This window comes from Lacticaseibacillus salsurae, assembly GCF_045862175.1.
Classification (GTDB): Bacteria; Bacillota; Bacilli; order Lactobacillales; family Lactobacillaceae; genus Lacticaseibacillus; species Lacticaseibacillus salsurae.
On sequence record NZ_BAAFZI010000002.1, the window covers coordinates 57,672 to 114,395 of the forward strand.

Sequence of the window (56,724 nt, forward strand, 5' to 3'; positions counted from 1 at the left end):
TTTGGCAGTGGCTTTTAACACCACATTCTCCAACGCTTGAGGAATTCGCGGATCAAATTGGCGCACTGAAGGCATCGCTTCTTGAAAATGCTTCAAAGCGATGGAAACTGCCGAATCCCCTTCAAAAGGCACGGTGCCAGTCAGCATTTCAAATAAAATGATCCCTAGCGCGTAAATATCACTTTGGCGCGTTGGCATGCCACCGCGTGCTTGTTCTGGCGATAAGTAATGCACCGACCCTAATAGCGAGTTGGTTTGGGTCATTGAATTATCCGATAACGCCACCGCAATACCAAAATCCGAGATCTTGGCATTACCGTCGCGATCGATCAAAATATTTTGCGGCTTTAAATCACGGTGGATAATGTGATGATCATGGGCCACTTCCACTGCTGATAAGATCTGCCCCATGATCTCGATCACGCGTTGATACGGGATCGGAAAATGTTCAACGATGTATTTTTTCAGATCAGAACCTGGCACATATTCCATCACCAAATATTGTTGGCCATGGGCTTCGCCGACATCGTAGATCGACACGATATTAGGATGGACCAATTCGCTTGTGGCCATCGCTTCACGCTGGAAGCGCCGAGCCGCATCAGGATCATTTTGCATATCCAAGCGCAGCACTTTCACCGCGACATCGCGGTCTAAGATCAAGTCACGGGCTAAGTAGACATTGGCCATGCCGCCTTCGCCTAAGGTTTGCTTTAATTGATAGCGTTCATTTAACGTATAGCCTGGCTCGATCATTGCGCTCGCCTCCAATCTTGGTGGATGATCAACGCGGTGATATTATCTGGACCACCAGCCGCATTGGCTTGATCGATCATCATTTGGGCTTTGACGCCTAAAGGAACAGCTTGCGCCAAAATTTTGGCCAAGTCGGCATCTGGCACTTGATTGGTCAACCCATCAGAACACAACAACAAATAGTCATCATATTCCATATCATAGATCGTGACATCAGCATCGACATCGTCAGACACACCTAAAGAACGAGTGATCACATTACGTTGTGGGAACCGTAACGCTTCTTCTTCGGTCAACTCTCCGTTTTTCACCAGTTCATTGACCAGTGAATGGTCTTCAGTGATTTGTACCAAGTGGTTGTGACGGTATAAATACCCACGAGAATCACCGATGTTGGCCACCACAAAGCGCGAGCCGGAAATGATCACTGCCACTAACGTTGTGCCCATCCCAGAAAGATCGGTATATTTTTGCGCTTTTTCCAAGATCAAGCTGTTTTCTTGTTGCAACTCAAATACTAGCCACCGCACGATGGTTTCAATATTCGTGTCGGCAGTTTTTTCAAATGCGTAGCCGATATGGGACACAGCCATTTCGCTGGCGACATCCCCGCCGAGATGGCCACCCATGCCGTCAGCAACAATCGCCAAAGTGACGGCTTGCTGATTGGCAAACACGCCGACATAATCTTCATTATTCGGACGCCTGCGTCCGATATCTGTCCGATATGCGTATTCCATGCTTACTCCTCAAGACGGGCCAACGTGGCGATGAAAAAGCCATCAGTGTCATAATCATCTGGGAACAGTTGCAACGCTGGCGCACTGTGCGCTTTGGTTAAACGCTCAAGCCCTGGCGTTGGCACTTGTTCAAATTCTGGGTGTGCGGCTAAAAATGTGGCCACCACCTGTTGATTTTCGGCTTTGGCCATGGTGCAAGTGCTATAAGTCAAACGGCCGCCGACTTTGACTAACCCAGCCACGCTGGCTAAGATCGCACTTTGGATCTCAGGCAAATGTTCGAGATCTTCAGGCTTTTTTTCATATTTGATCTCAGGTTTGCGCCGGATCAAGCCCAAGCCAGAACATGGCGCATCCACTAAGACGCGATCAAAGCTGGCTGGGGCAAACGTCTCTTTCGCGTCGCGCGCATCCATGGCCCAAGCTTCCACACGGTCGGCCAACCCTAAGCGTGAGGCATTTTGGGCAATGAGCTTGACTTTATGGGGATGCAAGTCCAGTGCCACCACTTTGCCGCCTGCTTGCGCGTCTAAGTATTCGGCGATATGGGTGGTTTTACCACCAGGAGCGGCACAAGCATCCAGCACTTGAAAATCAGGCTTTATGCCCATAGACGGCGCCACCAGCATCGATGACTCATCTTGCATGGTGAACATGCCGTATTGAAATTCAGGCGCGCCAGCTAAATAGCCCCCTGGCGCCACCAATCCAGCAGGCGCAACTTTTGATGGGGCGATATCAGGGAAACGGTCCACTAACTGCGCTTGCAGTTCTGCGACGGTATGCTTTTGCGAATTGACGCGGATCGACGCATTAGCCGGTTGGTTGATCACACTTAAAATACTTTGGGTTTTTTCCAAACCTTGTTCATGGATCAACAAGTCCACCAACCACCGCGGCGTTGACGATTCAACACTTAAGCGTTCAGTAGGATCTTGGATGGTATCTAAGCTCGGCACCCCTTGGCGCTGGATATGACGCAAAATCGCCGTCACAAACTTGGCCACACCAAGCTTGCCACGACGTTTGGCAATTTCCGTGGCATCATAAAAAATCGCCCGTTCTGGCACTTTGTCTAAATACACCATTTGGTAGACTGCACCTTGCAATAAGACGCGCACCCATGCATCGAGCTTGCGGTCACCAACAAAAGGCGCCAAATAAAAATCAAGCGTCATGCGATGTTGGATCACCCCATACACGATATTGGTCAACAAATGCGCATCGCGTGGATCTAACGTGTATTTCTTTAAGGTGGCATCTAAGGTCAAGTTAGAATAACTGCCTTGTTTTTCGACTTTTTCTAATACAGTCACCGCAAGATCGCGGGGATTAGGCTTCACCAATGATTTGATCTCCTTGTGTAATCTGTTTGCCAGCGCCATTTAAAAATGCCGCGATCGGCTGGATCGCTTTGCCTGCCGGTTGCAAGCGGTCAATAGCAAACACTGTGCCAAAACCGGCAGCGACATGTAATTGTTTCTTTTCGCGCAATACCACCGTGCCAGCCGGTTGATCGGTCGTATCAGCTAAAGGAGTGATCGCCCATAATTTCGTGCGCACCCCATTTAACTGTACCCAACCGCCAACTGCCGGCCGCAACCCGCGTACCCATTGGTCCAATTGCGTCGCTGACAAGTTGATATCCAAGTGTTCTTGCGCTTTGGTCAACGTCGGGGAAAAAGTGACCTGATCTGGGTCTTGAGGCGTTTTGGTGGCAGTACCCGCAATAATTTGCGGCAGCGTTTGCATCAATAGATCGCGACCCATCACGCTGAGCTTGTCAAACACAGTCCCGGCGTCATCAGCGCGCGTCAACGGTAAGCGGCTTTGCGCATACATGTCCCCAGCATCCATGGCTTTGACCATTTCCATAATGGTGACACCAGTTTCGTCATCCCCATTGATCAAGGCATACTGGATCGGCGCGCCGCCGCGATATTTCGGCAACAGCGAGCCATGCACGTTCAACGCGGCGATTTTGGCGGCGTTTAAAAACTTCGTCGGCAAAAATTGCCCATAAGCCGCGGTGATCAACAAATCAGGTGCAAGGGCGATGGCTTGATCCAACTCTGGGCTGCCGGAAAGCTTTTCAGGTTGCAACACTGGCAGCCCAAGCTTAATGGCAGCTTGTTTCACTGGGCTTTGGTGCAACACTTGCTTGCGCCCAACTTTGCGATCAGGTTGGGTGATCACGAGCTGAACGTCATAGTTTGAATTTAAGGCAGTTAAAATCGGCACCGCAAATTCGGGTGTCCCTAAAAAAATTACAGATGTCATAGAATCCTCCAAGTTTAGTATACCGTTTTTCGCGTCGTGATGTGTGATCACGTCAGCGCCTTAGCCGGTTACATAAATGATTGCGGCTCTGGATCAATGGCCACTTGAAACCCATTTTTCACACTGGCTTGGGTTTCATCTAAGATCTTAGCCAGTGCTGCGTTTAATTGCGGCTCGCGTTTATATTTGATCACCATTTGATAATAATAACGTTTTTTCAATCGCGCAATGGCGCCAGGCGTCGGTCCCAACACTTGGGCGGTGGCGGACAATACCGGCTTGAGTTGTGCCGCCAAGCGGTAGATGGCTTTAGCCGCTTGAGCTTCATCAGGATGGCTGACCGTGAGCTTCATGGTGAAGTAATACGGCGGGTAATCACCGCGATGGCGGATGGCCATTTCCGCATAGAAAAAGCCTTCATAATCTTGTTTGGTGGCATATTGAATCGCATAATGTTCCGGGTTGAACGTTTGAATAAACACTTCGCCAGGTTTATCCGCGCGCCCAGCACGCCCTGACACTTGCGTCAACAGCTGAAAAGTGCGCTCGCCAGCACGAAAATCTGGCAAGCCCAATGCCGTGTCGGCGTTGATCACCCCGACTAAGGTGACATCAGGAAAATCCAACCCTTTGGCGATCATTTGCGTGCCTAGCAAAATATCTGCTTGATGTTGGCCAAATTGCTTCAACAACTTGGCATGACTGCCTTTTTTGCGAGTGGTGTCAACATCCATGCGCAACACCCGTGCTTGAGGAAGCAGCTGATTCAAGCTAGCGGCTACTTTTTCCGTGCCAGTGCCATAGTAGCGGATCTTTTTAGAGCCACAATTCGGACAAACTGTGGGGATCGGCTCTTCATGGCCGCAATAATGGCATTTCAAGGTGTGAGAATCCATATGCAGCGTTAAAGAAATATCACAGTTGGGACATTGCACCTTATAGCCACATTCACGACACATCACAAAACTGGAAAACCCACGCTTATTTAACAATAAAACGCTTTGTTCATGGCGATCAAGCCGCTTTTGCAAAGCGTCTAATAACGGTTTGGAGAAATCATCGCGCCCGCCTTCTTGATACGCTTGGCGCATATCGATCAAATGCACTGGCGGTAGCGGCTGTTGGTTGATGCGTTGCGGCAAAACTAAGCGCGTATAAACGCCTTTTTCAGCTCGAGCGCGCGATTCCAAACTTGGGGTCGCCGATCCTAGAACCACTGGGGCATGCATGGTTTGGGCGCGATGCAAGACCACGTCGCGGGCATGATACCGTGGCGCATCAGCTTGTTTATAACTGGATTCATGTTCTTCATCAATAATGAACACCCCGATATCCGTTAATGGCGCAAAAACTGCTGATCGTGCGCCTACCACCACTTGCGCTTCATGTCGCTGGATGCGACGCCATTCATCAAACTTCTCACCACTGGATAAACCTGAGTGCAATACTGCCACGCGCTGCCCGAACCGCCCGCGCACGCGTTTGACCATTTGCGGCGTCAAGGCGATCTCAGGCACTAACATCAAAGCCGTTTTGCCTTGTTGCAAGGCTTGGGCGATGATCTGCAAATAGACTTCGGTTTTACCTGACCCCGTCACCCCTTCTAGCAAAAAGGTATTCGACTCATGTGCAACCACTGCTTGATTGATCGTATCGACCACGGTCTGTTGCGCCTTGGTCAAGGTTTTAGCGGTGGTCAGGATTTGGCCTTGCATTTGAGGATAAGGATCGCGATAGATTTCTTGTTTTGCTAAGGTCAACCAGCCTTTTTTCGCCGCGGCAGTGATCTGGCTGCGCGGGATCTCTTGTTTCACCTCTGGGATCGCTGGCGTCTGATTGCTGGCTTGCCACTGGCTCAAGCGGTCCAGTAAGTGCGCCTGTTGTTTGGCGTTGCCCTTTAAAGTGCTTTTGATCTCAGCATATTCTGCGACAGTTTTTGCCGGAACGATATGTGGGATGGTTTTCACCTTGGCGCGGTCGTGTAAGCGATATTCCACTTCCAGATCACCGTGTTGCACTGCTTTTAGTACTGGCGCCAAGGCCGCTTGCGGCAGTTCATCAAGTGCTTGGGCTTCAGGGATCAAGGCACGCCCAGCTGGTGTGCGCGGATGCAGCCATTTGTCAGCGGCAGCTTTAAGCGCTGCAGGCAACATGGTTTGCACACAAGTGATCCAAAAAGCAAAGGTGGTTTCAGCTAGCCATTTGGATAAGCGCAATAACTCCGCATCAAGGACTGGCGCCGCATCTAAAATGGCTAAGATCGGTTTTAAGTCGCCACTAAACTCAGCATGATCGGATAATGCGACTACCATGCCCATTAATTTGCGTGATCCTTTGCCAAAGCCGACCCACACCCGCATACCAGGCTGGATCGTGTCGACTAACGCCTCTGGAATCGCATAATCAAATGGGCGATCCGTTTGCATCGTCGGCACATCAACGATCACTTTTGCAATTTGCACCCACTCACCCCCTAAGCTGTTGAATCGTGGTCAAAATTTTTTTTGCAATGACGGATTTCGCGGCGCTTGGCACAGAAATCGGCGCTTGGCCGGGTTGCAACAACCACACGGCATTGGTGTCTTGGTTGAACCCAACGCCGGCACCGACGCGATTGGCCACTAGTAGATCCACATGTTTGTTGGCCAGTTTAACTTGGGCATGTTGCAAGAGATCATCAGTTTCTGCCGCAAAACCGACCACGAATTGATGGGTCTTGGTTTCGCCAAGCGTTTTTAAAATATCTGGATTTTGCGCTAACTCAAGGGTCAAACCAGAGTCAGCAGAAGTTTTTTTAAGTTTGTGGTCACTTGGGGCCAGCACATGATAATCAGCGACGGCAGCGGCCATGATCACCACATCACTTTGCGCAAAACTAGCCAGCACTGCTTGTTGCATTTGCTTGGCTGTGCGTACCGTCGTCACTTGCACACTAGGCAAGGTCACCAGCTTGGCGGTGGTGATCAATTCGACTTTGGCGCCTAACGCACTGGCGACATTGGCTAAAGCTGTGCCCATTTTACCTGAGGATTCATTGCCAATGTAGCGCACCGGGTCGATTTGTTCTTTGGTCCCACCGGCTGTGATCACGACGCGTTGTCCAGTTAACAACGCTTCAGGCTGATAAGTTTCAACAAATAAGGCAATCACGGCTTCATCTGGCATGCGGCCGACACCTTGATAGCCTTCCGCCAAAAAGCCGCTAGCAGGCGGCAAAACTTGCATCCCCAAGGTTTTTAAATGGGCAATGTTAGCTTGGGTCTGCGCATTTTGCCACATGTGATCATTCATTGCCGGTACGACTAGCTTTGGCCCGTTAAAAGCCAATAACGTGGTGGTCACCACATTATCTGCCAAACCGTTAGCTAACTTGGCGATGGTATTGGCAGTGGCAGGCACGATCAACGCTAGATCCAGCCACTGCGCCATGGCCACATGGGCGACATGGGCGGCGTCAGCAAATTCATTTTGATCAGTCAATACCGGATGCTTGGATACAGTCGCCAAAGTCTCCGCGGTCACAAACGCTTTGGCTGCTGGCGTCATGGCCACTTGCACGTCATGGCCTTCTCGGATCAACATCCGAATCAGATTCGGGACTTTATAGGCGGCGATCCCACCAGTGACAAAAATCCCAATATGCTTATGCGTCATCGTTGCCACTTCCTTTCTCAAGTATTATACCAAACCCACTTGCGCTTTTAGCGGAAAAACAAAAAAGCCAAGACACAAGGTCTCGGCCACAAAATCGCTTTATTCGTGATCCAACTTTTCAGCGTCACGTTCTTTGAGCTTAGATGCAGGATCGATGATCACATCGCCAGCTGCCACTTCTTCAAGGGCTTGGCCAACAGTTTTCAAGGACTTGTATGACGGCAACGTTTTGATGCCGTTGCTTTCAAGTTCATGCGCCCGCTTAGCAGCTAACACGGCCAAACTATAGCGAGAAGGCACTTTGTCTAACAACTTATCAATAGAAGGATAAATAATCATAATTGAACTCCTTATTTGGACTGAGAAATGGGATCAGTTTCAAGCATCGCTTTATAGCGATCGATCACCCGAGGTACCCGCAAATGTTCGCTTTCGATAATGCGTTCGATGCGTTTAACGGCTAGGTCTACTTTATCATTAACCACGGCGTAATCATAGTTGGCCATCATGGCGATCTCATCAGCAGCTTGCGTGATGCGCTTTTCGATCACTTCGGCAGAATCAGTGCCGCGACCAGTCAAGCGATGTTTGAGTTCTGACAGATCTGGCGGCGTCAAGAAAATGAACACCCCATCTGGGCATTTTTCCCGAACTTGCATGGCGCCTTTGACTTCGATTTCCAACAGCACATCGCGGCCGGAATCCAAGGTTTGGTTCACATACTTCAACGGTGTCCCGTAATAGTTGCCGACATATTGCGCATACTCAAGCATCCCACCAGTCGCGATTTCATGTTCAAATTGTTCCTTGGTGCGGAAGTAGTAATCAACGCCGTCAACTTCGCCTGGTCGCATTTTGCGAGTGGTCATTGAGATCGAATATTGGAAGTCTCGATAATCCCCTGCGAGCATGGCTTGCCGAACTGTCCCTTTGCCGACCCCGCTTGGGCCAGACAACACGATCAGCATTCCCCGTTCTTGCATGCTTTAACCTCTTTCATCCTATAGTGTTACCGTCTATTTTGCACTTTTTCCCTTTATTTGTAAAGGCTAAAAACTTGACGCAAGCAACATCTGGGCCTGCGCGCTAGTCAGCCACGCCGCACCGGCACGCTCACCGGCTTCAAGTAGCCTTTGGCGATGACTTTTGGCAAAATCAAACATCGCCCCAGTGTGGTTTGGCGGCGTCAATACTGGCGTCTCTCCAAGCTGTGGCGTCGGCCCTAGACCCAAAGCGGAAATCGCCACGATCTGCGTGGCCCCAAGGTCTTTGGCGATGGCCACAGGCAGATCATTGGCGACGCCACCATCGACAAAGTATTCTTGTGCGATCACTTGTGGCGCAAACCAACCAGGCATCGCTGTACTTGCCAACAACCAATCGTGCGCATTATCTGGCGTCAATGTCACCACATGCGCGCGGCGCATCGGCAAGCGTGTGGCCACAGCCAAAGCCGGCCAAGGCTGACAAACAGGTCGCTTTGAGATCGCGGTGATCAATTCACTTAAAGGCTTGGTTTGTCTGGGCCATAACCGCGTCGGCGCCAACTCCAACCACCACTGCGCTAATTGTGCTGGCGTCAAACGCGTGGTGGCCCAAGCATTCAACGCCCCGATCGAACTGCCGATCACAAAATCCGGACGCAGTTTTGGCCCGATTTCAGCCCAAACACCAGCTTGAAATGCGCCACGAACGCCGCCACCACCAAATACGATCGCTAATGGCATGTGATCACCTCCAAAATATTTTTTGCCAAGGCTTGCTTTTTAGAACGGGTGTTCGTATAATGAAATCATTAAGAACAAGCGTTCGGAGGAGTCATCATGGAAAACAAAGCCCAAACTTTTCAAATGGTACGTCACAATCTCATGGCGTCATATCGGCAATTCTTTGCCTTAGAGGCACCCAAGTTGACCATGCCTGTTGCACAATTGCAGCAGTTCACCAGCCAAAGCTTGACGCGACATTACCGCGTGGCGGTGTTTTTCAAAGATGACTCTCCTGCGATCGTCGGGCATTTCACACGCCAATTGGATGCGCAGCGCTTCTTGCTGCAAGCTTACCAAAGTAACTTGGTGCGCGTGGTGTCCATGCCTCAAATGAGCTTCATCAAACGCGTTTAAACAATCAGCCGCTTTGAACTGAGATCAGTTCAAGGCGGTTTTTTATATGCAGTCAAACAAAAAAGATCAGCACCGGCTGACCTTTCAGTGTGATCGCCGCAACTGCTGTCGCGTCGTCGCTGCCATTTTTAACAATTCACTGGCATGCTCCAGCGCAAGTTCAGTGACTGTGTCCCCAGCCAACATCCGCGCGATTTCATCCACGCGCCGTTTTGGCGTCAATGGCGTCACGGTGGTTTTGGTACGGCCATGGGCTACCAGCTTTTGAATCAAGTATTCATGATCGCTCATTGCCGCCACTTGCGGCAAATGGGTGATACATAGCACTTGTGAATGCGTGGCGATCGTTGAGATCTTGTTGGCGATAGCTTGCGCGACCCGTCCGGAAACCCCAGTATCCACTTCATCGAAGATAATGCTGGTGACCCCATCAGATTTGGCAAAAATCGTTTTTAATGCCAACATGATCCGAGACAATTCCCCGCCACTGGCGATTTTGGCCAAGGGTTTGGCCGCTTCACCAGGGTTGGTTTGAATGTAAAATTCCACCACATCCAAACCGTCTGGCCGCGCGTCTTGATGGGGCACTGGCGTAAATTGCACGGAAAAAATCGTTTTGGCCATATATAACGCCGCTAGCTGTTGATGGATCGCGTCAACTAACGCCTTGGCTGTGGTTTTGCGCGCTTTGGTCAACTTGGCGCCAACGGCTAATAATTCGGCGTGTTGTTTAGCCACTTGTGCTTCCAGATCAGACGCGTCGGCATCCAAGGCTTCCATATTCGCCAATTCCGCAGCGGCTTTTTGGCCATAAGCGATCACTTTAGGCAAAGAGTCGCCATATTTGCGCTCTAACTGCAAGAATAACTCCAAGCGTTTTTCGATTTCATCTAAACGCCCTTCGTCAAAAGTTTGATCGTCAACTTGCCGCGCCAAGTCACTTTGGACATCTTGTAAGGTGTAATAAGCCGATTCCAGTTCACTGGCAATGCTGGCAAAAGCGGGATCTAGATCCGCGATCTCTTGCATGTTGCGCATCGCTTCGGCTACTTGGTCCATGGGATTGACGTCATCTTCATCTGACAATGCTGCAGCTGAGGCATTTAAAGCCGTTGAGATCCGCTGGAAATTGGCCAAACGATCCCGTTCTGCCATCAACGTGGTTTCTTCATCAGGCTGCAAGTTGGCGCTTTGGATCTCTTGGACTTGAAATTGCAACATATCCAAACGCTGCGCCCATTCTTGTTCATTCGCTTGCTTTTTGCGCAAGGCTGAAGCGGTGTGTTGATAAGTAGCATATAAGCTTTGGTATTGGTGACGCAAGCTTTGCAACTGTTCATTGCCGAATTGATCCAACAAGCCTAAATGCGATTCTGGATGGACTAATTGTTGATGCTCGTTTTGCCCATGAATATCCACTAACGTTTCGCCAACTGCCCGTAATGTCGAGGTGTTCACTAAATGGCCATTCACCCGGCAAATATTGCGACCAGAAGCATAAATGTCGCGCTGCAACAACACGCTGGCATCGTCTGAAGCTAGGTCAAATTGTTTTAACACTGCGACTGTTTTAGGATTGCTGGTCGCATCAAACAACCCTTGCAATTCTGCTTTAGCGGCGCCAGTCCGCACAAAATCAGTGCGCCCACGACTGCCTGCCAGCAAGCTCACCGCATCGATAATGATCGATTTGCCGGCGCCGGTTTCCCCAGTCAACGCCGTCATGCCATTTTCAAAGCTTAATTCCAATTGATCGATAATCGCAAAATCATGAATCACCAATTCTTGTAACATCGCATCACCCAACCATTGCGTCGATCATTTCCAACACTTCTTTGGCTTGCGCCGCCCCACGACACACGATCAAAATCGCCGCATCACCAGCAATCGTGGCAAAAATGCGCTGATCATGCAATTGATCGATCAAATTGCCCACTGCCGGCGCCGTCCCAGGGTTCATCACCAAATGGACGAATTGATCCATCCGATCCCCATGGCGATAAGCCGCCGCCAACGTACGATGCAATTTATCCAAAGGTGATAGTTGTTTTTCCAGTGGCAATGAGTAACGATACCTGCCGCCAGTGGTAGGGACTTTGACCAATTGCATGTCTTTGATGTCCCGTGAGATCGTCGCTTGTGTCACTGGCACGCCGTCAGCTTCAAGCGCCGTGACGAAATCACTTTGGCGCTCAATGACATGATCTTTGATCAATTGTTTCAGGTATGCTTGTCGTTCATTTTTTTGCATCAAAAGGCCACCTTTACTGAAATCGTTATCACAAGCTTAACGCAAAAGTCCTCGCTTGCCTACTCAATGAAACTTCGGCTTTAATTCAGCATAAGCTGACGCCAAGGTGTCATCGACACTCACTGAATCGGCTTGGACCCCAGTGACATCCCCATTTTGTAAATGGATCAAAAATTCAATGTTGCCTTCGCCACCTTTGATCGGTGAAAAATCTAACCCAAGCACATTAAAACCAGCACTTAACGCAAAGTCAACGATCATATTCAATACCATGCGATGAACTTCAGGGTCACGCACGATGCCTTTTTTGCCGACGTTAGCCGGACCGGCTTCAAATTGCGGTTTGATCAACGCCACCGCATGACCGCCTGGGATCAAAATCGACTTCAACGGCGGCAAGATCAGCTTTAACGAAATAAACGATACATCCGTCATGGCAAATTCGACTGGGCCATCGGTGAAATCTTCTGGCTTGGAATACCGAAAGTTCACCCGCTCCATCACTTTCACCCGCGGATCTTCGCGCAATTTCCAAGCCAATTGGTTGTAGCCGACATCTAAGGCATAAGACATTTTGGCGCCAGCTTGCAACGCCACATCCGTAAATCCACCCGTGGACGCACCGATATCCAACACCGTCAGATCTGTTAAGTCGATGTCAAACACATCCAAGGCTTTGGCTAATTTCAAGCCGCCTCGTGAAACATAAGGCATGGTTTTGCCTTTGACATGTAAGATGCTGTCAGCGGCGATCTTCACCCCTGGCTTATCCAAGCGTTCATTATTTTGGTCATACACTTCACCAGCCATCACGGCCCGCTTGGCTTGCTCACGGGATAAAAACAACCCTTGCTCTACTAATAAGACATCGATGCGTTCTTTACTCATGGATTCCTCTCTTATGCGTCAAAATAGGTCAAAAATGCGCTCAGTTCTGGTACCGGTCGCGACAACTGCAACAGCGCCGATCGCGCATATTGTACCTGCTGCGCTAAAGCTTCACGCGCCCCAGGCAAGCCTAGCAAAGCCGGATAAGTATTTTTGGCTTCGGCGATATCTTTATTGGCGGTTTTGCCTAACGCTTGCGTTGATTTGGTGCGATCGTTGATATCGTCTTGGATCTGAAACGCCAAACCAAAACTAGCGGCAAACTGGTGCAGTGCTTGCGCATCGGCATCAGACACACTCGCTAACACTGCACCGATATCGACTGCGGCTGTTAACAAGGCACCAGTTTTTAACGCGTGCAAGTGTTTGAGCTCAGCCAAGCTTAAATGCTGATGTTCACCTTCGATATCCAACACTTGCCCACCAACCATGCCATTGGCCCCAACTGCGCGGGCAAAAAGCTGCATGCATGTGGCCAATTGCGCCGGGGTGGTTTGCGTTTGGCTCAATAGATCAAACGCAGAAGCTTGTAGCCCATCTCCGGCTAAAATCGCCAACGCTTCGCCAAACTTTTTATGGCTGGTCAAATTGCCACGACGCAGATCATCATTGTCCATGGCAGGCAGATCGTCATGGATCAACGAATATGTGTGCAAACACTCTAAACCTGCCGCTGCTGGCAACGCCTGTGCCACTGAGCCGTCAAAACTGGACACTGTCGCCAACAATAATAACGGACGCAAGCGTTTGCCCCCAGCAAAAAGCGAATAGCGCATTGCAGCTTGCAAAGGCTTGGTGGTGATGGTGTTTAAATGGGCGTCTAGGGTCGCCATCACTTGGGTTTTATACGCCTCAGTTTCCGGCTTAAGCATGATCTGGGTCAAACGCTTTGACACTACCGTCATCAGCGACTTCTTTAGTCACCGCTTGTTCAGCGTCTTTCAGCGTGGTTTCCAGTTTTTGGGACAACTGGACCCCGGTTTTAAACTGGGCCAAGGCTTGCTCCAACGGCACGTCGCCTTGTTCAAGTTGGGCGACGATTTTTTCTAATTGCGCTAAGTTGTCTTCAAAAGTTGGTTCAGTCATTTGCGTGCTCCTTTGTATTCAAAACTTGTGCCCCTACTTCACCGTCTTGCGTGTGGATCGTGATCGCCGCGTCAACGTGATAATCGGCAGTGGCCTTTAACATGGTACCAGTGTCATCAGTGACATACGTATAGCCGCGACCTAAGATCTTTAGCGGACTTAAATGATCCAACCCTGCGACTGCCGAGCGCATCGCTTGGCGCTTATTGGCCAATGCCACCACTGTCGCATGATCCAAGCGCTGGCGCAATTGCTGAACCACTTGGGTTTGGGCATTTAACCGCAGTTGTAAGTTGCGCGGCGCTAAAGCTGTGCGGCACAAGGACACACGATGGGCCAAAGTGTCTAATTGCGTTTGCATGACTTGTTGTAAGCGGGTGGTAAGTTGATCAACTTGTTGCACATATTGATCATAAATGCGATTGGGTTGGGTCAATACCACACTGTTTTGGCTACGCGCCAAGCGCTCTTGTAACGCTGTCAGGCGATTTTGCATGGCGGCTGTGAGCCGACTGCGATATTGGGCAATGCCATTTAAAGCGTCGACCAACGTGACTGGCGTGACCAACTCGGCTGCCGCAGTGGGTGTGGCCGCGCGATGATCAGCCACAAAATCCACGATCGTCGTATCGGTTTCATGTCCCACTGACGACACCACCGGCATCGGCATCGCCAACACCGCTTGGGCCACGGTTTCATCATTAAATGGCCACAAGTCTTCGATCGACCCGCCACCACGGCCAATGATCACCGCGTCATACTCACCATGTTCCGCCACACGGTGCAATTGGCGGACCAAATCTTTGGCAGACCCGTCGCCTTGCACCACTGCTGGATATAGCGTGAGTTGCAACCCCGGATAGCGTCTGGCCACAGTGGTACGGATATCTTGGATCACGGCACCACTGGGGCTAGTGATCACCGCCACTTGGTTTGGGAACTGCCGCAATGGCCGCTGATTTTGGGCAAAGGCGCCGGCTTTTTCAAGTTTGGCTTTGAGCTGCTCGTAGGCTTGATAAAAAGCGCCAACACCGTCAGGTTCCATGTGCTCGATCACGATTTGGTATTGCCCGCTGGCAGCATACATCGTCACCCGGCCGACCACTAAGACTTTCATCCCAGATTCTGGGGTGAATTTCAGTTTGTTAAACGCGGTTTTAAACATCACTGCTGAGATCTTGGCATGATCGTCTTTTAATGAAAAATACTGGTGCCCTGGCCGGAGTCGAAAGTTGGACAATTCGCCAGTTAAATACACCCGGTTCAAATACGGGTCTTGATCATATTTGCGTTGTAGATACGCGGATAGCGCGGTAACACTGAGATACTCATGCGTCGGCATGCACTCGCCTCTTTGCTAATTCAACTGTTTGTAACATCAAACTGGCGATGGTCATGGGCCCTACCCCACCTGGAACTGGCGTGATCGCCTTGGCGACTGGGGCCACTTGGGCGTAATTGACATCTCCAACTAATTTTCCTGCAGCATTGCGATCCATGCCCACATCGATCACGATCGCTCCAGGTTTGACCATGTCGGCAGTGATCATTTCAGCGCGGCCGGTAGCCACCACCAACAGATCGGCTTGGGCACAAACTGCCGCCAAGTTTTTGGTTTTAGAATGCGCGATCGTGACAGTTGCCGAGTGGTTCAACAACAACGCCGCCATTGGCCGACCGACGATATTTGAGCGTCCCACGATCACGGCGTTCATGCCAGTGACATCAATGTGATAATGATCAAGTAACGCCATGATCCCGTAAGGTGTGGAAGCCACAACTTGCGGCATATTGGCCCAAAGCTTGCCAACATTCACCGGATGAAAGCCGTCAACATCTTTATTGGGGTCGATGGCTTCGATCACTTTTTGTTCATCAATGCTTTGTGGCAATGGCAATTGCACCAAAATGCCGTCGATCGTCGAATCTTGATTCAGCTCCGCAATTTTTGCCAACAACGACGCTTCCGTAGTGGTTTCTGGCATGCTGATCTGTAAGGAACGGATCCCTAAGCTGTCAGCGCGTCGATGTTTGTTGCGCACATAGATCGCACTAGCTGGATCTTCACCCACTAAGATCACGGCTAAGCCTGGGGTGACGCCTTGCGCTTTCAAGTCATCCACAGTGTGCTTCAATTCAGTCATTAAGGTGTTGGCAGTTTGTTTGCCGTCAAGTACTGTCGTCACGATTGTGCCCTCCTAGGGTTACCCATACCAATATTATTATACAGTGTTATTGCATATTCAGTCCAACGCTTCTGTATGAAACCTTTGATCACTCACCGCTGAGTCATTAACATCCAAGCCGCACGATACCCGCGCGCCGCCGTCATACGTAACGTTGGATAAAACATCAAATAGTCTAACATTGAAAAAATATTAATCACTTAAAAATACGAAAAGCCGGGAGAAAGTCTCATCCCGGCCAACGATCATTGCTGATCTGGTTTAACAAAATGTGCCAAAATGCCGTTAACAAATTTCGCGGCTTTGTCATCACTGTATTTCTTTGCTAACTCAATGGCTTCATCGATCGCCACTTTATCTGGTAGGGCTTCATATTGGATCTCATAAAGGCCCAACCGTAACGTGATCAAATCAGGTTTGGTCAAGCGATCGATGCGCCAGCCAGCTTTTAAGCGCGTGGTGATCGCTGCATCAAGATCACTTTGATGCGCCAAAACGCCATCCACTAACGTCTTCATATAGCTGGGTGTCGCTTCGCCTTCAGGTAATGCATCTGCGTATACGGTATCGCGATCAGCATCTGGATTTGCGTTTAATGCAAACAAAGCTTTAAAAGCTGCTTCGCGCGCTTCGTGTCTGCCTAACATGTTAGTCGTCTTCCTCGTTTTCATCAGTGTCTTTAAACAGATCTTCTGGATCGAGCTTCGGGGCTTTTTCAGGCACCACGCCGACCACATGGACATTGACTTCAGCTAAGGTCAAGTCAGTCATGTAAAGCAGTTGTTCCCGCAAAGATTCTTGCATCGCCATGGCGACTTTAGGCACTGCCACGCCATATTCCAAGTAAACGTAGACATCAGCGATCAACGTGTCGTTGTCCACTGTCAGTTCCACGCCTTTGCCGTGATTGGCGCGGCCGAACCACGCATTGATGGTGCTGGCGAGGCTGCCACGCATTTGGTAGACCCCATCCACTTGTTGTGCGGCGATCCCTAAAATCACTTCAAGCACTTCTGGCACAATTTCGATGGATCCGTCTGCATCCGTGCGATTTGCCAGGATGATATTTGTATCTTCAGCCATAAGGCAGCCTCCTTGAGCTTGTTAAAATCGATTATGCACGTGAAATATACGTGCCGTCTTGCGTGTTGATGGTCAACACATCACCTTCGTTAACGAAAAATGGCACTTGGACCACCAAGCCGGTTTCCATGGTTGCAGGCTTGGAACCGCCTGAAGAAGTATTCCCACGGATGCCAGGTTCAGTCGCTTTGACCGTCAAGTCCACAGTGTTTGGTACTTCAACGCCAAGCGTTTCCGGACCGTGCATGATGACCTTCACTTCCATGTTTTCTTTCATATACTTGAGTTGTTCACGGATCTCGTCACCTGGCAAAGTTAATTGCTCATAGGTTTCCATATCCATGAAGACGTACGAGTCCCCATCCGCATATAAATATTGCATGGTTTTGGTGTCGATCTGCGCTTTTTCAACTTTTTCAGTTGAACGGAAGGTCATTTCTTGAACCGCACCGGTGCGCAAGTTTTTCAACGTTGAACGCACAAAGGCTGAACCTTTACCTGGCTTAACATGTTGAAATTCAACAATCCGCCATAAGTTGCCATCGACTTCGATGGTCAAGCCATTTTTAAAATCGTTAACAGAAATCATGTGTTTCCTCCATTATTGTCTCGTACTAGATTAACTATAGCAAGCAGGCATCCCGCACGCAAGTCAAACCGGCACGACCACTAGGGTCGGCGGGGCTTGTGACGTGAGCACGATCGGATCTTTTGCTGTGATCAATACATCGTCTTCGATACGCACACCTCCAACGCCTGGAATATAAATACCAGGCTCGACTGTTTCAACATTTCCAACTGCTTGCGCCACATCGCGATACGGGCCCCAAGCACCTGGTCCTTCATGGATCGACATGCCGATACCATGTCCAGTGCCATGGCCAAAATATTCGCCGTAACCAGCGTCATCAATGAATTGATGGGCAAACGTATTGATGGTTTTGCCTAATACCCCAGCACGCATTTGTTTGGTCGTGGCCAGATTGGCGTCATAAACCGTTTTATAAATAGCTTCAAGCTTTGGTGTCGCATGACCCATCACAAACGTGCGTGTGATATCAGAGACATACCCATGATACACCGCACCCCAGTCTAGCGTCACCACATCCCCGTTTGCGATCACTTTATCGCTGGCAGCACCATGTGGCATGGCTGAGCGCAAGCCACTGGCAACAATCGTTTCAAAACTAGTGCCAGACGCGCCTAAGCTTTTCATGAATTGATCCAAGTCATTGGCCACTTGGATCTCAGTCATGCCAGGCTTGATGGTAGCCAACACATGGTGATAGCCAGATTCGGCAATGGCGATGGCTTGTTTGATGTCAGCCAATTCGTTGGCGTCTTTGACTTCACGCAAGCCTGCCACCAAATTAGTCGTTGGCTGCCAAGTCGCTGGGCCTTGCAACTTCAAAAAATCCGCATAAGTCAGGCTCTCAGCTTCAAACCCCACCACGCCTTTTGCGTGCTGTGAAGCCGCACTTAACAAGTGGTCTTGGTGTAACACCAAGCGACTATTATGGACTTGTTGATGAAATTGAGTGGTGAAACGCGAGTCGGTGATAAACAAACTATCTTCTGCCGTCACCAATAGTGCCGATTCATTGCCGGTAAAGCCGGTTAAATACGTGACATTGACCGGATCGGTAACCAATAAGCCGTCCAACTGTTTGACGCGAAGCAAGTCACGCAATCGTGATAATCGAGTCATTTGACGCCTCCAAAATACCAGAAACCAAAAAAACGCCCCGTCGCCGGAGCGTTTCGTGATTATTCAGCTTGTGCCGCTGGATAAACGGATACTTGCTTTTTGTCGCGGCCAAGACGTTCGAATTTAACGACGCCATCAGCTTTAGCAAAAAGGGTATCATCGCCGCCGATACCGACGTTCAGACCCGGATGGATCTTCGTGCCGCGTTGACGGTACAAGATGTTCCCTGCCAAAACGGTTTGGCCGTCAGCACGCTTAGCGCCCAGACGACGACCAGCGGAGTTACGGCCGTTGGAAGTCGAGCCGCCCCCTTTATGGTGAGAGAAGAATTGTAAGTTCATCTTTAACATGTGGATACACCTCCGAATGTAGAATTAGGATTGATTTGAAGTTTCGATCTGAACATAATCGCCATACGATTCAGCGATGCTCTGCATAGATAACTCAAGGTTTTCCAGCAGGATCTGCGTGATATGCATTTGTTCGCCAGTCAATTCAGTGTCGATCACCAATTGTAAGTGACCGCCATTGACCTCATCAGCGTCGACATTTGGCTTAAAACCCGCTAAGGCTTCGACCCCATTGACGGCCCCGATGGCCACTGCAGACACCGCCGCACAAACAATATCTTGTCCGTACTTGCCAGCATCAGCATGACCGCTGAGGTTGAATTTGACCAAGTTCCCATTTGCGTCACGGGTAAAGCGTGCTTTGATCATGTATTTTGCCTACTAATTAAGCGTTGATCGCGTCAATGACAACTTTAGTATAAGGTTGACGATGACCCTTCTTTTGATGAGAATGCTTCTTAGGCTTGTACTTGTAGGTAACAACCTTTTTTTCACGGCCTTGCTTCTCAACTTTACCAGTAACAGTCGCGCCGTCGATCGTTGGTTTGCCGATCTTAGCGTCGCCTTCGCCTGCAACCAAGATCACTTGGTCAAAGGTCACTGTTTCACCTTGTTCTGCGTCCAGCTTTTCAACGTAGAGAGCTTCGCCCACCTGCGCTTTGTATTGTTTACCGCCAGTTTTGATAATTGCGTACATCTTGTGCACCTCCTGTTTTGCCCGTAGGCTTAATCCCCTGAATACTCGCCAAGTCAGGTGCTAGGCTTTGATACCTGACGTTGTGCGGTTGCAGATGAGGGGTGACAAATACAACAGAAAGATTGTATCAAATATTGGCGCTGGGTTCAACCCTGCAAAGAAAATTCTCTTGACACGTGCTTGTCGCCAGTGGTTTTCATCGGTATACTATAAGAAAAAAAGGGGGCACACCATGTTAATTGCCTTGATCGACATCTTGATCTTCGTGATCACCGCTGGGCTGTTAGTGACGATCATCGCCCGCATTCCATCGCCATTGAATTTGGTCACTGGCTTACTGACGACCTTAGTGTTGACCTTGATTGCCGGGGCCATGTTCACCTGGCACAGCACGTTCATGATTCTATACATATTGTGGATGCTCGCCATTATTGCAGCATTATTCGGCTTACGTTACTGGTTGCGCAAATCGCATGCAACCAAACATTGACTCGCGAAACCAAAACACCAGCGTCACCACCTGACGATTCGTCAATGAATCATCAGGTGGTGACGCTGGTGTTTTTTGGTGCGATCAAAAAGTGAGACCAGCGATTTGGCTAATGCCATTCAAATCGCACCAGATCTCTAAAATCATAATGGCGGCCATCTTGGGTTTCCACACTACCTTGCTTGTCGCGTAGCTCAGCGAAGATCTGGTCATGATCGGCAAGTTTGAAGCGATGTTGGACCATGGTGCCATCGGTAAAAGTCAACTGCCAAGTTTCATATTGTGGTTGCTTGGCTTTTAAAAGTTTGCGCAGCGCTTTTTGTGATTTCATGATTGCCTCCAACATTAATGAACAAAAACCGGCGCGAAGAATTCTCGCGCCTGCCCCTGCCAAGGACCCTCATTTTACCGCATCAAAGTCACTGAAGCAATCTTCACCACTAGACAGTTGCTTGAAAACCAAGGGACAAAAAAAGGTCGGACAAGTCCGACCTGAAAGCTTATGCTTTAAGTTTGGCCACAGCTTGTTCGATCGTGCGTCCAGTGCCAGTGTGATGCTGGTTATTGGTGTCGATTGCGATGAATTGTTGTGTGGTCATATCGAGTTGAATTCGATAAGTCATAACATTACCTCCATTCGGTTAATACGTGAATGGTCTTTTGGTAGCGATGTACTTATAATACTATATAAAAGTAAGGCCGTCAAGTATTATCCGTTAATTCACGATATATTTTATGTTAACATGCTGTGACGTAAAAAAATCAGCCTGAAGTCTCAGGCTGATCTCATTCATGAGTCGGGAAAACAGGATTCGAACCTGCGACCCCCTGGTCCCAAACCAGGTGCTCTACCAAGCTGAGCTATTTCCCGAAAATATATTGGCATCAAAACTGCCGAAACCTATCTTACCAGCAAATCTTGAAAATGCCAAGCAGGAATTTTCATCATCACGGTTAAGGCCGACTAACTGCTGACGCCGTGGCAACGATCGGTTATTTCACAAAGGCTGTAGCCAGTGCAGCAGCTAGCCTCAACCATCATGACAAAACTTAGGTTCAAAAGATATCGCCGTACTTTTCTCCAAAGAAAAACGCCTATTTCTAAGCGTTGGGTGAACCTGAAAGTTGTAAACACTGTGCCAGGCGGGATTCGAACCCGCGACAAATGGTTTAGAAGACCATTGCTCTATCCAACTGAGCTACTAGCACGTTTTCATCATTTTAGTATAAGTATCCAAAACTGCGCTGTCAATTCAAATCGCTTGCGCCATGCGGATGCGTTCGATACACTAACAGTATCATGTGAATGAAATGAGGAACATGCAATGAAACTCAATCAATATGGGCGCCTAACGCCTGATTTAGCTACCCAACTTCATGAACTGAACCAAATCGGCTTTAACGCCGACGCTGACCTCCCGTTTGCCCAATCTGTGACTCACAATTACCGCTTATTATTTCCTGAAGCCTTAAATGCGACCCAACAAGCTCAAGCGCTGACGACGATCGCCCTTGATGACCACCAAACCTTGGCCACTTGGCTAGCGTCGACACCAACTCAAATGACGCGGACCCAATTTTACGCCGTCGCATTGCAACTGTTAGGTTTCAAGCCTGAATTCAAGACCTTAAACACGGCGATCTCACAAATGCAAGCCGCGCAATTACCAGTGGTCAAAGCCGATCTCACCACCACGACTGCTTGGCTTGAGGCGTTGTATTTACTTCTAAACACCCGCACCCCAAAGTTGGTCACATATTTAGACGACTTGGCCAACCGCGGCTTTTACAAGGATTTTCAAGCAAAGCATAACACGCCGCAATACTTGCTTTTCAACGGCAAAAGCCAAGCAGTGTTCGATCCACGGCAATTGATCCGAGAAGTGGTTTGGGTCGAATCAGACTTAGATACTGATGACGACGGCCAACGCGACTTACTCGAAACCACGATTTTTCGGCCGCAAGCCACGGATCTCGGCATTAAAATGCCCGCTTTGTTTACCGCCAATCCGTATTTTCACGGCACCAATGACCAACAAGTCGAAGCTGCCACTCATGTTCCTGAATCAACTTTGGCAGTCAAAACCGTCAGTCACACCAAAGCCGATGTCACCTACCATGCGCCGCAAGCGCCAAGCTTACCTGATGCCAAAGCCCAAAGCGAGGCCCAAACGGCAACTAGCTACGCCAGTGAAAACGGTATTTACAGCTTAAACGATTACTTTTTAAGCCGCGGATTTGTCACCGTTTATTCCGCCGGCGTCGGCACCCAAGGTTCAGATGGCTTACGCAGTGTCGGCGGACCAAGTGAAACCGCCAGTGCCGTGGCAGTGATCGAATGGCTCAATGGCGCTCGGCGTGCTTTCACTGATCGCACCCGCATGACGACGATCAAAGCTTGGTGGTGCAACCACAATATCGCCATGACTGGGAAGTCTTATTTAGGCACCTTAGCGATTGCCGCCGCCACTAGTGGCGTGGCAGGCTTAAAAACGGTGATCTCAGAATCTGCGATTTCCAGTTGGTATGACTACTACCGCGAAAATGGGTTAGTGGTCGCTCCTGGTGGGTTTCAAGGCGAAGACGCTGATGTGCTAGCGGTGGATACCTTTTCGCGGCTACAACAAGCTGGAGATATGCTAGGGATCCAAGCCAAATGGGAAGCGTCGCTACAAGCCATCAGCGCCAATCAAGATCGCACCACCGGTGATTACAACGCCTGGTGGGATGCGCGCAACTATCGCAACCACCTCAAAGATATTCGCTGTGATATCGTGTCTGTCCATGGTTTAAATGACACCAACGTCAAACCAGCCAATGTGATCCGGTTGTTTAACGGTCTCAAAGACTTGCCGATCCAAAAAAAGCTATTTTTACATCAAGGCCAGCATGTGTATTTAAACAATGTGTTGTCGCTTGATTTCACCGATCAAATGAATCTGTGGCTGACCAACAAGCTACTTGGCGTCAACAACGGCGCCAATAACGCCATCCCCAATGTCCAAGTGCAAGACAACGTGACGCCCCAAACTTGGCACACGTATGACGCTTTTGGCCCATCAACCACTGATACGCAAAATTTAGCCAAAAACTGGCAAAGCGACCGCGCTAGCTTCGCCGATAATGCCACCGCCACCTTCAACACCCAACACGACACCAGTGCGAGCTTTGAAAAAGCCATCATTCAGCCGACCAGCGCTTATGCTGACAGCCGCTTGTGGTTGACGCGACCAACAAGCACGCAACCGACAGTGATCGATGGGACCCCGCAGATCACCTTAACGCTTTGGATCGATGCGCCAACTGCCATTTTAAGCGTGCGCTTGATCGACTTAGGTCAAGCACAACGATTTGGCGAAAATGCTGATATCGTGGCGCGCAATGCCTATCAACTCGGCTATGATTACAAAACGCAAGATATCGTCGAGTTTGCCAAAGCCAAACCCACATCTGCAAAGTTGATCAGCTATGGCCATGTGAATGTCCAAAATCCCCACAATGCTTATGAGATCCAAACCATTACCCCAGGTGAACCCTTCAGCGTGACCTTTGACCTGCAGCCGACGCATTACGTCCTGCCAGCCGGTCGTCAATTGGCGCTGATCATTCACGGGGCTGATATGGCGCAAACCATTCGGCCAACTGCCGTAGTCAACTACCACCTCGATTATGCGCACTCGCAACTGGCGCTACCACTGCGCTAATTCAAGCCTCAACGTCTGATTCTGCCAGACGTTGAGGCTTTTTTTCACAAAGAAAAAGCCTTGCTTTTCAGCAAGACTTTCATTCGATCAATATAATTCCAGGTATTGATCGCGTTCCCATTCAGAAACAGATTGCCGATATGCGGCCCATTCAAGGTCTTTGGAGTCCTTAAACGATTGATACAAATGCTCCCCAAGCGCGCCTTTGACCACAGGGTCGGCGGCTAACGCTTTAAGTGCATTGTGCAAAGTTGAAGGCAGATCTTGGATATGGTTGGCTTTGCGTTCCGTGTCTTGCATGCGATAAATGTTGCGATCGATCGCATCTTCTGGCGTCAAGCCGTTGCTGATACCATCCAGGCCAGCTTCCAAAATCGCCGCAATGGCAAGATATGGGTTGGCTGTTGGATCAACAGAGCGCAATTCCAAACGGGTCCCTAAACCACGAGATTGTGGTACCCGGATCAAAGGTGAACGGTTCGTCCCAGACCAAGCGATGTATACAGGGGCTTCAAAGCCTGGCACCAAACGCTTGTAGGAGTTAACGGTTGGGTTGTTGATCGCCGTTAAGCCACGCGCGTGTTCCAACAAGCCAGCCAAGAAATGCTTAGAGGTTTCAGATAATTGATCTTCGCCATCTTCATCATAAAAGACGTTGGTTTTGTCGTCTTTGAACAACGACATGTTGATATGCATCCCAGAACCATTGATCCCTTGTAAAGGTTTTGGCATGAAGGTTGCATACAAGTTGTATTGACGGGCGATGGACTTGACGACCAGTTTAAAGGTTTGGATATTATCCGCTGCTGCAAGGGCGTCAGTATACTTAAAGTCGATTTCATGTTGGCCAGGAGCAACTTCATGGTGAGAAGCTTCCACTTCAAAGCCCATTTTTTCCAGTTCCAACACGATATCACGCCGGCAATTTTCACCTAAGTCTAATGGTGCAAAGTCGAAGTATGAGCCTTTATCATTCAGCTTTGTGGTTGGTTGGCCGTTTTCATCCATTTTGAACAAGAAGAATTCTGGTTCTGGGCCGATATTGAAAGCAGAAAAACCAGCGGCTTTCATTTTGTCTACTACCCGGATCAAGTTGTTACGCGGATCGCCGGCAAAAGGAGTTCCATCAGATTTGTGCACCGAGCAGATCAAGCGTGCGACTTTGCCATGTTCATTGCCCCATGGGAACAACAACCAAGTATTGAAGTCTGGGTATAAACGCATGTCACTTTCTTCGATACGGACGAAACCATCGATCGAAGACCCATCAAATGCGATCTTGTTGTTCAAGACCTTCTCAAGTTGCGAAATCGGCACCTCGACGTTTTTGATGATCCCGTTAACATCGGTGAACATCAAACGGAGGAACTTCACATTTTCATCCTTGACACTTTGTCGAATTGCTTCGGCGGTGATCGTCTTCTTTGCCATTCTTATTGAACTCCTTTTTATGTGTTGTTACGGCCGGAAACCAAATCCCTGACGTACATTGTTGGCTTGATTCAAACGACTTTGATTCATCAATTCATCCCGTAACATCTGACGAACTTCTTCATCAGAGTTAGGCTCACGGTGCCGCGGATGCATCAGTTGCTTGATATCGGCTAAGGTGAAACCATCGGCCAGCTGGCTTTTGATCTCAAGCAAAGTATCGATATGATTCAACGAATACATTCGGTGATTCCCCGCTGTGCGTTCGGGGTGAACCAAGTCTTGCGCTTCGTAATATCTGATCTGGCGCGCGGTGAGATCCGTCAATTGGATCACGGTCCCAATGGGCAGGACACACCGCGTGCGTAAATCGCCGATGTCTGGCATCACTTGGCCTCCTTCCGATAACAGGGATTATACTAACAACCCGATCGAGTGCCGTCAACGGTGATTGTCACTTATTCTAACATCTATCCAAAAAAATGTGAATAAATCGTTTCCAAAAAGTCACCGAAATTGTGATGATATCAAGGTTGTTGCCAGTTGTTAACATTTTCGCCTCATGATTGTGCCAGATTAACCTCATGATTTTCAAAGATTAAAAAAGATGCGTCTCATGCAAACGAGACGCATCCAAACGCTTATTTAGCTTTTTGATCAAAGAAGGTCGCTTGCGCGGCACCAATGATCGCCACTTTCACATGGGCAAACGTCAACCCACCTTGCATATACAAGGTGTAAGGCGCGCGCAACGGGCCATCCCCAGAAAATTCAGTGGTCGAACCAGACACAAACGAGCCTCCAGCCATGATCACCGGATCTTCATACCCCGCCATAGTTTCTGGGATCGGGGTAACAAACGAATCCACTGGTGAGTTGGCTTGTACCGCCGCGGCAAATTTGATCATGTCATCCGGATTGCCGAAGTTGACCGTTTGGATCAGATCCGTGCGTGGTGCATCCCACTTCGGGCTGACGGTCAAACCCAATTCTTCTAATAACGCCGCTTCAAAAATGGCGCCTTTGATCGCATTGCCAGTGGTTTGTGGGGACACGAAAAACCCTTGGTACATATCCCGCAACGACCCGTAAGTGGCCCCTTCAGCGCCACCTAAACCAGGCACCGTGAAGCGGTAGCTGATGCGCTCGATCAGATCTTTGCGCCCGACGATGTAGCCGCCAGTTTTGGCGTAACCGCCGCCAGCATTTTTAAACAAACTGCCAGCGATCACATCCACGCCCACATGGGTCGGTTCTTGAGTTTCGGAAAATTCACCATACGCGTTATCCGCAAAGATCCAGACCTTTGGCATCACGCTGCGCACGGTTTTGACCATTTCAGCGATTTTCGCCACAGTAAACGAATCGCGCGTCGCATACCCACGAGAGCGTTGGATCGCCACGACTTTGGTTTGCGGACGCAAGCGCTTTTTAACGGCATCCAGATCCACGTCGCCATTCGGCAATAAATCGACATAATCCACATTGATGCCATATTCTTTCGGCGAGCCGATACCGTTGCCAGCCAAGCCCAACACTTCTTGTAAGGTGTCATAAGGCTTGCCGGTGATGTACAAGATCTCATCGCCTGGGCGCACCAACCCTAATAACCCAACACCAATGGCATGGGTGCCAGAAACAAATTGCGGACGTACCAGCGCATCTTCGCCACCTAACACATCAGCGTAAATGGCTTCTAGCTTGTCACGGCCTTCATCACTGTGACCATAACCCGTTGAACCATACAGATCACTTTCAGCCACGTTATGGGCTTGAAAACTACGCAAAACTTTGGCTTGGTTTTCGATGATCTGTTCATCCATTTGCGCCAAGCGTGGGGCAATTTTTTGGTCGACTTTTTCGACCACCGAAATCAGTTTTGGATCAAAGTTATCTTTCCAACTCAAAATCATCTCTCCATTTCTCGCCAGTGGGTCACCAGCGTTAACACGTCTTCATAAGCTTCAGGATGCGCCACCAGATCAAACCAATGCGTCGGCATTTGATGTTTAAAATAAGTCAACTGGCGTTTGGCATAATGCCGCGAATTTTTTTGGATCAACGCCACCGCTTCTGCCAAGCTTTGAGACCCAGCTAAATACGGCACTAATTCTTTGTACCCAATGGCTTTAAGCGCTTGGGCATCTGCGCCAGCCAAGTCCATGACTTGCTTGACTTCTGGGATCAAACCAGCTGAAACCATCAGTTGCACACGCTGATCGATGCGCTGATACAGCACTTGGCGCTGAGTGGTCAAGCCGATCACCAACGCGTCATAAGCCGGTTTTGATTCAGGCTGCTGGGAGAATTTCACGCCAGTGGTATGCATCACCTCCAACGCCCGGATCACCCGCCGCGAATTCGCCGGCGGAATTTTTTCGGCGGCGTTGGGGTCAACTTGGTGCAACTGATCCCATAACCACTGCGCGTCATGTTCAGCCAATGCCACTTGCAGCTGATTGCGATAAGCGCTTGGCGGCGCTTGACCGCCAAGGGGCAGATCCAATCGCAAAGCATTCATGTAAAAGCCAGTACCGCCAACCACGATCGGCAACTTGCCACGCGCTTGGATCTGTGCAATGGCTTTTTTTGCGGCTTGTTTGAACTGGGCCACCGAATATGGCGTGCCTGGTTCAACTAGATCTAATAAATGATGCACCACCCCATCGCGTTCTGCAAGCGTCGCTTTGGCAGTCCCAATGTCCATGCCGCGATAGATCTGATAGGCGTCAGCATTGACCACCTCACCTTCAAAGGCTTTGGCAAGGCGAATGGATAACGCGGTTTTGCCCACAGCAGTCGGCCCGCCGATCATTAAGATTTGTCCAGGCATCAGGTGCCTCCTTTCGTGCAAGCGTTCACTTGTTCTTTGTTTTGTGCCTTGTTCTTTAGTATAATAGACTTAGTCAAACAAATTCAGTAACTGGAGGAAATTCTCATGAAACATAAATTTGTCAAAGGCTTCTTCCTCGGTACCGTGATGACGATCTCTGCTGTCGCTGGCAGCGTACTGGCATTCAAGAAGTCGTATATTGAACCTGTTGAAGATAAAGTTGAAGAAATCAATCAAAACCGCGCCAAGGCTAACCGCAAGCGCCATTCCGCGCATCTTGGTTAATGTTGAACCACACGTTCGCGTGTGGTTTTTTTCATGCGCGACGATACCAGCCGTTTGCATTTGGCAATCAACCGCCGCGCCAAATGCAAACGACCAATGCACCACCGACAACAAGGCGATTTTGTGCCGGCACAAGTAGGTCATGCATACTAGTGCCAACTGTGTTTCAGTCAACTCGGTGATTCAAGGAAACTTGGTATCGACGAAAATTGGTCGGTTTTCGCAGTGGCCTCAATTCACCGCAATTTGCGACGACGGCAAACAAAGAGGCCGAGAACATTCTCGGCCTCTTGGCGACTAGTCCAAAGACTTCTTTTTCTTTGTCTTGCCAGACCAGTTTTGATAGCCTTTTTTCAGCCAGTTGACTTTTTGGAAACCGGCTTTTTTCATGCGACCCGCAGCCCGCACAGACAATTCGCCAGCGGCATCATACAAATACACTGGCAGATCTTCGCGTAATTCACCCATGCGTTCTTTGATCACAGAATAAGGCATGTTGCGCGCGCCTAAAATATGGCCCGCATCAAAATCCTTTTTCTCCCGCAAATCAATGATCTGGGCTTTGCGCATCGTTGCTTCAAATTCATCAGGTTCGATTTCGCCACCGATGCTTTTGAGTTGGGACTTGCGCCACCATAACCACAAATAATTAGCGGCCCATGCCACCAATCCAGCACCGATCAAGATCAATAAAAAGTTCATAATATTCAAGAAAAAGCCTCCTAGTGGCGCGCCAAGCTAGCCGCACCGATCACGCCGGCGGTATTGCCAAGCGTGGCCAAACGTAACTTTGTGGTTTCACGAACATTAGGGAACGTGAATTGCTTGAAGTACTTATCGACCCGCGTCAACAAGAAGTCCCCTGCTGCAGAAACCCCGCCACCGATCAAAATGTATTCAGGGTTCAACATGTTACCTAAGTTGCCTAACCCTAAACCTAAGAAGTAGCTGACGCGATCCACGATCATCAAGGCCAACTTGTCGCCTTCTTTAGCACAATCAAACACGATTTTCGATGAAATGTCATCGCCGTCGTCTAAGATCTGCTTCAATTGGGAATCCCCAGCATATTCTTCGGCCATGTCACGCGCCACGCGCACCACGCCAGTTGCGGAAGCAACAGTTTCCAAGCAACCTTTTTTGCCGCAAGTGCACATGTAACCATCAGGATCAACAGTGACATGCCCGATTTCCCCAGCAGAGCCGGCGACCCCGTGCAACAAGTGACCATCAGAAATGACCCCAGCACCGATACCTGTGCCTAAAGCAACTAAGGTGACGTTATCAGACGCATCACCGGCACCTTTCCATTGTTCACCCATCGCCGCGACGTTGACGTCGTTATCAATGGCAAATGGGATCCCAGTCGCGGCTTCGATGTCGCGCTTTGGATGTTGCAGCGTCTTCCAGTTTAAGTTGTAAGCCCCAATGACCGTCCCAGCTTTGGTGTCGACAGTCCCTGGTGTGCCCATGCCGATACCTTGAAAATCAGCGGCAGACATGTTGTACAACTTCAAATGATCTTGGATCGAAGCAATGATATCAGGAATGATATGCGCGCCTTCATCCAAAATATTGGTATCAATGCTCCAGCGTTGTTGGATCTCACCGTCTTGGGTCAAGATCGCAAATTTGGCGGTGGTACCGCCTAAATCGACGCCTAATAATTTTTTGTCAGTCATCGTAATCCTCCAGTGAGTTAAATTAATGGGTGCTTGGCTTCTTGTTCATGGGCGTGACGCAACACGATTTTGGCATTGGCATAAGTGTCATCTGGGATCAAGCGCAATTCGTGCAACCGATCCACTTCAGCTGCGGCTAATTCAATATCCCACAGCCGTTGGCCTAAATGGATATACGTGCCAAAACGTTTTAATAATTGCAACACGTCGTAATACGTGTACATGGTCGGATATAACTGCATGGACTCACCTGCCATTCATTGGAAGCATGATCAATGCGCCTAACGCAAACACCAACACGACGAAAAACACGGCTTGCTTGAGCTTGCTTAACTGCCCTAAACGCGGCGCCCCAACGGTACCAGCGATCAAAAAGCCGCCGAGCAGCCCGCCGATGTGCCCTGGCAAGTCGACGCCAGTCATGAATAAATTCATGACCAAGTTGATCACCGCTAACAAGGCGAATTGTTGTGCGAGCTGTTTGACCATCGGGTTATCACGAAACGCATCCCCGAGCATCAAAAATGCCCCCATTAACCCAAAAATCGCCGTGCTTGCCCCAGCTGAAATCGAATTTGGTGAAAACGCAAAGCTGGCAACATTGCCAGCAACTGCGGACACCAAATAGATCACCAAAAACCGCCAGTGGCCAAAGACTTTTTCACAGATCAAGCCAAGATAATACAACGACACGCCGTTGAGCACCAAATGCGTGATGCCGATATGCAAAAATGCCGGGGTGATGAAGCGCCACCATTGACCTGCTAAAATCAAGGGGTTATAGCGCGCCCCTAGCCTCAGCAAAACCAGATTATTGTCACTACCACCGAGCAAAGTTTCCGCGACAAACACCAACGCTGTGAGCAAAACTAATGCGTAAGTCACAAATGGCGTGTTGTCCAAACGCGTTTTAATAAACGGGTTGTGCATGCGGTCCCTTCTTCCCTTAAAATCGAACATTGCCACAAAAAAACAACAGGCGAACCTGTTGTTGGTGAAAACGCCCGCAAACAAGTACCACTACCCTGTCAGCTTCAACTGACATTCATTCAATAGTGTAGCATTTTTTAGTCAAAATGCCTACCCGTTAATGCTGGTTTGATGCGCACTGTAAGAGCTATCTTTTTTCACGTCATTCATCGAATAATAATCCGCAAACATTTGCTTGGCGATCAATTCGTTGTAGTTGACATCTTCATTGGCCAAGTTAGGCACCACCACTGCAATGGCGATTTGCGGGTTCTTGGCTGGCGCAAAGCCAACAAAACTCAGCGTCGTGGTTTCCAGCAAGCTGGAATTGTTGTTCGTCGGATCCGCGCGCGTAAAGGTTTGCGCCGTCCCGGTTTTCCCAGCGACCCCAGGATTTAAGGTGTTCAACATGGTCGCCGTTGTCCAACCGTTGGTGCCATGTACCACTTCCCACATCCCTTGTTTGACCAAGTCGATCTGCGCTTGGGTGTTCGGTACTTTCAGTTGGGTTTGTGGGCTGGTGGTGGAGATCGTCGGCCCGTTCGACCCATCGGCTAACGTTTGCGAAATCGACTTGACGATGTATGGCTTCATCCGATAGCCATTATTGGCCACTGTCGACACATATTGCGCCATTTGCATCAGCGTGTAGGTATCGTAGTTCCCATAAGACAAGTCAAGCGCCGACCCTACCGCCAAGGAACCATTTAACATTGTGGACCCACTTTGGCCTTTGACTTCACCAGGCAAGTCAACGCCAGTGGTTTGGCCTAACCCAAATTCAGAGAAGTAACGCCGCATTTTGGTGAAAATATCGTTGTCCATGGTCATCGAAGTTTTTGGCACGTATTTGGCGTTACCTTCCTTCATAGCCAAGCGCATCATGTAAATGTTACTGGATACTTCCAAAGCCGTGGTGGCGTTCATGGAACTGAAGGTGCCCACGGGATAAACAGATTTCTTAACTGGTGTGGATGGCAAGTAGATCGGGTCATCAGGTTGGGTGTTGTTGTTGACGGTGATCACCCCATCTTGTAAGGCCCCAAGCACCATCGCCGGCTTGACCGCAGACCCCATGGCGAAACTACGATTGATCGCGCCTAAAGCATCATCAGTCACTTTGCCGGTTTTGACGTTGTGACTTTCCCCAGCTAAGGCTAAGATCGCGCCGGTTTGCGGATTCATCGCCACAGCAAAAGCCCCATCGGAATGCGCCGCTGCGCCATTGGACATGGCTTGATTGAACACAGATTTGACGATCGCTTGGACTTTATTTTGATACGCTGAGTCGATGGTCAAATTCAAGTTAGCACCTTGTTGGCCTTTGAAAGTCTGCACTTGCTTGACAATATTGTTGTTGTTGCCAAGTTCGACTTGGGTGCGAGATTTGGCCCCTTTAAGGACGCTTTCATACCCTTTTTCCAAATACGAGATCCCCACGCGATCATTGCGCGCATATCCTTGTGCCAAGTAGGCTTGCAAGCCGTCAGAAGGCAAGCCGGATTTGGTGGACGACACGGTACCGATAATGGCAGTCATGGAATCCCCATTCGGGTAGGCACGCTCCCAGTCGGTGCCTAAGTTGACCCCAGGCATCGCGGTCAAGTTCTCGCCCACTGCGGCAGATTCATCAGTGGTGACGCCGGTGTTTTTAAGGTAAACCGTGGTCAATTGGGTCGCACCGTTCATGATCTTATATAACGCGACGGCTTGTTTTTGCTTGTCGGAAAATGCCGGCAAGTGTTTGGACACATACGCCACTTCATATTTGTATAATTTCGTGCTATCGGTTTCACTTTGTTGCGACTGTGGCAATTCTTTGACCGCAGCTTTAGCAGCTTTTGAATCGGCTAAGACGTAATCGGCGTAATCGCGTTTTTGTAAGCCGTCATAGTCGACAGTGATGTAGCGCGCCAAGCGATTGGCTGTGTCGTACATCGATTGTGACGTGGTGTTGACAGATTTGGTGAAGGTAATGGCATTGTTGGCTTTGTTTTCCACCAATACCCGCCCTTGACTGTCATAGATCAACCCACGCGGTACCGCACCAGTCACTGTGGTTTGGTCGGTGCGATTGACTTCAGCAGCAAATTTGCTGCCATTTAAGATCTGCAAATAAGCCAGCTGGCCCACTAATGCCGCAAGCAACAAGAATACAAAAAAGAATAAAAGATTCAGCCGAAAGGGAATATGCGATTTAGCCCGCTTTGGCTTTGGGGTGCGAATGTATTTCACGAATACAGCTCCTTATCAATCCGTGCCTTTTGGCAGCACGAAACCAGTGTAGCAAACTCACGGCGTCAACGCCAATCTGTCATCTATGATATAGTAAACTTACAAGTTCTGGCAGCATTTTGACCTGATTTAACTGAATTTTTGTGAACTGGAGGCGGCTATGCGAGTCTACCGCTTTTTATCCCGACATGTCTTGGCTTTGGCCTTGCTTGCCCCGATCTTGATCATGGGGGCATATTTCATTGGTCGTGGGGTCTATCCATTTGGCAACAGCAGTTTGTTGACTGTGGATATGGGCCAACAATATGTCGATTTTTATAGTTATTTCCGCGAAACGATTTTAGGCCATCCTGGCCAGCTGTTTTTTGCCTTTAATAAAGATCTCGGCGGCGACATGTATGGCGTGTTTGCGTATTATTTGCTGAGCCCGTTCAACTTGATCGTGTGCTTATTTCCCAAATCGCTGCTTGATGTGGCGATCGCTGCGATCACGTTGGCCAAGTATGGCTGTGCCAGCTTGGCGATGGCGGTTTATTTAAAACATCGCGGCTGGCGCAGTTTTTGGTTGCCTGGCTTTGGCACAGTGTATGCGCTCAGCGGTTGGATGATCGCCAATCAGTTGAATTTGATGTGGTTTGATGTGGTGATTTGCTTGCCATTAGTCGCTTATGGCATTGATGAATTGATCAAATCGCTTAAGCCTTGGCCATTTATGGCGTGGTTGCTGGTGGCGATCATCACTAACTATTATATGGCTTGGATGTTGTGTTTGTTCATCATTGGCTATTTTGGCTACGCGATCTGCCGCGACTGGCACGGACCTAAACGCGCGCTACAAGCGATCTGGCGCTTTGGCGCCGGGGCGCTGATGGCTGGGGGCATGGCGGCAGTGGTGTTATTGCCAACATTGTTTCAGCTCACGCAATCTAAAGGCACTTATACCGTCACCAAGTTGCATTGGAAATTTGAATACGCCCCTTACAAGTTACTGGGGAAATTCTTTACAGGTAGTTTCAACTTTGATCAAATGCCTAGCGGTCAAGCCAATTTGTTTGTTGGTAGCTTAGCGGTGATCGGGTTTATTTTGTACTTTGTCATCGCCAAGATCCCTTGGCAAGAGCGCTTGTTTGCTTTGGGTTGGACGATTTTCTTGACGTTATCGATGATGGTCGAGCCGCTGGATCTGTTTTGGCACGGCATGCAATTTCCAGTGTGGTACCCTTACCGCTTTTCTTTTGTGGTGGTATTTTGGCTGTTAGTGCTGGCCACTCGCGCCTTGCAGCTACTTCCTGAAGGGATCAACTGGTGGCAATTGATCGTTTGTTTGATCGTGATCTTAGGCGTGTCAGCATTTGTGTGGACGCATCCTAAAGCCTTTACTTATTTGACTGATGGGCAGATCTTGACCACGGTGATTTTTTCCTTGTTTGCCTTGTTACTGCTGACGCTGCGCGACGATCAAAAATCACTGTCGGCGATATTGTTTTGTGTGTTCATGCTGGCAGAGTCTGCCACCAACGCTGCCATCACTTTAAACCAGTTGAGTTATGTGTCACATACGGATTATCACACCTATACCGAAACCTTGCGCAGCGGCGTTGAAAAGATCCAAGCGCAGCATTCAGGGACTTATCGCATTGGCAAAACTATGTTGCGGACGAAAAATGATGCCATGCAAATCGGGTATTTAGGCACTGATCAGTTCAATTCAATGTTTGAACCTAACGTCCCAAAGCTTTTTGGCCAACTCGGGCAATCTGCTGGGGATGGGTTTGTGGCTTATACCAACGGCACGGTGATCACTGATGCCTTTTTGGATCTAAAATATTGGCTAAATCCTAAATTTGACGCCAGCACCAATGAGCCGTTTATCCCGCAAGTGTCTGAGCGTCCAGACTTGTTTGGCTATGGCAACACCCACTATACCAAAATCGGTCACACCAAAGATCTGGCGTTATACCAAAACCCTTACGCGTTGGGGTTGGGGTTTGCCGCTAGCAGCCAAATGCTCAACACCAAGTTGATCGACGGCATGCCTGTGGTGAATCAAGAAATGTTGTTGTCCGCCTTAACAGGGACCAATTTCCAAACGGTTTTCCACAAACAATACTTGTCTGAACCCGTTTCAAAAGAAGCCGCTTGGTCTGGTGCCACCGTCAAAAAGAAAACCAGCGCCTCAGTGACCACGATCAGTTACACACTTACCGCCACGTCGCGGGACCCTTATTATTTGCAGATCCCAGCCACCTTTACCGATAGCGTGGTGTCGCTCACCCAAAATGGCCACACCGTACCGATCTACGACACTTTCCGTGATCCGGAGTTATTGAATGTGACCCCAAGTGCCCCAGGCAAGGTGCAAACTTTGACCTTCACTTTATTGAAAGATTCTGCTGACTTTGGCCAATTGCAACTGTACCGGCTGGATCAAGCTACCGTCGCCAAAAAACTTCACGCCTTACAAGCCTCCCCTTGGCACATCACCAAACGTGGTGATCGCAGCTTAAGGGGTACCATCACCATTAAACACCAGCACCAAGTCTTACAAACTACCTTGCCAAATATTGCCGGCTGGCAAGTCAGCGTTGACGGCAAAGCGGTCACCCCACAAACTAGCTTAGGCTTGCTGATGACGATTCCTTTGAAACCGGGCACTCACCATATTTCAATGCGCTACACGCCACCATATTTTTGGTGGGGGTTATTGGTTTCGATTATTTGCGCCAATATCGTCGGCTTGTGGTGGCTACTGACGCCAACTGGCAAGCACCGCCGCCATTAAAAAACACCGTTCACTGAAGAAATTTTAGTGAACGGTGTTTTTTAAACTTATTTGTCTTGATCTTTGACTAAGCCATGTTTAAACGCGTAAATCGCCGCTTGGGTGCGGTCTTCGACTTCCAACTTAGCTAAAATGTTGGACACATGGGTTTTGACAGTTTTCAACGTGATGAACAATTCTGTAGCGATTTCTTGATTGGACTTGCCTTGCGCAATCAACTGCAACACTTCGCGCTCACGATTCGTTAAATCGTCGTATAATGCCGGTTGCGACTTTTGCGTCAAGCGATTCATCATTTTAGTGGTGACTTGCGGTTCTAACACCGACTCACCTTTGGCGGTTTGGCGAATGGCATTGGCGATTTCTTCCGCAGTGGCAGTTTTTAAAATATAGCTGGCGGCCCCAGCTTCGATCGCTGGGTAAACTTTCTCATCGTCAATAAAGCTGGTCAAAATAATGATCCGTGCTTGCGGCCAGGCTTTTAAGATCTTTTGAGTGGCTTCGATACCATCCATATGTGGCATCACCAGGTCCATTAAAATAACGTCTGGTCGCAACGCCAAAGCTTGATCTAAGCCTTCTTGGCCATCTGTGGCTTGGCCGACGACTTCGATGTCTGGCATGACGCCTAAGTATGTGGAAACGCCTAAGCGCACCATTTCGTGGTCATCTACAAGTAATACCTTAATCATCTGCTACTTCCTTTGTTATCGGCACTCGAATTTCAACACTTGTCCCTTGATTGGGAAAACTGATCACTTTGGCAGTACCACCAAGGCTGGCTGCGCGTTCACGAATATTGGAAAGGCCATAAGAACCAGTGGTGTCAGCATTTGCTGGTTCAAATCCGACCCCATCGTCGACCACGCGCAACACCACAGCATTGCCAACTTGCTTTAAGTATACCTCAAGGCTTTGGGCTTTGGCATGGCGTAACGTATTGGATAACAATTCTTGCACGATCCGAAACAAGTTGTCTTCGATCGCCGCGCCTAATGACACGTCTGCCAACTCCCAAGTGATCTTGATCTTGATTTTGGTTTGAAGCTCTTGAAGCAAGGCAATAATGCCGGCTTTTAAGGTTTTACCTTCCAAATTCGTGGGCCGCAAATGCAATAACAACGCCCTCATTTCTGCTTGGGCTTCATTGATCACCCCTTCGATGGTGGTGATCTGCTTAAGCATCGCATTGTCAGGATCTTGTGCCGTCATCACCGAACGCACCGCCGACAACATCATCATCGCGGCAAAAAGCTGCTGCGACACCGAATCATGCAACTCACGGGCTAGTCGATGCCGCTCTTGCGTCAAGATCTCTTCTTTGGTCACCCCAGCCACTAACACCGGCGTATTGGAGTAGCGCTCGATCTCACGCTGCAGGCGGATCATTTTTTGGCGCAAAGCTTCAAGCATTCCTGCCACATCTTCGCCTAAGATCGTGGCTGCTTGGGCTTGTTTGGCTAGGATCGGCGCATCATATTGCCCCGCTGAAATTGTCGCCAAGCGTTTGGCCAATTGGTTGTGTTGCCGCCTGAGCAGATAATAACTCGTCGCTGCCACGATCCCAGCCAGCGCCACTGCCCCACCGATCAAATACAACACCAATGGCGCAGTATATAACACGTCAAGCATCAACAAGGTACCGAAGTTGCGATGCGTTTGCACCGTCATCATGTACACCAACCCCAGCTCCAACAAGCCAGTCAAGCCTAGCGTCGCAAAAAACTGCCAAACCACTCGCTGTCCGCGTATCATACCGCCAACACCTCCACATCCCCAACCAGTACGTTTGTGAGGATATGAATGTGGCGTGAGGCATCATCATAGTCTTCACTGAAATATTTCCGCGTTTCATTTTTCATGGGCACTTCTTGGCCATTCACCGATAATGTGCCGACCACGGCTGAATGGTCGATCGCGATCCCCACGCCGACTGGTACCAAAATGCGGGTTTTGCCAAAACCTTTGCGGATCACCACCACATTGTCACCTTTAGGCAACAAGGTGTTGCCAAGGTCGATGATGGTGTCGCCTGCTGCAACAGTTAAGTTGATGTCATCCCATTCAAATTGGGTTTGGCCGATATTGCTATCGCCAAACCAAGGATGACTGTGGATCGTGCCAGCTTTAGGTTGGGGTTGTTTGGTGGTGACCGCAATGAAATGCTTGCGCGCCCAAGGGCCAAAGCTGGAGTTGCGGCCAGTAAACAATCGCAAGCTGGCACATGCCGCCAAAAACAACATGATCCAGATCATTGGGTTGACGAAAATGGAGATCGTGACGCAAATGCCACCAAGAGTCAGCCAAAAGGTTTGAAAATGGTGCACATGCGCGCCGATCAACAACGCGACGACCCCAGACACCACGCCGATCAAGACAGGCAGATTCGAAACGACTTGATAGCAAAGCACAAAAAACATGGCGACTTCTGTGAGCCAAAATAACTGCCAACGACGCGACATGACGAATTCTCCTTTGATGGTATTTACGCTTGATTATACCGGTTTTTTCACGCGCCGACCTGGGTCGTAAGGCTGATATCCCCGCGCCTTATGGGACACAAAAAGCCTGGCACATGCCAGGCTTTTTAAACAGATCAGCCTTCGACTTTTACGATCTTGACGTCCATATCGCCACCTGGGGTGGTAACAGTCACGGTGTCGCCAACTTTTTTGCCGATCATCGCGGTGGCGATCGGGGATTCATTGGAGATCTTGCCGTTAAACGCATCAGCTTCAGCGGCGCCGACGATTTCATAAGTTTCTTCTTCGGTGTCGCCAACTTCAACGAACGTCACTTTTTTGCCGATGGACACTTCATCATTGGCCACTGACCCAGCATCAATGATCTGTGCATAACGCAATTGGGTTTGAATGGTCACGATGCGGTTTTCCAACGTGGATTGTTCATCTTTGGCAGATTCGTATTCAGAGTTTTCGGAAAGGTCGCCGAAACCACGGGCGATCTTAATGCGTTCGATCACTTCTGGACGCTTGACAGTTTTCAATGTTTCCAGTTCTTGTTCGAGTTTTTCTTTGCCCGCTGCAGTCATCGGGTATGTTTTTTCAGCCATGTAAGTCCCTCAATTCTCAATTTTGTGGTGCTTCAAGATACGATGGTAAGAAGTTTTCAAGCCGTTGTCAACTTTTTTCGCCGCGAGCGGCTAAAGTGGCAGCGATTTTAGTGCGCAATAAGTCGATTGCCACGCGGTTTTTCCCGCCTTCAGGAATAATCACATCAGCAAAGCGTTTGGTCGGTTCGATAAATTCCAAATACGCCGGTCGCACCGTGGTCAAATATTGGGTGATCACCGAATCCAAGCTCCGCCCGCGGGTTTTTGTGTCGCGTTGGATCCGCCGCAACACCCGCACATCGGCGTCAGTATCCACAAACACCCGCAGATCCATTAAAGCGCGCAACGCCGGATCTGCCAACACCAAAATGCCTTCGATAATGATCACATCTTGCGGCTCAACATGCCGCGTGATCAAAGCACGGTTGTGATCGGCATAGTCATACACTGGCACATCGATCGCCTGCCGCGAGATCAACGCCTGCAATTGCGTCACCAACAAGTCATGATCAAACGCATCCGGATGATCATAATTGATCGCTTGGCGCTGTTTGAAAGGCAAGTCACTGTGTTTGTAGTAACTATCTTGTTGCAACAACACCACGCCTTGATCAAACGCTTCACACAATGCCTGCGCGACGCTGGTTTTACCTGACGCAGAGCCGCCAGCAATACCGATCACAATAGGTTTTGCCATTAGTTCGTCCCGTTATCTGCGGCAAATTTCGCCGTGTTGAGTTCATGTTGATACAAGTTCGTGGCATACAAGATCTCGCCGGTCTTTAAGTTGGCCACGAAGTACAAGTAGCCTTTATCGCGATCTGATGGGCTCAAAATCGCCCGAATCGAAGTTTCTGAAGGTGAATTGAAGGGACCTGGGCCATAGCCGGTGTGCACATACAAGTTATAAGGCGAATCCACACTGGTATCCGCATTGGTCAAATGCGTTTTGTGGGTGTTCAATGCATACATGACCGAAATATCTGATTGCAATGGCATCCCAGCGTCGATCCGGTTCAAAAATACCCCAGCGATCTCGCGCCGATCATTTCCTGATACCCCTTCACGCTCAGCCAAGCTGGCTAAGGTCAACACTTCTTGAACGCTGTAGCCTTGCTTTTCAATGGAGGTATAGTAGTTGCTCATGACGCTATCGGTTTTGGCCACCATTTGCGTGATCAGGGCTTTTAAACTTTCGCCGCTAGTCACTGAATAGGTGGCGGGGAATAAGTAGCCTTCTAAGCGATAGCGCACCCCAGTGGCGGCTTTGGCGGACTTCAGAAGTTTAGGATACTTTTTGTATAACTCATCGAAGAAACTTTGATCTTTCAATAACTTGATGAAGTTAGCTTTGGTGAAGCTGGGATCTTTGGTTTTGAGCTTATCGACAGCATCGCCAATGGTGTCTGCTGTCACCCCTTCTTTGACTAACACCGTCCCGGTTGAATCAGAAGCGCCACCGCCGCGCAACTGCGCGATGATACTTTTCAAGTTTTCGGCTTTGCTTAACGCAAAATCCCCAGCTTGAAAGTTGGTGTAGTTGTGGAACTTCACGTAATAGTTGAACACTAGCGCCGATTTGATCACGCCTTTTTGCTCTAGCGTGTGAGCAATATCTGACGTGCTGGCGCCACTAGGGATCGACACCGTCAATGAGCGCTTATCGGCGGGGTCCACTGCCCCAAGTGCTGAGTCCAAATAGCGATACCCCATAAAGCCTGTGAGGATCAATACACATACCACGATCCCCACGACCCAAGCCACAATATGGTTCACCGCTTGTTTTTCTGCGGTGCGGGTGGCCTTTTTTTGTAGATCTTGCTTACTCACAAGCGTTCCTCCTGCTGACACATACTGTTTTCAGTATACAAAAACCTGCTGCAAAAAGCGACAAGCATCGGCTTTTGACAGCAGGTTTTAAGAAAATTAACGAATCGTGGCGCCTAATTCGTCATGCAAAGCAGTCGTCACTTTGGCAAACGCCGCATTGACTTCTTCTTCAGTCAAGGTTTGATCATCACGACGATACGTCAAGGTGTAAGCCAATGACTTCTTGTGGCCTTCGATATTGGCCCCGGCATAAACATCAAACAAGGTGACGTCGCGCAAGAACTTGCCGCCCACTTGATCGATCACTTTGACGATCGCGGCGTTTTCAACCGCTTGGTCCACTAAGATCGCAATGTCGCGGGTCATTTCAGGGAACTTCGGTGCAGGCTTGGCGGCCATTTGCGAACGGTCAGCTGCCATCAACGCCTCTAAGTTCAATTCAAAGACGTAAGTTTCTGGCAAGCCTGAAGCATGCTCAAAGCCTGGATGCAAGCGCCCGACCAAGCCGATGGTTTCACCAGCTAACACCAACTTGGCACTTTGGCCAGGATGCAGTTGTGGGTCATCGCTTAAGGCCACATATTCAACCGGTTGATCCAAGCGATAATCGCCTAACAAATGATCCACCACGCCTTTGACATAATAAAAATCAACGCCTTCAGCGGCTTGATGCCAGTTTTTGGCCATCAAGTTGCCCGTAAACAACCCCGCCACATATTCATGTTCTTCTGGACGCACATGACCTGGCTTGCGCAAGAATACGCGGCCTTGTTCATAAAGGGCTAAGTCGGATTGTTTGCGCGCGACATTATATTGTTCGGCGTTGATCAACCCAGCCACCAAGTTTTCGCGCAAAACAGCGTGATCTTGGGTCATTGGCCAAGAAACTTCAGTGCCTTCGCTTGATTCGATGGTAAATTGGCTGGCTTCTTCTTGATTGACCAAACTATAAGTGATCGCTTGACTTAACCCTAACCCTTCCAAGATCTTGCGGGTGCGGCGCAAGCGGGCTTGTTTTGGCGTGAATTGGCCAATGGTCATGGTGGTCGTCGGCAATGTGGATGGCAAGTTATCATAGCCATACAAGCGCGCCACTTCTTCGATCAGATCAGCATCAATGCTGATATCCCAACGGCGTGGCGGCACGGCAACGGCAAATTCACCATCATGAGTTTCAACACCAAAACCTAAGCGCTTGAACAAGCCGCTCACCAGTGCTTCATCAAAGTCTGTCCCTAACACATGGTTGATGCGATCTAAAGTGATCGTGACAACGGTGTCTTTGGGTTCAATGGCGCTAGCTGACAAATGCCCTTTGGCCACAGTTCCTTGGCCTAATTCTGCCATCAAGCGCGCTGCTTCGTCCAAGGCGTTGTTGATATCAGCCACGTTGATGCCTTTTTCAAAACGTGCAGACGCTTGTGAGCGCAAGTTATACTTCAAAGCCGTTTTACGAATGTTAGTCGGGGCAAAACATGCCGCTTCGATCACAACTGTGGTGGTGTCTTGGGTGATCTCAGAATTCAAGCCACCCATCACCCCAGCTAAAGCCACTGGTTTTTGGCCATCTGTGATCACGATATCTTCGTGGTCGAGTTTGTGTTCATTACCATCTAACGTTGTCAGCGCTTCGCCATCAGTCGCGCGGCGCACTAAGATCTCATGGTTGGCCAACTTGTTGTAATCAAACGCATGTAACGGTTGCCCATAACCTAACATGATCAAGTTGGTGATATCGACAACGTTGTTGATCGGGCGCACGCCAGCATTCCACAAGCGGCGTTGCAGCCAAAGTGGCGAATCTTGGATCGTCACATGGTCAACCACGCGCATTTGATAACTTGGCGCGTCATTCACGTCAGCGACTTTGGCGGTTAAATAATCCGTCACTGGCTTGTCGCCTTCTACTACCGGCTGGTCGTTGAAGTGTGGCGTTTCGTTATAAGTGGCACCGACTTCCCAAGCGACACCGCGCATGCCTAATGCATCGGCGCGGTTAGGGGTGATCTCAAAATCTAAAATGCTGTCATCCCAACCCAAGGCCACTAACGCATCACTACCTGGCTTCAGGTCTTCATTAAAGACGTAAATGCCGTCGTTATAAGCTTTGGGTGCGATCGCATCAGAAAAACCCAATTCTTGTAAGGCACAGATCATGCCATCAGACACGACGCCGCGCATTTTGCCGCGCTTGATTTTTTGGTTGTTGGCGATGCGGGCGCCTGGTAACGCCACGATCACAGTTTGACCTTTTTCAATGTTAGGCGCACCGCAAACGATTTGGCGCAACTCGGCTTCGCCAGTATCAACTTGAGCGATGTGCAAATGATCAGAATCTGGATGATCGACCAATTCCATCACTTTGCCGATGACGATTTTTTTCAAGCCGGCGCCTAAATGAGTGACACTGTCGACTTCGATGCCAGTGCGAGAAACTTTTTCGCCTAAGGTATCGGCGTCAACTGGCACGTCGACCAATTCTTTTAACCATTGATAAGAAACGTCCACGATTTAACCCTCCTGTTGGAATTGGGACAAGAAACGCTGATCCCCTTGATAAAAGCTGCGAATGTCGTCGATCCCATATTTCAACATGGCAAAACGATCCGGACCTAAGCCAAATGCAAACCCACCGTATACTTCAGGATCTACCCCAGCATTGGTCAAGACGTTTGGATGGACCATCCCTGCGCCTAATACTTCGATCCAGCCTGAGTATTTGCAAATGGCACAGCCTTTGCCGCCGCAACGGAAACATGACACATCCACTTCAACACTTGGCTCCGTGAATGGGAAATAACTTGGGCGCAAACGAATCGTGCGGTCTTTGCCAAAGACATGTTGCGCGACAGCCAACAGCGTCCCTTTCAAGTCAGCCATGGTGATATGCTTGTCGATCACTAAGCCTTCGACTTGATGGAATTGATGCGAATGCGTCGCATCATCAGTATCGCGGCGATAAACGCGGCCTGGGGAGATCATTTTCAACGGGCCTTTGGTAAAGTCGTGCACTTCCAACGTGCGCGCTTGCACTGGAGAAGTTTGTGAGCGCATCAACAAGTCATGCCCCATGTAAAAGGTGTCTTGCATGTCGCGGGCAGGATGGTTCTTGGGGATGTTGAGCATTTCAAAGTTGTAATGGTCTTCTTCTACTTCAGGCCCGTCGATCACTTGATAGCCTTGGCCGATGAAGAACTCTTCGATATCATCCATGATCTGGGTGAGGATATGTGGCGTACCAGCTTTGACTGGGTCGCCTGGCAAGGTCACATCGATCGTTTCTTGTTTGAGTTTTTGATCGATCAGCGCTTGTTCAAGTGTGGCTTTGCGTTCAGCAATAGCTTCTTGCAAGTTGTCTTTGATCTTGTTGGCATAAGAACCAACCTTGGGGCGTTCGCTGGCGTCAAGGTCCTTCATGCCGCGTAAGACTTCGGTGATCGGGCCTTTTTTACCCAGTAAGTTGACGCGAGTTTGGTTCAATTCGTCTAGATCTTGCAATTTTTTGATCTTGGCTTGATTTTGTTCAAACAGTTCTTCCAGCTTAGACTTGAGATCCATGTGGAATCCTCCTTGTTTAGTCGATGGCACAAAAAAAGCCCCGCCCCAAAAAGGGACGAAGCGATCGCGGTACCACCCTTGTTCAATGTCTTTAGACATCACAACTCTTAGCATTTAACGGCAATACCGGGTGGCAAGCCACCTACTCCAGAAATGAATACGAGCCATGATCCCATCAGCATCTTGCAGTCAATGAATGCTGTTCCCTAGCTGGGCCGCCGGCTTGCGTTTCTTTCAACGTATTTAAATTGTTAAGTTAAGTTTAGGCTAGCAAAAAATCAGGCTGTCGTCAAGCCCAAACGCTAAGACAAAACCCCATCAATGCCACAAACGACTGGTTTGCGCCATTGATGCGATCCATTTAGTCCCCGCATTCAGCGTCAGAGATCCAGTCGTCGCCCCAAGCATGTGCTGCTTGTAACACCGGTGCCAGCGCTTGGCCTTTATCGGTCAACACGTATTCGATCAATGAGGAGTTTTCATGGGTCATGCGGTTGATCAAGCCTTCTTGTTCCAGTTCCTTCAAGCGTTCGACTAACACGCGATCAGAGCACTTGATGATCGTTTGCGCAATGTCTTTAAAGCGCGAAGGGCCGTTTTGCAATAAGACTTCGAGGATCAAACCATTCCACTTCTTACCTAAGATCTTGAAGCTTTCAGTAAACTTCGGGCATAAAGTGTGTTTATGCGTATTGGTACAATTGCTGGTTACTACTGTTGTTTCCATCATGGTCACCTCATAAAATCGTGTTTTTCCACACTTACCTTTGTATAGTATAACTATAACGCAACCACAAAAAAATGCAACTGCTGGGACGAAATTGATCGTGGCGCATTAAAAGAGGCCCAGTCCCTTGGGACCAGACCTCAAACCATTGACTTGATTTATGCCTTTTTCAGGCTGGTGCTGAACGGGTGGCGCATTTTGTGCAACCATGGGACGACTACTTCGTCCATGGCGGCATAGTCATCCACTAACGACACCACGAAGCTTTCTTTATACTTCGGCAACGCCAAAGTGGCGCCCCACATATGCTTGACGATGATGTCTTTTTCCATTGGCGATAAGTCCGTCAACTTCTCCGCGTTGCGCAACGCAATGCGCGGGTGGATGTAGGCGTGGGTACCTAAGTCAAACTTGGTGACCCGCCAGTCATAATAAAACAAGTCATGCAACAGACCTGCTCGAGCGAGTGCGCGAACATTCAAATGCCACTTCTTGCCAAGCAAATAACTTTGGTAAGAAACGCTGATACAGTGCGTCAGACGGTCGGAATAATGGTGCTGGGTGTAGTTGGCGAGTTTTTGCACAGCAGGTTGTGCCAGCAAGTCATCGACCAACGCCCGATATTCCACGTCTTGAGTCCAATCAAGCTTAGTGCTCATTCAAAAGCCCCTTCTGTACGGTATTGTTCAACACGCTTACATTATAACAGGTCTATTTAATTTTGAAAGCTAGTTTACATATTCTTAAGCAGTTAAATGAAACATCACCACTGCAGCGGCAATGGCCACGTTCAACGACTCTGCCGCCCCTTTGATCGGGATATACAAGTTGGTGTCGGTTTCTTCAAGCAAGGCCTTGTCCATGCCGTTACCTTCGTTGCCGACGATCAAGGCAAAATGAGCCGTTGGCGCGACGTCACGATAAGACTTGGCATTGACATTGAGTTCAGTCCCATACACTGGCACCCCAGCAGCTTGCAGATCGCTGATCACGCCATTTAAAGGCGCTTGGGTGATATTGACATGAAACTGGCTGCCTTGCATCGCCCGCAAAACTTTGGGATTGAATGGATCAGCAGTGCCATTGCCAAAGACGACTTGGTGGATCCCAGCAGCGTCGGCAGTCCGTACCAACGTCCCGACGTTACCAGGATCTTGAATGCCATCTAACAGCAAATACTGACCAGCTGGCTTTTCGGGTAAGGTCCCTAATTCACGCGGCATGATCGCAAAAATGCCTTGTGGCGTCGGCGTTTCGGCTAAGTGCTTGGCCACTTCAGGGCTGATTTCAGTGATCAGTTCATAAAAAGGCCGCAATGCGCGTTCTTCAACAAATTTTTCAGTGGCATAGATCCGCCGTGGGGTTTGACCAGACTTAATGGCTTCTTCAACCAAATGCCAGCCTTCCAACAAATAAGCGTCGCCGCCTTTTTGATATTTTTTAACGGTAAGCTTCTTGGCGGCTTTAATGTGTTCGTTTTTTGGTGATGCGATGTATTCCATGATGACCTCCTAAGGTTTCTTCTTGAGTATAACAGTCTTGCGCCCAGCGCGCTGTGATAAAATAGCAGTGGAGGGATCAATATGGTTGAAATTACAAAATCGATGCGCGTTACCGGCATGGTGCAAGGCGTTGGCTTTCGGTGGATGACCAAACGCGTCGCCGATCAATTGAAAATTCGCGGCTTTGTTAAAAATGAATGGGATGGTTCAGTGTACATCGAAGCGCAAGGCAAACCGTTGAATATGGCCAAATTTGCCGCTGCCGTCAAAGCCAGTCCCAGCCCCAGTGGTCGCGTGGCAACCTACGAAGAACATGTCTTGGATAAAACATTCCCTTATGACGAGTTTCAAGTCAAGTATTGAAACCCATGCCCCTGTCAAGTATAGTTATTGACAGTAACCAATGAAGGGACAAGAAGACATGCATAGATTGAAGAAATGGGCGACGCTAGGTGGCGTCACTGGTTTAGGGTTATTATTAACCGCCTGTAAGCAACAGGCGACCAATGCGACATTGAAGCCGCCAACCGGATTTTTCGGAATGTTTTACAATTTGATCGGCAAACCCTTGCAACACTTAATGGAATGGATCGCTCAAGGGCTCAACAATCCCAACGGTTTTGGGATCGCGATCTTATTGATCACCTTAGTGGTGCGCTTAGTGTTACTCCCGGCCATGCTCAACCAGCAGCGTAAAATGACCGCCAGTCAAGAAAAGCAAAAGATCTTAAAGCCACAACTGGACATTATCCAAGCCCAAATGAAAAAGCCTGGCATCACGCAAGAAGAAACCTTGCGCTTGAACCAAATGATGCAAGATGTGTATAAGAAAAACGGCACCAGCATGATCCCATCAATGGGTTGCTTGACCTTGTTGATCCAACTGCCGATTTTCTCCGGCTTATATCAAGCCGTCGCCTACTCTCCTGAGATCTCCAAAAGTACCTTCTTTGGGATCCAATTAGGCCATTCCAGCTTGATCATCACTTTTGTGGCCACCGCCTTTTACTTGCTACAAAGCTGGGTCATGATGCAAGGCGTACCGCCGGAACAACGCAAAGCGATGCAAACCAGCGCGTTGATCTCACCGATCATGACATTTGTTTTTTGTTTGATGTATAACGCCGGCTTGGGCCTGTACTTCTTAGCTGGTGGGGTGATCATCTTGATCCAGCAACTGATCGTTACCTACATCATCACGCCAAACATTCGCAAACGTTTGGATGAAGAAATGGAAAAGAACCCGCCAGTCATCGTTGTGGATGAACACACCTTTGACACACCAGTTGAACCTGCCGTGTCTGCACCGATCGATCCTGCTAAGCCTGGCATCACCAAGAAAAACCGTAATGCCGGAAAGCAACAACACCATCACAAGTAAAATTTTAAACGCCTTGTCGCTGTCGACAAGGCGTTTTTTTGGCGCGGTAAAGGCGATCGTCACTTGGCTTTCCCTAGATGCATGACTGCAACTGATCTAAGCGCCGCAAATCGCGTTTGACGGCAATCGATTACCCCACTTGTCCAAGCGCACGCAGAAGTTGATCACGATTGTGTTTGCGAGGTCAGTTATCTGTCAACGTTTGACCTGCAGCATGTCGAAAATCACAACAAAATAGGCACTGATCCAACGCTTGGTTGAAAAAGTGCCTACTGCACCAATTTAGGTGCCTTAGTTTACGTCTGTGAAGTGTGACCCCAATGTGTGGTCACACGTTGTCATGCCCGTGGGCACTCCTTCGGCCACAGTCTAAAACGCACTGTGGGTAAAACATGGTGCAGGTGGATCCCGGGTTTTGCACAATCCGACGCAACGCTGGGATCGGTCGTATAACCAAGTCAGGAGAGTCATTGGGCGAAACTGCGCGACAGTGGTCTCAATGCTCAACTTGTGTTGGTCGATCGATACATACGATGGGTCGCTTCTGTGACTCACGTTTGCCGGAGTGTCATCTGACTAGTTTCTTCGGTACGCCAGCGCTCTTAGGTCCCACGGAAATCATATCACCACGCTACGGCCCCATGGTGACTTCGGTGCCACAAAGCTTGTGCGATGTACCTAACCGCCTTGCTTTGCTTCGTGCTTTGCCCCAACAGCAGCAAGTACCTAGGACTTACTTTTTGTTGGGAAATGAAGTGTAACACCGCTTGCCAGAAAATGCAAGCGCTTTTTTAAAATGGCAAAAAAACACCCTGCCGAAGCAGAGTGTCTTTCGTGGTATCGATGTTAGTCCATGATTTCAGAAACAACACCGGCACCAACAGTACGGCCACCTTCACGAACAGTGAACTTCGTACCTTTTTCGATCGCAACTGGGCTGATCAAATCAACTTCGAAGGTCACGTTATCGCCAGGCATAACCATTTCTACGCCATCTGGCAATTCGATAACACCGGTAACATCGGTGGTATGGAAGTAGAACTGAGGACGATAGTTGGAGAAGAATGGCGTATGACGGCCACCTTCTTCTTTAGTTAAGATATAAACTTCACCTTTGAACTTGGAGTGTAATTGGATGGAACCTGGCTTAGCTAAAACTTGGCCACGTTCAACTTGTTCGCGGTTGATCCCACGAAGCAAGACACCAACGTTATCGCCGGCTTCACCAAGATCCAAAGTCTTACGGAACATTTCCAGACCCGTAACAGTGGACTTGAGAACTTCTGGCTTCAAGCCGATGATTTCGACTTCGTCACCGATCTTAACAGTACCACGATCGATACGGCCGGAAGCAACAGTCCCACGACCAGTAATGGTGAAGACATCTTCAACAGGCATCAAGAAAGGCTTGTCAGTGTCACGAACTGGGGTTGGGATGTATTCATCAACAGTGTCCATGAGTTCTTGGATAACTTTTTCTTGTTCTGGGTCGCCTTCAAGAGCTTTGAGGGCAGAACCGCGCAGAACAGGAATATCGTCACCAGGGAAATCGTATTCGGACAAGAGTTCACGAACTTCCATTTCAACAAGGTCAGTTAATTCGTCATCGTCAACAAGATCAGTCTTGTTCAAGAAAACGATCAAGTAGTCAACACCGACCTGGCGAGCCAAAAGGATGTGTTCACGAGTCTGTGGCATTGGGCCATCAGTAGCCGCAACAACCAAGATCGCACCGTCCATTTGAGCAGCACCGGTGATCATGTTCTTAACGTAATCGGCATGCCCTGGGGCATCGATATGCGCATAGTGACGCTTTTCGGTTTCGTATTCAACGTGGGCAGTGTTGATGGTGATACCACGTTCTTTTTCTTCAGGGGCAGCATCGATAGATGCGTAGTCCTGCGCCTTAGCGAGACCCTTTTTAGCCAGTACCTTGGTGATAGCCGCGGTCAGAGTAGTCTTACCGTGGTCAACGTGCCCAATCGTACCAATGTTTACGTGGGGCTTAGTGCGTTCATAGTGTTCTTTTTCAGCCATGAAAAAACGAACCTCCTGTATTTTTGTGCAAAGTGACATAGCGCTTGCCATGTATACTCTACGTTATAGTGTACTACATTCACGCCGAATCTCCAAAGGGAAAATTTCGGCTGGAAATGAATTCCGAAAATGATTATATCTAGAATCGACGGCTTTGTAAAGGCGTACCGTCAAGTTTTTTTCATTTACAGCAAAATCCCGCCATTATGCCATATCCATCAGCTTACCGGTTTGTTCCTGTAACCAATTGAATAACGCGCGCTCTTGCGTGGTCACGGACTCAGCTTGTTGGTGCAAATAGCTGGTGGCAAAATGTTTGGGATCGTTAATGACTTGATCGATGAATGGATACAAATACCCTAATTCAAAGCGCAACGTCTCAACAGTCGCTTTCATCAACTCCGGATCATTTAACCCGATTTGGCGCTGGATCTGATCCAACACCGCCAAAAGTGTCGGATCACTTAAAACGCCTGGCAACTCGCTAGGCACCACCGCTTGTTGCGTGTGATAGCCTAACACTTCAACTTGGCGATCATCACCCACTGCCGTCAATGCATCCAGCAAGCTGATACGCACGGCTGGGTGCACATCAGCATCGACCAAGTTAGTGGCTGCCGCCGACATCAATTGCGCTTTGGGCAAACGCCCAAGGGATTGCAACATGCTTTCTTGTTCATGTGCTGAAAAGCCACCTAAATGCCGCAATTGTTTGGCCAACGTGTCGATCTCTGACGCATGTGCCGCAAGATCTGCAGTTTCAGCCGCTTCAATGCGGGCTTGGATCGCGGCTTTTTGCCCTGGTGCCACATGGTGCAACACCGCCCAAGCAAAGCGGTAATCAGGCAACGCCAATAAGGTATCGTAAATGGTGGTGGTGCCTTTTTCTGAGCTTAAAAAATCTTCCATGAACTCAGATAAGTAAGCGACAGCTTCTTGCGGTTGGTTCAACCCGTTTTGCGCTGCCACCAGCAACTTGGCCACTTCAAAGTCAGGCGCTTCTTTGAAGGCTTTTTCCAAGTGGGCGACGGCACTGGCATAATTTTGGCTATGCAGCGCGCGCGTTCCTAAAATCAAATGCCGGCTCGAGTTGTTTGGCATGGTCACAACTTTTCCCAAAACCCAGTCTCCCTTCAGATAGTACGCAACAGCACCACCAGGCAATGATCTGCTTAGAGGTGCTGTTGGGCGATTATTGGCGCTTGGCGCTGTTTTGGTTGACTTCCATGATCACAGGTAAGATCACCGGACGGCGCTTGGTTTGATCAAATAAGAAATGACTCAGATCATCGCGAACTGCTTGTTTCAAGGTGCTCCAGTCAAATTCTTTGTGGTCGAGATTCTTTTGGACTGAATCCATCACCAACTTGGCGGATTCTTGCAACAAGTCCTTGGAGGTCTTCATATAAACAAACCCGCGTGATTGGATCTTTGGATGCGCGACGACTTTCTTCTTTTTGCGATCGATGGTGACCACTGCAATAAAGATCCCGTCTTCAGCCAACATTTTGCGATCGCGCAACACGATGTTGCCGATATCGCCAACACCGATGCCATCGATCATGGTATTGCCGGCATCTGCATGCCCAGCATTGTGCATTTTGCCTTTTTCAATGGACAAAATGTCACCCATTGCTGGAATGAAAATGTGAGAATAAGGAATCCCGACTTCATGCGCGATTTCAGCATGAGCGGCCAATAAGCGGTATTCACCGATCACTGGCACCACAAACTTAGGCCGCAACAAGTTCAACATCAATTGCAAGTCTTGTTTGTTGGCGTGACCGGAGGCGTGCAAAGTGTCACTGACCGTTTTGACTTCACCACCAGCGCGGTAGATCAAATCTTTAGTACGCGCAGCCATGGTTTCCATTGCATGAGAAATGGTGGTGGTAATAAAGACCAAGTCCCCTTCGTGGATATGGATCAAGCGATGTTTGGAAGTGGCCATGCGTTGCAAGGACTTCAATGGTTCGCCCATGCGCCCAGTTTCTAAGATCACCGTTTGTTCTGGGGCTAATTCTTTCAAGTCTTTAGTCGTGGCCAAAATGTCGCTGTTGGGCAACTTGATATATTTCATCTTAATGGCAGTTTTGACGATTTTTTGCACGTCGCGACCCGTCAACACCACGCGGCGATCATTAGCCGCTGCAGCATCAAGCACTTGTTGGATCCGTTCGATGTTGGACGCCACACCGGCCACAATGATGCGCCCAGTGTGATATTTGAAGGTTTCTTTGATGGTGCCGTAAATTTCGCGTTCAGAAGCATTGGTGTAGGGTGATTCAGCATTGGCGGAATCAGACAACAGCGCCAATACCCGGTTTTCGCCGATATGGGCCAAGCGCGCCAAGTCAGTGCGATACATTGACCGCGCACTTTGGTCAAACTTGAAATCGCCAGTATAGACGATCTGCCCAGCTTGAGTTTGGATATCGATACCCAAACTACCGGGAATACTGTGCGTCGTGCGGAAGAACGATACCGACACATTGCCAAAGTCGATCACAGATTTTTCATCGATCACGTGGAAGTCTTTGAATTTTTTAGCGTCTGGGTGGCTGCTGGTGATCAACTTGGCCAACGCCACTGTTAATTCGCTCCCAAATACTGGCACTGGATGTTCTGCCAAAAAGTAGGGTAACGCCCCGATCGCATCGGCATGGCCGTGGGTCAAAAAGATTCCGGCGATGCGGTCAACATTTTCTTCTAAGTAAGTTAAGTCTGGGATCACAATATCGATCCCTAATAATTCGTTGTCAGGATATTTTAACCCAAAATCGACAACAAAAATTTGATCGTCCACTTCGACAGCATACATGTTCTTACCGTTCTCACGCACACCACCGAGGGCAACCAGATTGATTTTCGTCATGGTTTCACCTCATATTAAATTATCACCGCATTGATTCGCGGTCACGGTTTTTCCTAACAACTAGTGTACCACACCCACATGAGAAAACCTATGCTTGCCCAAGGCTCTTGAAAACTCCAACCAAACGCCACCACTTCCTTGCTTTGCGACATGAAAAAAGCCCCAAACGTTACCTCCAAAAATTGGCGGCAACGCTGGGACATGATTTCCTTGCTTATTTCTGCTTGGCAAATGCCTGCCACTTTGGCACCATTTGCCACAACACGACTGCCGCAATCAGTACCAACACTGTCGCAACACCCATTGCCCAGTGCATGCCAGAAATAAACCACTGCGGATGACTGGCTGGAAACGTCACGACGCGCTGATTGGCAATGGCACTCATTTGCGCAAACAAAATCGTCGTGGTCACACTTGTGCCTGCGACCATGCCAAGATTGCGCGCCAACGCATTGAAACTGCCAGCCACGCCGAGTTGCGCTTTTGGCACCACTGACATCACCAAGTCTCCGATCGGGGATTGGAAGATCCCACCGCCGATCCCTAATAATACGGTGATCCCAATAAATACCCATAACGGACTGCTTAACGTCAAAAACCAATACGCGCCACTGCCAATACCCACGATTGCCACGCCGACTAACGCCACGACTGCCACGTTCAACTTATCTGCTAATATCCCACCAAGCGGCGCGCAAAACACCATCATCAGCGGATACAGCGTCAACAAAGCGCCCGCTACACCAGGCGTCAAATGCAGCGCATCTTCCAAGTAAAACGGCATCAACACGGTGGTGAAAAACTGCGCCATAAACACCAAAAATACCGTCAAAACGCCAAGGGTGAAGATCTGATTGTGAAAAATCGTCAACGCCAATAGCGGCACGTCAGTATGCGCCTCACGCCAGAAAAACCCGCCTAAAGCGACGATTGCCACCAATAACGACCCCCAAACCAGCGGGGCGCCAAACCCATCTGTTTGACTGAGATTCAGCCCCCAAAACCCAGCGGCGATCGCTAAGCCTTGTAGTAGCGCCCCTAACCAATCAAAGCGCTGCGGCATCCCCACACCATTGCCCATGGCCCAAAGTGCTAACGCTAACGCCACCAACCCAAATGGCACATTGATCCAAAACAACACCGGCCATTGCGCCACTGACAACACCAAGCCCCCGACTGCTGGGCCAGCGACGCTACCTAATGCCACGAATGTGCCGACAAACCCCATTGCCTTGCCGCGCTCTTGGGCGTCAAAGCTTGACGTCACAATGCCATAAGTGTTGGCCAAAGTCATCGCCGCACCAGTGACTTGTACCATGCGCGCAAAGATCAAAAAGCCAAACCCCAAATCAATCCCCGCCAGCATCGAGCCCATGATAAAGCCCCCAGTACCCCATTTAAAGATGCGTGGTTTGCCGATCACATCCCCGAGTTTGCCAAACGGCAGCAACAGCGCGCTGAGCACGATCAAATAAACTGACGTCGCCCAAACCATCCGGCTGGCAGGCACGGCCAAGCTTTTGGCCATCACAGGCACAGCGATGTTCACTACTGAGCCATCCAAGTTCGTCATAAACGCGAAAAATCCCAGTGCGGTCAACGCCCACCAACGCCTTGCGTGTGCGATTTCCATGCCAATTCCTTCTTCCTTTCCCCCAAACTTGAGCCCATTATAACAAAGGTCTGGCAAAAAAGCTGAGTTGACACTTGGCGGTCCAATTCAGGGTTTTCGGCACAAAAAAAACACCTAGGAAAAATTTTCCCAGGTGCTGGTTTTTTAAAATTAACGACGCAAGCCTAAAGACTTGATCAAGTCACGGTAACGGGTGATGTCTTTGTTGCGCAAGTAGCGTAACAAGTTACGACGTTGGCCGATCTTCTTCATCAAACCAACATATGAATGATGATCTTTATGATGCACATCCAAGTGATCGTTTAAAGCCAAGATGTCAGCAGTCAAAACGGCGATTTGGACTTCTGGTGAGCCAGTGTCGCCTTCGTGACGGGCATACTTTGCGATGATTTCGTTCTTTTGCGTTTGTGAAATAGCCATGAGTTATTTCCACCTTTCAATTATAATTGCCTGAGACTGAGAATTGCGCGGTGAACCGCAAAGCTAAGTGACAGGTTCAAAAGTACTTGTTAACTTTACAAGACTGCTGCGCAGAATGCAAGTTTTTTCCGCGATGCGACTGGGAAAAATGGTATCAAGCAATTTTCCTTTACGGTTTGTGTTGCAATGCTTTCTAGGCTTGGGTATAATGTTTGCTGTTGAAGCAAAAACCATGGTATCAACTAATAAACTCCGGAGGTGAACCTCATGCCACAAATCAAATCTGCTATCAAGCGTGTGAAGACTCAAGAAGCTTCACGCCAAGCTAACGCAGCGCAATCCAGCGCTTTGCGTAGCACGATCAAGAAGTTCAAGGCTGCCCAAGCAAATGGTGCTGACAACGCTGCTGACTTACTTAAAGAAGCAACGCGCGCCATCGATAAGGCCGAAACCAAGGGCTTGATCCACAAAAACAAAGCCGGCCGCGATAAGAGCCGTCTTTCCGCATTACTGAACAAGTAATCCGGATGCTTCGCTTCGGCGGAGCTTTTTTATTGCCAAAAATGCGACCCCACTTCTCAGTGCGGTCGCATTTTTTTAGGTGCGGCTAGCGGCGTATTGTAACACAAATAACTCAAACGCCAATTCTTTGTTCACTTGGCCGGTTTTCATGTTCGCTTCAGTATCGACCAAGCCCAAATACGCTTGGCGCAACGCCGTCGGATCCAAATGTCCCGCACTGCGCCAAGCCAATTTCACCCGGTAAGGATGGACTTTAAGCGTTTGGGCCACACTGCCTTGACTGTAGCCTTTTTTGGCGAGGATCTGCACTTGCAGCAACAAGCGAAATTGGCTGATCAATAAGGAATTTAAGCGGATCGGTTCTTCTTTTTGTAATAACAAGTCGCGGTAGATACTCAGCGCTTGGGTGACATTTTTGGCCAGCACGGCACTGACCAGATCAAATACCCGATCAGATAACTGCTTTGGCACCAGTTGCGAGACTGCCTCAGCGTCTAGCGTGGCCCCATTGGCCGCATACAAAGCCAACTTAGGCAATTGCGCCATCATCACTGAGTAATCGGCGTTACTGCGCTGTGCCAATGTCGCAATGCCATCTGGGGTGACGGTGATTTTTTGTTGGCGCAAGGCATTGGCGACAGCCGTTTTGGCTGCCCGCTCATCTAGTGGTGTCAGATCCACGATCACCGCAGACTTTTTCAACGCTTTAGTCAAGCGCTTGCGCTCATCTAACTTGGCATAAGGCGCCACTAATACCATGATCGTCGACGCTACTGGGGCTTTGAAATAAGCCGTCAAAGCGTCCAGGTCATGCACGATCTTGCCAGCGGCTTTTTCGCCAGTTAAGAAATACGGGTCTTGGATGACCACTTCGCGATAGTCACCAAAAAAAGGCGGTGACGCCGCGTCATCTAATGCCACTGCCACCGGCGTTTGGCGCATATCATAAGTGG

59 protein-coding genes, 2 tRNA genes and 1 other annotated feature (2 of these 62 running past the window's edge) are annotated in these 56,724 nt (G+C 49.1%); of the genes, 8 read left to right on the forward strand and 53 right to left on the reverse strand.

Annotated features, from left to right (window positions below; all coding sequences use genetic code 11):
• The 9 genes from pknB to ACKTSG_RS01540 form a co-directional block, all read right to left on the reverse strand.
• On the reverse strand, positions 1 to 756 hold the start of the coding sequence (gene pknB / locus ACKTSG_RS01500; protein ID WP_407891259.1) for a Stk1 family PASTA domain-containing Ser/Thr kinase. The gene continues 1,095 nt to the left of window position 1, outside the view; 756 of the gene's 1,851 nt are visible here — the first part of the coding sequence; it begins with the start codon at positions 754 to 756; its stop codon lies beyond the left edge, outside the window.
• The gene (locus tag ACKTSG_RS01505) at positions 753 to 1,496 is read right to left on the reverse strand and encodes a Stp1/IreP family PP2C-type Ser/Thr phosphatase (RefSeq protein ID WP_407891261.1); all 744 of its coding nucleotides are present in this window, start codon (positions 1,494 to 1,496) and stop codon (positions 753 to 755) included. The genes pknB and ACKTSG_RS01505 overlap by 4 nt, the downstream gene beginning before the upstream one ends.
• Before the next feature lie 2 nt (positions 1,497 to 1,498).
• Positions 1,499 to 2,842 carry a 16S rRNA (cytosine(967)-C(5))-methyltransferase RsmB gene (gene rsmB / locus ACKTSG_RS01510; protein ID WP_407891263.1) on the reverse strand — a complete coding sequence of 448 codons (1,344 nt, stop codon included), beginning with the start codon at positions 2,840 to 2,842 and terminating at the stop codon, positions 1,499 to 1,501.
• The gene (gene fmt / locus ACKTSG_RS01515) at positions 2,829 to 3,776 is read right to left on the reverse strand and encodes a methionyl-tRNA formyltransferase (RefSeq protein WP_407891265.1); all 948 of its coding nucleotides are present in this window, start codon (positions 3,774 to 3,776) and stop codon (positions 2,829 to 2,831) included. The genes rsmB and fmt overlap by 14 nt, the downstream gene beginning before the upstream one ends.
• 68 nt (positions 3,777 to 3,844) lie before the next feature.
• Positions 3,845 to 6,202, reverse strand: a complete 2,358-nt coding sequence (priA, locus tag ACKTSG_RS01520; protein ID WP_407891393.1) for a primosomal protein N' — start codon at positions 6,200 to 6,202, stop codon at positions 3,845 to 3,847.
• A 40-nt stretch (positions 6,203 to 6,242) separates the two neighbouring features.
• Positions 6,243 to 7,430: a bifunctional phosphopantothenoylcysteine decarboxylase/phosphopantothenate--cysteine ligase CoaBC gene (gene coaBC / locus ACKTSG_RS01525; protein WP_407891267.1), complete on the reverse strand. Its 1,188-nt coding sequence runs from the start codon at positions 7,428 to 7,430 to the stop codon at positions 6,243 to 6,245.
• A gap of 99 nt (positions 7,431 to 7,529) precedes the next feature.
• Entirely contained in the window at positions 7,530 to 7,769 is a 240-nt protein-coding gene (gene rpoZ, locus ACKTSG_RS01530; RefSeq protein WP_054713760.1) for a DNA-directed RNA polymerase subunit omega, read from the reverse strand.
• An 11-nt stretch (positions 7,770 to 7,780) separates the two neighbouring features.
• On the reverse strand, positions 7,781 to 8,413 hold the full coding sequence (gene gmk, locus ACKTSG_RS01535; protein ID WP_407891269.1) for a guanylate kinase: 633 nt from the start codon (positions 8,411 to 8,413) through the stop codon (positions 7,781 to 7,783).
• A gap of 66 nt (positions 8,414 to 8,479) precedes the next feature.
• Positions 8,480 to 9,157: a patatin-like phospholipase family protein gene (locus ACKTSG_RS01540; protein ID WP_407891271.1), complete on the reverse strand. Its 678-nt coding sequence runs from the start codon at positions 9,155 to 9,157 to the stop codon at positions 8,480 to 8,482.
• A gap of 96 nt (positions 9,158 to 9,253) precedes the next feature.
• On the opposite strand from ACKTSG_RS01540, the gene ACKTSG_RS01545 reads away from it, so the two are divergent.
• On the forward strand, positions 9,254 to 9,553 hold the full coding sequence (locus ACKTSG_RS01545) for a hypothetical protein (RefSeq protein ID WP_407891273.1): 300 nt from the start codon (positions 9,254 to 9,256) through the stop codon (positions 9,551 to 9,553).
• 84 nt (positions 9,554 to 9,637) lie between these two features.
• Here ACKTSG_RS01545 and recN read toward each other — a convergent pair whose 3' ends face one another.
• The 14 genes from recN to rplU all read right to left on the reverse strand — a co-directional run bounded on the left by recN (position 9,638) and on the right by rplU (position 19,802).
• On the reverse strand, positions 9,638 to 11,347 hold the full coding sequence (gene recN / locus ACKTSG_RS01550) for a DNA repair protein RecN (protein WP_407891275.1): 1,710 nt from the start codon (positions 11,345 to 11,347) through the stop codon (positions 9,638 to 9,640).
• Between the two features lie 4 nt (positions 11,348 to 11,351).
• Entirely contained in the window at positions 11,352 to 11,804 is a 453-nt protein-coding gene (locus tag ACKTSG_RS01555; RefSeq protein WP_407891277.1) for an arginine repressor, read from the reverse strand.
• 63 nt (positions 11,805 to 11,867) lie between these two features.
• Positions 11,868 to 12,692, reverse strand: a complete 825-nt coding sequence (locus ACKTSG_RS01560) for a TlyA family RNA methyltransferase (RefSeq protein WP_407891279.1) — start codon at positions 12,690 to 12,692, stop codon at positions 11,868 to 11,870.
• 11 nt (positions 12,693 to 12,703) lie between these two features.
• Positions 12,704 to 13,597 carry a polyprenyl synthetase family protein gene (locus ACKTSG_RS01565; RefSeq protein ID WP_407891281.1) on the reverse strand — a complete coding sequence of 298 codons (894 nt, stop codon included), beginning with the start codon at positions 13,595 to 13,597 and terminating at the stop codon, positions 12,704 to 12,706.
• Positions 13,557 to 13,778, reverse strand: a complete 222-nt coding sequence (locus ACKTSG_RS01570) for an exodeoxyribonuclease VII small subunit (protein WP_407891283.1) — start codon at positions 13,776 to 13,778, stop codon at positions 13,557 to 13,559. The genes ACKTSG_RS01565 and ACKTSG_RS01570 overlap by 41 nt, the downstream gene beginning before the upstream one ends.
• Positions 13,771 to 15,120: an exodeoxyribonuclease VII large subunit gene (gene xseA, locus ACKTSG_RS01575; protein WP_407891285.1), complete on the reverse strand. Its 1,350-nt coding sequence runs from the start codon at positions 15,118 to 15,120 to the stop codon at positions 13,771 to 13,773. Before xseA ends, ACKTSG_RS01570 begins: the two co-directional genes overlap by 8 nt.
• Complete coding sequence (folD, locus tag ACKTSG_RS01580; protein WP_407891287.1) at positions 15,107 to 15,964, reverse strand: bifunctional methylenetetrahydrofolate dehydrogenase/methenyltetrahydrofolate cyclohydrolase FolD; 858 nt, start codon at positions 15,962 to 15,964, stop codon at positions 15,107 to 15,109. Before folD ends, xseA begins: the two co-directional genes overlap by 14 nt.
• Before the next feature lie 245 nt (positions 15,965 to 16,209).
• A complete protein-coding gene (gene nusB / locus ACKTSG_RS01585) occupies positions 16,210 to 16,611 on the reverse strand; it encodes a transcription antitermination factor NusB (RefSeq protein ID WP_407891289.1) in 402 nt (133 codons plus the stop codon).
• 1 nt (position 16,612) lies between these two features.
• Entirely contained in the window at positions 16,613 to 17,047 is a 435-nt protein-coding gene (locus ACKTSG_RS01590; protein ID WP_407891291.1) for an Asp23/Gls24 family envelope stress response protein, read from the reverse strand.
• A 31-nt stretch (positions 17,048 to 17,078) separates the two neighbouring features.
• Positions 17,079 to 17,636 (reverse strand): elongation factor P, encoded by a 558-nt coding sequence (efp, locus tag ACKTSG_RS01595; RefSeq protein WP_407891293.1) that lies wholly within the window; start codon positions 17,634 to 17,636, stop codon positions 17,079 to 17,081.
• A gap of 63 nt (positions 17,637 to 17,699) precedes the next feature.
• The gene (locus tag ACKTSG_RS01600; protein ID WP_407891295.1) at positions 17,700 to 18,755 is read right to left on the reverse strand and encodes a M24 family metallopeptidase; all 1,056 of its coding nucleotides are present in this window, start codon (positions 18,753 to 18,755) and stop codon (positions 17,700 to 17,702) included.
• Positions 18,756 to 18,814: 59 nt separating this feature from the next.
• Positions 18,815 to 19,105: a 50S ribosomal protein L27 gene (gene rpmA, locus ACKTSG_RS01605; protein ID WP_054713775.1), complete on the reverse strand. Its 291-nt coding sequence runs from the start codon at positions 19,103 to 19,105 to the stop codon at positions 18,815 to 18,817.
• 24 nt (positions 19,106 to 19,129) lie between these two features.
• On the reverse strand, positions 19,130 to 19,474 hold the full coding sequence (locus ACKTSG_RS01610; RefSeq protein ID WP_407891297.1) for a ribosomal-processing cysteine protease Prp: 345 nt from the start codon (positions 19,472 to 19,474) through the stop codon (positions 19,130 to 19,132).
• A gap of 16 nt (positions 19,475 to 19,490) precedes the next feature.
• Positions 19,491 to 19,802, reverse strand: coding sequence for a 50S ribosomal protein L21 (rplU, locus tag ACKTSG_RS01615; RefSeq protein WP_407891299.1), 312 nt, complete (start codon positions 19,800 to 19,802; stop codon positions 19,491 to 19,493).
• A 31-nt stretch (positions 19,803 to 19,833) separates the two neighbouring features.
• Positions 19,834 to 19,902 (reverse strand) — a sequence feature (ribosomal protein L21 leader region).
• A gap of 132 nt (positions 19,903 to 20,034) precedes the next feature.
• Here rplU and ACKTSG_RS01620 point away from each other — a divergent pair.
• Complete coding sequence (locus ACKTSG_RS01620; RefSeq protein WP_407891301.1) at positions 20,035 to 20,292, forward strand: hypothetical protein; 258 nt, start codon at positions 20,035 to 20,037, stop codon at positions 20,290 to 20,292.
• Positions 20,293 to 20,401: 109 nt separating this feature from the next.
• Here ACKTSG_RS01620 and ACKTSG_RS01625 read toward each other — a convergent pair whose 3' ends face one another.
• From ACKTSG_RS01625 to ACKTSG_RS01640, 4 genes are all read right to left on the reverse strand, one after another.
• The gene (locus tag ACKTSG_RS01625) at positions 20,402 to 20,623 is read right to left on the reverse strand and encodes a hypothetical protein (RefSeq protein WP_407891303.1); all 222 of its coding nucleotides are present in this window, start codon (positions 20,621 to 20,623) and stop codon (positions 20,402 to 20,404) included.
• Between the two features lie 169 nt (positions 20,624 to 20,792).
• Positions 20,793 to 20,915, reverse strand: coding sequence for a hypothetical protein (locus ACKTSG_RS01630; RefSeq protein ID WP_407891304.1), 123 nt, complete (start codon positions 20,913 to 20,915; stop codon positions 20,793 to 20,795).
• 174 nt (positions 20,916 to 21,089) lie between these two features.
• Positions 21,090 to 21,163, reverse strand: a tRNA-Pro gene (locus tag ACKTSG_RS01635).
• 264 nt (positions 21,164 to 21,427) lie between these two features.
• A tRNA-Arg gene (locus ACKTSG_RS01640) sits at positions 21,428 to 21,501 on the reverse strand.
• A gap of 116 nt (positions 21,502 to 21,617) precedes the next feature.
• Here ACKTSG_RS01640 and ACKTSG_RS01645 point away from each other — a divergent pair.
• Positions 21,618 to 23,996, forward strand: coding sequence for a Xaa-Pro dipeptidyl-peptidase (locus ACKTSG_RS01645; RefSeq protein ID WP_407891306.1), 2,379 nt, complete (start codon positions 21,618 to 21,620; stop codon positions 23,994 to 23,996).
• Between the two features lie 87 nt (positions 23,997 to 24,083).
• Here ACKTSG_RS01645 and glnA read toward each other — a convergent pair whose 3' ends face one another.
• The 4 genes from glnA to miaA form a co-directional block, all read right to left on the reverse strand.
• Positions 24,084 to 25,427 carry a type I glutamate--ammonia ligase gene (gene glnA / locus ACKTSG_RS01650; RefSeq protein ID WP_407891308.1) on the reverse strand — a complete coding sequence of 448 codons (1,344 nt, stop codon included), beginning with the start codon at positions 25,425 to 25,427 and terminating at the stop codon, positions 24,084 to 24,086.
• A 27-nt stretch (positions 25,428 to 25,454) separates the two neighbouring features.
• Positions 25,455 to 25,814 (reverse strand): MerR family transcriptional regulator, encoded by a 360-nt coding sequence (locus ACKTSG_RS01655; protein ID WP_407891310.1) that lies wholly within the window; start codon positions 25,812 to 25,814, stop codon positions 25,455 to 25,457.
• Positions 25,815 to 26,068: 254 nt separating this feature from the next.
• Positions 26,069 to 27,334 carry a methionine gamma-lyase family protein gene (locus ACKTSG_RS01660; protein WP_407891312.1) on the reverse strand — a complete coding sequence of 422 codons (1,266 nt, stop codon included), beginning with the start codon at positions 27,332 to 27,334 and terminating at the stop codon, positions 26,069 to 26,071.
• 2 nt (positions 27,335 to 27,336) lie between these two features.
• Positions 27,337 to 28,260, reverse strand: coding sequence for a tRNA (adenosine(37)-N6)-dimethylallyltransferase MiaA (gene miaA / locus ACKTSG_RS01665; RefSeq protein WP_407891314.1), 924 nt, complete (start codon positions 28,258 to 28,260; stop codon positions 27,337 to 27,339).
• Positions 28,261 to 28,365: 105 nt separating this feature from the next.
• Between miaA and ACKTSG_RS01670 the strand changes: the two genes are divergently transcribed.
• The gene (locus ACKTSG_RS01670; protein WP_407891316.1) at positions 28,366 to 28,545 is read left to right on the forward strand and encodes a DUF3042 family protein; all 180 of its coding nucleotides are present in this window, start codon (positions 28,366 to 28,368) and stop codon (positions 28,543 to 28,545) included.
• Between the two features lie 297 nt (positions 28,546 to 28,842).
• On the opposite strand, the gene ACKTSG_RS01675 is transcribed toward ACKTSG_RS01670, so the two are convergent.
• The 5 genes from ACKTSG_RS01675 to ACKTSG_RS01695 all read right to left on the reverse strand — a co-directional run bounded on the left by ACKTSG_RS01675 (position 28,843) and on the right by ACKTSG_RS01695 (position 33,431).
• Entirely contained in the window at positions 28,843 to 29,250 is a 408-nt protein-coding gene (locus ACKTSG_RS01675; RefSeq protein ID WP_407891395.1) for a rhodanese-like domain-containing protein, read from the reverse strand.
• 17 nt (positions 29,251 to 29,267) lie between these two features.
• Positions 29,268 to 30,227 carry an ROK family glucokinase gene (locus tag ACKTSG_RS01680; RefSeq protein ID WP_407891318.1) on the reverse strand — a complete coding sequence of 320 codons (960 nt, stop codon included), beginning with the start codon at positions 30,225 to 30,227 and terminating at the stop codon, positions 29,268 to 29,270.
• A 17-nt stretch (positions 30,228 to 30,244) separates the two neighbouring features.
• Complete coding sequence (locus ACKTSG_RS01685) at positions 30,245 to 30,451, reverse strand: YqgQ family protein (RefSeq protein ID WP_407891397.1); 207 nt, start codon at positions 30,449 to 30,451, stop codon at positions 30,245 to 30,247.
• 22 nt (positions 30,452 to 30,473) lie between these two features.
• Entirely contained in the window at positions 30,474 to 31,157 is a 684-nt protein-coding gene (locus ACKTSG_RS01690; RefSeq protein ID WP_407891320.1) for a rhomboid family intramembrane serine protease, read from the reverse strand.
• Positions 31,158 to 31,307: 150 nt separating this feature from the next.
• Positions 31,308 to 33,431 carry a peptidoglycan D,D-transpeptidase FtsI family protein gene (locus ACKTSG_RS01695; protein ID WP_407891322.1) on the reverse strand — a complete coding sequence of 708 codons (2,124 nt, stop codon included), beginning with the start codon at positions 33,429 to 33,431 and terminating at the stop codon, positions 31,308 to 31,310.
• Between the two features lie 160 nt (positions 33,432 to 33,591).
• Here ACKTSG_RS01695 and ACKTSG_RS01700 point away from each other — a divergent pair, with 160 nt between their 5' ends.
• Positions 33,592 to 36,213, forward strand: coding sequence for a YfhO family protein (locus ACKTSG_RS01700; RefSeq protein ID WP_407891324.1), 2,622 nt, complete (start codon positions 33,592 to 33,594; stop codon positions 36,211 to 36,213).
• A 47-nt stretch (positions 36,214 to 36,260) separates the two neighbouring features.
• Here ACKTSG_RS01700 and ACKTSG_RS01705 read toward each other — a convergent pair whose 3' ends face one another.
• From ACKTSG_RS01705 to ACKTSG_RS01755, 11 genes are all read right to left on the reverse strand, one after another.
• Positions 36,261 to 36,905: a response regulator gene (locus tag ACKTSG_RS01705; protein WP_407891325.1), complete on the reverse strand. Its 645-nt coding sequence runs from the start codon at positions 36,903 to 36,905 to the stop codon at positions 36,261 to 36,263.
• The gene (locus tag ACKTSG_RS01710) at positions 36,898 to 37,965 is read right to left on the reverse strand and encodes a sensor histidine kinase (RefSeq protein WP_407891399.1); all 1,068 of its coding nucleotides are present in this window, start codon (positions 37,963 to 37,965) and stop codon (positions 36,898 to 36,900) included. Before ACKTSG_RS01710 ends, ACKTSG_RS01705 begins: the two co-directional genes overlap by 8 nt.
• Positions 37,965 to 38,675 (reverse strand): cell wall-active antibiotics response protein LiaF, encoded by a 711-nt coding sequence (liaF, locus tag ACKTSG_RS01715; protein WP_407891327.1) that lies wholly within the window; start codon positions 38,673 to 38,675, stop codon positions 37,965 to 37,967. Before liaF ends, ACKTSG_RS01710 begins: the two co-directional genes overlap by 1 nt.
• Positions 38,676 to 38,809: 134 nt before the next feature.
• Positions 38,810 to 39,286, reverse strand: a complete 477-nt coding sequence (greA, locus tag ACKTSG_RS01720; protein WP_407891329.1) for a transcription elongation factor GreA — start codon at positions 39,284 to 39,286, stop codon at positions 38,810 to 38,812.
• A 67-nt stretch (positions 39,287 to 39,353) separates the two neighbouring features.
• Positions 39,354 to 39,983 (reverse strand): uridine kinase, encoded by a 630-nt coding sequence (gene udk / locus ACKTSG_RS01725; protein ID WP_407891331.1) that lies wholly within the window; start codon positions 39,981 to 39,983, stop codon positions 39,354 to 39,356.
• Positions 39,983 to 41,116 (reverse strand): endolytic transglycosylase MltG, encoded by a 1,134-nt coding sequence (gene mltG, locus ACKTSG_RS01730; protein WP_407891333.1) that lies wholly within the window; start codon positions 41,114 to 41,116, stop codon positions 39,983 to 39,985. The genes udk and mltG overlap by 1 nt, the downstream gene beginning before the upstream one ends.
• Positions 41,117 to 41,212: 96 nt before the next feature.
• On the reverse strand, positions 41,213 to 43,624 hold the full coding sequence (pheT, locus tag ACKTSG_RS01735; RefSeq protein ID WP_407891335.1) for a phenylalanine--tRNA ligase subunit beta: 2,412 nt from the start codon (positions 43,622 to 43,624) through the stop codon (positions 41,213 to 41,215).
• A 3-nt stretch (positions 43,625 to 43,627) separates the two neighbouring features.
• Positions 43,628 to 44,674, reverse strand: a complete 1,047-nt coding sequence (pheS, locus tag ACKTSG_RS01740) for a phenylalanine--tRNA ligase subunit alpha (RefSeq protein ID WP_407891337.1) — start codon at positions 44,672 to 44,674, stop codon at positions 43,628 to 43,630.
• A gap of 361 nt (positions 44,675 to 45,035) precedes the next feature.
• Complete coding sequence (locus ACKTSG_RS01745; RefSeq protein ID WP_407891339.1) at positions 45,036 to 45,401, reverse strand: winged helix-turn-helix transcriptional regulator; 366 nt, start codon at positions 45,399 to 45,401, stop codon at positions 45,036 to 45,038.
• A gap of 158 nt (positions 45,402 to 45,559) precedes the next feature.
• Entirely contained in the window at positions 45,560 to 46,060 is a 501-nt protein-coding gene (locus ACKTSG_RS01750) for an HD domain-containing protein (protein WP_407891341.1), read from the reverse strand.
• A gap of 84 nt (positions 46,061 to 46,144) precedes the next feature.
• Positions 46,145 to 46,903, reverse strand: coding sequence for a TrmH family RNA methyltransferase (locus ACKTSG_RS01755; protein ID WP_407891343.1), 759 nt, complete (start codon positions 46,901 to 46,903; stop codon positions 46,145 to 46,147).
• A gap of 81 nt (positions 46,904 to 46,984) precedes the next feature.
• Between ACKTSG_RS01755 and ACKTSG_RS01760 the strand changes: the two genes are divergently transcribed.
• The gene (locus ACKTSG_RS01760; protein WP_407891345.1) at positions 46,985 to 47,266 is read left to right on the forward strand and encodes an acylphosphatase; all 282 of its coding nucleotides are present in this window, start codon (positions 46,985 to 46,987) and stop codon (positions 47,264 to 47,266) included.
• 58 nt (positions 47,267 to 47,324) lie between these two features.
• A complete protein-coding gene (gene yidC, locus ACKTSG_RS01765) occupies positions 47,325 to 48,284 on the forward strand; it encodes a membrane protein insertase YidC (RefSeq protein WP_407891346.1) in 960 nt (319 codons plus the stop codon).
• Positions 48,285 to 49,130: 846 nt separating this feature from the next.
• Here yidC and tuf read toward each other — a convergent pair.
• The 5 genes from tuf to rpsO all read right to left on the reverse strand — a co-directional run bounded on the left by tuf (position 49,131) and on the right by rpsO (position 55,249).
• The gene (gene tuf, locus ACKTSG_RS01770; RefSeq protein ID WP_407891348.1) at positions 49,131 to 50,321 is read right to left on the reverse strand and encodes an elongation factor Tu; all 1,191 of its coding nucleotides are present in this window, start codon (positions 50,319 to 50,321) and stop codon (positions 49,131 to 49,133) included.
• A 204-nt stretch (positions 50,322 to 50,525) separates the two neighbouring features.
• Positions 50,526 to 51,440 (reverse strand): hypothetical protein, encoded by a 915-nt coding sequence (locus ACKTSG_RS01775; RefSeq protein ID WP_407891350.1) that lies wholly within the window; start codon positions 51,438 to 51,440, stop codon positions 50,526 to 50,528.
• A gap of 73 nt (positions 51,441 to 51,513) precedes the next feature.
• On the reverse strand, positions 51,514 to 53,196 hold the full coding sequence (locus ACKTSG_RS01780; protein WP_407891352.1) for a ribonuclease J: 1,683 nt from the start codon (positions 53,194 to 53,196) through the stop codon (positions 51,514 to 51,516).
• Between the two features lie 214 nt (positions 53,197 to 53,410).
• Entirely contained in the window at positions 53,411 to 54,829 is a 1,419-nt protein-coding gene (locus ACKTSG_RS01785) for an MFS transporter (RefSeq protein WP_407891354.1), read from the reverse strand.
• Between the two features lie 150 nt (positions 54,830 to 54,979).
• Positions 54,980 to 55,249, reverse strand: coding sequence for a 30S ribosomal protein S15 (gene rpsO / locus ACKTSG_RS01790; RefSeq protein ID WP_407891356.1), 270 nt, complete (start codon positions 55,247 to 55,249; stop codon positions 54,980 to 54,982).
• A 267-nt stretch (positions 55,250 to 55,516) separates the two neighbouring features.
• Between rpsO and rpsT the strand changes: the two genes are divergently transcribed.
• Positions 55,517 to 55,771 (forward strand): 30S ribosomal protein S20, encoded by a 255-nt coding sequence (rpsT, locus tag ACKTSG_RS01795; RefSeq protein WP_407891358.1) that lies wholly within the window; start codon positions 55,517 to 55,519, stop codon positions 55,769 to 55,771.
• Positions 55,772 to 55,846: 75 nt separating this feature from the next.
• On the opposite strand, the gene holA is transcribed toward rpsT, so the two are convergent.
• On the reverse strand, positions 55,847 to 56,724 hold the 3' portion of the coding sequence (gene holA, locus ACKTSG_RS01800) for a DNA polymerase III subunit delta (protein WP_407891360.1). Its footprint extends 145 nt past the window's final position; only the last 878 of its 1,023 coding nucleotides appear in the window; the start codon falls outside the window, past its right edge — the gene reads right to left on this strand; the stop codon is at positions 55,847 to 55,849.

Coding starts and splice junctions, on each gene's coding strand:
- ACKTSG_RS01505 (WP_407891261.1), bottom strand. CDS start 1,496: ATGGAATACGCATATCGGACAGATATCGGACGCAGGCGTCCGAATAAT.
- fmt (WP_407891265.1), bottom strand. CDS start 3,776: ATGACATCTGTAATTTTTTTAGGGACACCCGAATTTGCGGTGCCGATT.
- priA (WP_407891393.1), bottom strand. CDS start 6,202: ATGCAAACGGATCGCCCATTTGATTATGCGATTCCAGAGGCGTTAGTC.
- coaBC (WP_407891267.1), bottom strand. CDS start 7,430: ATGACGCATAAGCATATTGGGATTTTTGTCACTGGTGGGATCGCCGCC.
- rpoZ (WP_054713760.1), bottom strand. CDS start 7,769: ATGATTATTTATCCTTCTATTGATAAGTTGTTAGACAAAGTGCCTTCT.
- gmk (WP_407891269.1), bottom strand. CDS start 8,413: ATGCAAGAACGGGGAATGCTGATCGTGTTGTCTGGCCCAAGCGGGGTC.
- ACKTSG_RS01540 (WP_407891271.1), bottom strand. CDS start 9,157: ATGCCATTAGCGATCGTATTTGGTGGTGGCGGCGTTCGTGGCGCATTT.
- ACKTSG_RS01545 (WP_407891273.1), top strand. CDS start 9,254: ATGGAAAACAAAGCCCAAACTTTTCAAATGGTACGTCACAATCTCATG.
- recN (WP_407891275.1), bottom strand. CDS start 11,347: ATGTTACAAGAATTGGTGATTCATGATTTTGCGATTATCGATCAATTG.
- ACKTSG_RS01555 (WP_407891277.1), bottom strand. CDS start 11,804: ATGCAAAAAAATGAACGACAAGCATACCTGAAACAATTGATCAAAGAT.
- ACKTSG_RS01560 (WP_407891279.1), bottom strand. CDS start 12,692: ATGAGTAAAGAACGCATCGATGTCTTATTAGTAGAGCAAGGGTTGTTT.
- ACKTSG_RS01565 (WP_407891281.1), bottom strand. CDS start 13,597: ATGACGGTAGTGTCAAAGCGTTTGACCCAGATCATGCTTAAGCCGGAA.
- ACKTSG_RS01570 (WP_407891283.1), bottom strand. CDS start 13,778: ATGACTGAACCAACTTTTGAAGACAACTTAGCGCAATTAGAAAAAATC.
- xseA (WP_407891285.1), bottom strand. CDS start 15,120: ATGCCGACGCATGAGTATCTCAGTGTTACCGCGCTATCCGCGTATCTA.
- nusB (WP_407891289.1), bottom strand. CDS start 16,611: ATGTTAGGCAGACACGAAGCGCGCGAAGCAGCTTTTAAAGCTTTGTTT.
- ACKTSG_RS01590 (WP_407891291.1), bottom strand. CDS start 17,047: ATGGCTGAAGATACAAATATCATCCTGGCAAATCGCACGGATGCAGAC.
- efp (WP_407891293.1), bottom strand. CDS start 17,636: ATGATTTCTGTTAACGATTTTAAAAATGGCTTGACCATCGAAGTCGAT.
- ACKTSG_RS01600 (WP_407891295.1), bottom strand. CDS start 18,755: ATGACTCGATTATCACGATTGCGTGACTTGCTTCGCGTCAAACAGTTG.
- rpmA (WP_054713775.1), bottom strand. CDS start 19,105: ATGTTAAAGATGAACTTACAATTCTTCTCTCACCATAAAGGGGGCGGC.
- ACKTSG_RS01610 (WP_407891297.1), bottom strand. CDS start 19,474: ATGATCAAAGCACGCTTTACCCGTGACGCAAATGGGAACTTGGTCAAA.
- rplU (WP_407891299.1), bottom strand. CDS start 19,802: ATGTACGCAATTATCAAAACTGGCGGTAAACAATACAAAGCGCAGGTG.
- ACKTSG_RS01620 (WP_407891301.1), top strand. CDS start 20,035: ATGTTAATTGCCTTGATCGACATCTTGATCTTCGTGATCACCGCTGGG.
- ACKTSG_RS01625 (WP_407891303.1), bottom strand. CDS start 20,623: ATGAAATCACAAAAAGCGCTGCGCAAACTTTTAAAAGCCAAGCAACCA.
- ACKTSG_RS01630 (WP_407891304.1), bottom strand. CDS start 20,915: ATGACTTATCGAATTCAACTCGATATGACCACACAACAATTCATCGCA.
- ACKTSG_RS01645 (WP_407891306.1), top strand. CDS start 21,618: ATGAAACTCAATCAATATGGGCGCCTAACGCCTGATTTAGCTACCCAA.
- glnA (WP_407891308.1), bottom strand. CDS start 25,427: ATGGCAAAGAAGACGATCACCGCCGAAGCAATTCGACAAAGTGTCAAG.
- ACKTSG_RS01655 (WP_407891310.1), bottom strand. CDS start 25,814: ATGCCAGACATCGGCGATTTACGCACGCGGTGTGTCCTGCCCATTGGG.
- miaA (WP_407891314.1), bottom strand. CDS start 28,260: ATGCCTGGACAAATCTTAATGATCGGCGGGCCGACTGCTGTGGGCAAA.
- ACKTSG_RS01670 (WP_407891316.1), top strand. CDS start 28,366: ATGAAACATAAATTTGTCAAAGGCTTCTTCCTCGGTACCGTGATGACG.
- ACKTSG_RS01680 (WP_407891318.1), bottom strand. CDS start 30,227: ATGACTGACAAAAAATTATTAGGCGTCGATTTAGGCGGTACCACCGCC.
- ACKTSG_RS01685 (WP_407891397.1), bottom strand. CDS start 30,451: ATGTACACGTATTACGACGTGTTGCAATTATTAAAACGTTTTGGCACG.
- ACKTSG_RS01690 (WP_407891320.1), bottom strand. CDS start 31,157: ATGCACAACCCGTTTATTAAAACGCGTTTGGACAACACGCCATTTGTG.
- ACKTSG_RS01700 (WP_407891324.1), top strand. CDS start 33,592: ATGCGAGTCTACCGCTTTTTATCCCGACATGTCTTGGCTTTGGCCTTG.
- ACKTSG_RS01705 (WP_407891325.1), bottom strand. CDS start 36,905: ATGATTAAGGTATTACTTGTAGATGACCACGAAATGGTGCGCTTAGGC.
- liaF (WP_407891327.1), bottom strand. CDS start 38,675: ATGTCGCGTCGTTGGCAGTTATTTTGGCTCACAGAAGTCGCCATGTTT.
- greA (WP_407891329.1), bottom strand. CDS start 39,286: ATGGCTGAAAAAACATACCCGATGACTGCAGCGGGCAAAGAAAAACTC.
- udk (WP_407891331.1), bottom strand. CDS start 39,983: ATGGCAAAACCTATTGTGATCGGTATTGCTGGCGGCTCTGCGTCAGGT.
- pheS (WP_407891337.1), bottom strand. CDS start 44,674: ATGGATCTCAAGTCTAAGCTGGAAGAACTGTTTGAACAAAATCAAGCC.
- ACKTSG_RS01745 (WP_407891339.1), bottom strand. CDS start 45,401: ATGGAAACAACAGTAGTAACCAGCAATTGTACCAATACGCATAAACAC.
- ACKTSG_RS01750 (WP_407891341.1), bottom strand. CDS start 46,060: ATGAGCACTAAGCTTGATTGGACTCAAGACGTGGAATATCGGGCGTTG.
- ACKTSG_RS01755 (WP_407891343.1), bottom strand. CDS start 46,903: ATGGAATACATCGCATCACCAAAAAACGAACACATTAAAGCCGCCAAG.
- ACKTSG_RS01760 (WP_407891345.1), top strand. CDS start 46,985: ATGGTTGAAATTACAAAATCGATGCGCGTTACCGGCATGGTGCAAGGC.
- yidC (WP_407891346.1), top strand. CDS start 47,325: ATGCATAGATTGAAGAAATGGGCGACGCTAGGTGGCGTCACTGGTTTA.
- tuf (WP_407891348.1), bottom strand. CDS start 50,321: ATGGCTGAAAAAGAACACTATGAACGCACTAAGCCCCACGTAAACATT.
- ACKTSG_RS01780 (WP_407891352.1), bottom strand. CDS start 53,196: ATGACGAAAATCAATCTGGTTGCCCTCGGTGGTGTGCGTGAGAACGGT.
- ACKTSG_RS01785 (WP_407891354.1), bottom strand. CDS start 54,829: ATGGAAATCGCACACGCAAGGCGTTGGTGGGCGTTGACCGCACTGGGA.
- rpsO (WP_407891356.1), bottom strand. CDS start 55,249: ATGGCTATTTCACAAACGCAAAAGAACGAAATCATCGCAAAGTATGCC.
- rpsT (WP_407891358.1), top strand. CDS start 55,517: ATGCCACAAATCAAATCTGCTATCAAGCGTGTGAAGACTCAAGAAGCT.